The organism is Bartonella sp. AA23NXGY (assembly GCF_042197165.1).
Taxonomy (GTDB): Bacteria; Pseudomonadota; Alphaproteobacteria; order Rhizobiales; family Rhizobiaceae; genus Bartonella.
This window is the reverse complement of the sequence record NZ_JBHIRO010000007.1, coordinates 57,672-115,342: the sequence shown is the minus strand read 5'-3', so window position 1 is coordinate 115,342 and position 57,671 is coordinate 57,672. Positions and strand designations below refer to the sequence as shown.

At 37.7% G+C, this 57,671-nt stretch carries 49 protein-coding genes and 1 other RNA gene (1 of these 50 only partly in view); 32 read left to right on the top strand and 18 right to left on the bottom strand.

Going from position 1 to position 57,671, the window contains the following annotated elements:
* Positions 1-857 precede the first annotated feature (857 nt).
* From ACFINY_RS05445 to gshB, 12 genes are all read right to left on the bottom strand, one after another.
* Positions 858-1,187, bottom strand: coding sequence for a hypothetical protein (locus ACFINY_RS05445; RefSeq protein ID WP_375611785.1), 330 nt, complete (start codon positions 1,185-1,187; stop codon positions 858-860).
* A 1,104-nt stretch (positions 1,188-2,291) separates the two neighbouring features.
* Positions 2,292-2,912 (bottom strand): ribonuclease D, encoded by a 621-nt coding sequence (locus ACFINY_RS05440; RefSeq protein ID WP_375611786.1) that lies wholly within the window; start codon positions 2,910-2,912, stop codon positions 2,292-2,294.
* The gene (locus ACFINY_RS05435) at positions 2,905-4,299 is read right to left on the bottom strand and encodes a M20/M25/M40 family metallo-hydrolase (protein ID WP_375611787.1); all 1,395 of its coding nucleotides are present in this window, start codon (positions 4,297-4,299) and stop codon (positions 2,905-2,907) included. Before ACFINY_RS05435 ends, ACFINY_RS05440 begins: the two co-directional genes overlap by 8 nt.
* Before the next feature lie 84 nt (positions 4,300-4,383).
* Entirely contained in the window at positions 4,384-5,259 is an 876-nt protein-coding gene (gene mutM, locus ACFINY_RS05430; protein ID WP_375613328.1) for a bifunctional DNA-formamidopyrimidine glycosylase/DNA-(apurinic or apyrimidinic site) lyase, read from the bottom strand.
* A 271-nt stretch (positions 5,260-5,530) separates the two neighbouring features.
* Positions 5,531-6,778 (bottom strand): aminopeptidase, encoded by a 1,248-nt coding sequence (locus ACFINY_RS05425; protein ID WP_375650819.1) that lies wholly within the window; start codon positions 6,776-6,778, stop codon positions 5,531-5,533.
* A 177-nt stretch (positions 6,779-6,955) separates the two neighbouring features.
* A complete protein-coding gene (locus tag ACFINY_RS05420) occupies positions 6,956-7,789 on the bottom strand; it encodes a cell wall hydrolase (protein ID WP_375681921.1) in 834 nt (277 codons plus the stop codon).
* 549 nt (positions 7,790-8,338) lie between these two features.
* Positions 8,339-9,061, bottom strand: a complete 723-nt coding sequence (gene phoU, locus ACFINY_RS05415; protein ID WP_375611791.1) for a phosphate signaling complex protein PhoU — start codon at positions 9,059-9,061, stop codon at positions 8,339-8,341.
* Between the two features lie 21 nt (positions 9,062-9,082).
* Entirely contained in the window at positions 9,083-9,841 is a 759-nt protein-coding gene (gene pstB / locus ACFINY_RS05410; RefSeq protein WP_375632304.1) for a phosphate ABC transporter ATP-binding protein PstB, read from the bottom strand.
* Between the two features lie 51 nt (positions 9,842-9,892).
* Complete coding sequence (gene pstA / locus ACFINY_RS05405) at positions 9,893-11,182, bottom strand: phosphate ABC transporter permease PstA (protein ID WP_375611793.1); 1,290 nt, start codon at positions 11,180-11,182, stop codon at positions 9,893-9,895.
* A complete protein-coding gene (gene pstC / locus ACFINY_RS05400) occupies positions 11,179-12,639 on the bottom strand; it encodes a phosphate ABC transporter permease subunit PstC (RefSeq protein WP_375700913.1) in 1,461 nt (486 codons plus the stop codon). The genes pstA and pstC overlap by 4 nt, the downstream gene beginning before the upstream one ends.
* 75 nt (positions 12,640-12,714) lie before the next feature.
* The gene (locus ACFINY_RS05395; protein WP_375613323.1) at positions 12,715-13,761 is read right to left on the bottom strand and encodes a substrate-binding domain-containing protein; all 1,047 of its coding nucleotides are present in this window, start codon (positions 13,759-13,761) and stop codon (positions 12,715-12,717) included.
* Positions 13,762-13,894: 133 nt separating this feature from the next.
* A complete protein-coding gene (gshB, locus tag ACFINY_RS05390; RefSeq protein ID WP_375621206.1) occupies positions 13,895-14,842 on the bottom strand; it encodes a glutathione synthase in 948 nt (315 codons plus the stop codon).
* 87 nt (positions 14,843-14,929) lie between these two features.
* Between gshB and ACFINY_RS05385 the strand changes: the two genes are divergently transcribed.
* Positions 14,930-15,724 carry a molybdopterin-synthase adenylyltransferase MoeB gene (locus ACFINY_RS05385; protein WP_375681919.1) on the top strand — a complete coding sequence of 265 codons (795 nt, stop codon included), beginning with the start codon at positions 14,930-14,932 and terminating at the stop codon, positions 15,722-15,724.
* Between the two features lie 918 nt (positions 15,725-16,642).
* Here the strand turns inward: ACFINY_RS05385 and ACFINY_RS05380 are convergent.
* Positions 16,643-17,206 carry a c-type cytochrome gene (locus ACFINY_RS05380; RefSeq protein WP_375634582.1) on the bottom strand — a complete coding sequence of 188 codons (564 nt, stop codon included), beginning with the start codon at positions 17,204-17,206 and terminating at the stop codon, positions 16,643-16,645.
* 104 nt (positions 17,207-17,310) lie between these two features.
* Here ACFINY_RS05380 and ACFINY_RS05375 point away from each other — a divergent pair, with 104 nt between their 5' ends.
* From ACFINY_RS05375 to truB, 24 genes are all read left to right on the top strand, one after another.
* Positions 17,311-18,042 (top strand): 3-deoxy-manno-octulosonate cytidylyltransferase, encoded by a 732-nt coding sequence (locus ACFINY_RS05375; protein WP_375700912.1) that lies wholly within the window; start codon positions 17,311-17,313, stop codon positions 18,040-18,042.
* Positions 18,039-18,902 (top strand): prephenate dehydratase, encoded by an 864-nt coding sequence (locus tag ACFINY_RS05370; RefSeq protein ID WP_273790573.1) that lies wholly within the window; start codon positions 18,039-18,041, stop codon positions 18,900-18,902. Before ACFINY_RS05375 ends, ACFINY_RS05370 begins: the two co-directional genes overlap by 4 nt.
* Positions 18,903-19,438: 536 nt before the next feature.
* Positions 19,439-19,846 (top strand): hypothetical protein, encoded by a 408-nt coding sequence (locus ACFINY_RS05365; protein WP_375610537.1) that lies wholly within the window; start codon positions 19,439-19,441, stop codon positions 19,844-19,846.
* A 1,579-nt stretch (positions 19,847-21,425) separates the two neighbouring features.
* Positions 21,426-21,523: signal recognition particle sRNA small type (gene ffs, locus ACFINY_RS05360), an RNA gene on the top strand.
* 223 nt (positions 21,524-21,746) lie between these two features.
* Positions 21,747-23,687 carry a DNA polymerase III subunit gamma/tau gene (locus ACFINY_RS05355; protein ID WP_375700911.1) on the top strand — a complete coding sequence of 647 codons (1,941 nt, stop codon included), beginning with the start codon at positions 21,747-21,749 and terminating at the stop codon, positions 23,685-23,687.
* A gap of 14 nt (positions 23,688-23,701) precedes the next feature.
* Complete coding sequence (locus tag ACFINY_RS05350; RefSeq protein WP_375606797.1) at positions 23,702-24,025, top strand: YbaB/EbfC family nucleoid-associated protein; 324 nt, start codon at positions 23,702-23,704, stop codon at positions 24,023-24,025.
* Between the two features lie 30 nt (positions 24,026-24,055).
* Positions 24,056-24,661 (top strand): recombination mediator RecR, encoded by a 606-nt coding sequence (gene recR / locus ACFINY_RS05345; protein ID WP_375650842.1) that lies wholly within the window; start codon positions 24,056-24,058, stop codon positions 24,659-24,661.
* Positions 24,662-24,729: 68 nt separating this feature from the next.
* Positions 24,730-25,758, top strand: a complete 1,029-nt coding sequence (locus ACFINY_RS05340) for a YeiH family protein (RefSeq protein ID WP_375700910.1) — start codon at positions 24,730-24,732, stop codon at positions 25,756-25,758.
* 735 nt (positions 25,759-26,493) lie between these two features.
* Positions 26,494-27,180, top strand: a complete 687-nt coding sequence (tsaB, locus tag ACFINY_RS05335; protein ID WP_375621199.1) for a tRNA (adenosine(37)-N6)-threonylcarbamoyltransferase complex dimerization subunit type 1 TsaB — start codon at positions 26,494-26,496, stop codon at positions 27,178-27,180.
* Positions 27,180-27,671 carry a ribosomal protein S18-alanine N-acetyltransferase gene (gene rimI, locus ACFINY_RS05330; RefSeq protein WP_273790580.1) on the top strand — a complete coding sequence of 164 codons (492 nt, stop codon included), beginning with the start codon at positions 27,180-27,182 and terminating at the stop codon, positions 27,669-27,671. The genes tsaB and rimI overlap by 1 nt, the downstream gene beginning before the upstream one ends.
* Before the next feature lie 31 nt (positions 27,672-27,702).
* Positions 27,703-29,079, top strand: coding sequence for a tRNA (N6-isopentenyl adenosine(37)-C2)-methylthiotransferase MiaB (gene miaB, locus ACFINY_RS05325; protein ID WP_375611806.1), 1,377 nt, complete (start codon positions 27,703-27,705; stop codon positions 29,077-29,079).
* A 159-nt stretch (positions 29,080-29,238) separates the two neighbouring features.
* Positions 29,239-30,339 (top strand): PhoH family protein, encoded by a 1,101-nt coding sequence (locus tag ACFINY_RS05320; RefSeq protein WP_375611869.1) that lies wholly within the window; start codon positions 29,239-29,241, stop codon positions 30,337-30,339.
* 19 nt (positions 30,340-30,358) lie between these two features.
* Positions 30,359-30,826 carry an rRNA maturation RNase YbeY gene (gene ybeY / locus ACFINY_RS05315; RefSeq protein WP_375611807.1) on the top strand — a complete coding sequence of 156 codons (468 nt, stop codon included), beginning with the start codon at positions 30,359-30,361 and terminating at the stop codon, positions 30,824-30,826.
* Between the two features lie 109 nt (positions 30,827-30,935).
* The gene (locus tag ACFINY_RS05310) at positions 30,936-31,961 is read left to right on the top strand and encodes a hemolysin family protein (RefSeq protein ID WP_375611808.1); all 1,026 of its coding nucleotides are present in this window, start codon (positions 30,936-30,938) and stop codon (positions 31,959-31,961) included.
* Positions 31,924-33,558, top strand: a complete 1,635-nt coding sequence (lnt, locus tag ACFINY_RS05305; protein WP_375611809.1) for an apolipoprotein N-acyltransferase — start codon at positions 31,924-31,926, stop codon at positions 33,556-33,558. The genes ACFINY_RS05310 and lnt overlap by 38 nt, the downstream gene beginning before the upstream one ends.
* A 148-nt stretch (positions 33,559-33,706) precedes the next feature.
* Positions 33,707-34,120 (top strand): helix-turn-helix domain-containing protein, encoded by a 414-nt coding sequence (locus tag ACFINY_RS05300; RefSeq protein ID WP_375611810.1) that lies wholly within the window; start codon positions 33,707-33,709, stop codon positions 34,118-34,120.
* A 130-nt stretch (positions 34,121-34,250) separates the two neighbouring features.
* On the top strand, positions 34,251-35,519 hold the full coding sequence (gene metK, locus ACFINY_RS05295) for a methionine adenosyltransferase (RefSeq protein ID WP_375611811.1): 1,269 nt from the start codon (positions 34,251-34,253) through the stop codon (positions 35,517-35,519).
* Positions 35,516-36,217 (top strand): tRNA (guanine(46)-N(7))-methyltransferase TrmB, encoded by a 702-nt coding sequence (locus ACFINY_RS05290; protein ID WP_375611812.1) that lies wholly within the window; start codon positions 35,516-35,518, stop codon positions 36,215-36,217. The genes metK and ACFINY_RS05290 overlap by 4 nt, the downstream gene beginning before the upstream one ends.
* Before the next feature lie 127 nt (positions 36,218-36,344).
* Positions 36,345-36,995 carry a ribosome maturation factor RimP gene (gene rimP, locus ACFINY_RS05285; RefSeq protein ID WP_375611870.1) on the top strand — a complete coding sequence of 217 codons (651 nt, stop codon included), beginning with the start codon at positions 36,345-36,347 and terminating at the stop codon, positions 36,993-36,995.
* 47 nt (positions 36,996-37,042) lie between these two features.
* A complete protein-coding gene (gene nusA, locus ACFINY_RS05280) occupies positions 37,043-38,674 on the top strand; it encodes a transcription termination factor NusA (protein WP_375700909.1) in 1,632 nt (543 codons plus the stop codon).
* Positions 38,675-39,310, top strand: coding sequence for an RNA-binding protein (locus ACFINY_RS05275; RefSeq protein WP_375611814.1), 636 nt, complete (start codon positions 38,675-38,677; stop codon positions 39,308-39,310). It begins immediately after the preceding gene.
* Positions 39,307-41,826 carry a translation initiation factor IF-2 gene (gene infB / locus ACFINY_RS05270; protein WP_375611815.1) on the top strand — a complete coding sequence of 840 codons (2,520 nt, stop codon included), beginning with the start codon at positions 39,307-39,309 and terminating at the stop codon, positions 41,824-41,826. Before ACFINY_RS05275 ends, infB begins: the two co-directional genes overlap by 4 nt.
* Before the next feature lie 121 nt (positions 41,827-41,947).
* The gene (rbfA, locus tag ACFINY_RS05265) at positions 41,948-42,355 is read left to right on the top strand and encodes a 30S ribosome-binding factor RbfA (protein ID WP_375611816.1); all 408 of its coding nucleotides are present in this window, start codon (positions 41,948-41,950) and stop codon (positions 42,353-42,355) included.
* 4 nt (positions 42,356-42,359) lie between these two features.
* The gene (gene truB, locus ACFINY_RS05260) at positions 42,360-43,322 is read left to right on the top strand and encodes a tRNA pseudouridine(55) synthase TruB (RefSeq protein ID WP_375611817.1); all 963 of its coding nucleotides are present in this window, start codon (positions 42,360-42,362) and stop codon (positions 43,320-43,322) included.
* A gap of 460 nt (positions 43,323-43,782) precedes the next feature.
* Here the strand turns inward: truB and ACFINY_RS05255 are convergent, their stop codons facing one another.
* A complete protein-coding gene (locus ACFINY_RS05255) occupies positions 43,783-45,411 on the bottom strand; it encodes an MFS transporter (RefSeq protein WP_375611818.1) in 1,629 nt (542 codons plus the stop codon).
* 314 nt (positions 45,412-45,725) lie between these two features.
* Between ACFINY_RS05255 and rpsO the strand changes: the two genes are divergently transcribed.
* From rpsO to ACFINY_RS05240, 3 genes are all read left to right on the top strand, one after another.
* A complete protein-coding gene (gene rpsO / locus ACFINY_RS05250; protein WP_375611819.1) occupies positions 45,726-45,995 on the top strand; it encodes a 30S ribosomal protein S15 in 270 nt (89 codons plus the stop codon).
* Positions 45,996-46,243: 248 nt separating this feature from the next.
* Complete coding sequence (pnp, locus tag ACFINY_RS05245; RefSeq protein WP_375611820.1) at positions 46,244-48,436, top strand: polyribonucleotide nucleotidyltransferase; 2,193 nt, start codon at positions 46,244-46,246, stop codon at positions 48,434-48,436.
* A 72-nt stretch (positions 48,437-48,508) separates the two neighbouring features.
* Entirely contained in the window at positions 48,509-49,504 is a 996-nt protein-coding gene (locus ACFINY_RS05240) for a class I SAM-dependent methyltransferase (RefSeq protein WP_375650867.1), read from the top strand.
* 19 nt (positions 49,505-49,523) lie between these two features.
* Here ACFINY_RS05240 and hslU read toward each other — a convergent pair whose 3' ends face one another.
* Positions 49,524-50,834 carry an ATP-dependent protease ATPase subunit HslU gene (gene hslU, locus ACFINY_RS05235; protein ID WP_375611822.1) on the bottom strand — a complete coding sequence of 437 codons (1,311 nt, stop codon included), beginning with the start codon at positions 50,832-50,834 and terminating at the stop codon, positions 49,524-49,526.
* Positions 50,835-51,416 carry an ATP-dependent protease subunit HslV gene (hslV, locus tag ACFINY_RS05230; RefSeq protein WP_375611823.1) on the bottom strand — a complete coding sequence of 194 codons (582 nt, stop codon included), beginning with the start codon at positions 51,414-51,416 and terminating at the stop codon, positions 50,835-50,837.
* A 220-nt stretch (positions 51,417-51,636) separates the two neighbouring features.
* Here hslV and ACFINY_RS05225 point away from each other — a divergent pair, with 220 nt between their 5' ends.
* From ACFINY_RS05225 to ACFINY_RS05210, 4 genes are all read left to right on the top strand, one after another.
* Positions 51,637-52,626: an asparaginase gene (locus ACFINY_RS05225; protein WP_375611824.1), complete on the top strand. Its 990-nt coding sequence runs from the start codon at positions 51,637-51,639 to the stop codon at positions 52,624-52,626.
* A gap of 122 nt (positions 52,627-52,748) precedes the next feature.
* Complete coding sequence (gene coaA, locus ACFINY_RS05220) at positions 52,749-53,747, top strand: type I pantothenate kinase (RefSeq protein WP_273790598.1); 999 nt, start codon at positions 52,749-52,751, stop codon at positions 53,745-53,747.
* A 13-nt stretch (positions 53,748-53,760) separates the two neighbouring features.
* Positions 53,761-55,125 carry a M17 family metallopeptidase gene (locus ACFINY_RS05215; RefSeq protein WP_375646318.1) on the top strand — a complete coding sequence of 455 codons (1,365 nt, stop codon included), beginning with the start codon at positions 53,761-53,763 and terminating at the stop codon, positions 55,123-55,125.
* A gap of 164 nt (positions 55,126-55,289) precedes the next feature.
* Positions 55,290-56,177 (top strand): NlpC/P60 family protein, encoded by an 888-nt coding sequence (locus ACFINY_RS05210; protein ID WP_375700908.1) that lies wholly within the window; start codon positions 55,290-55,292, stop codon positions 56,175-56,177.
* Positions 56,178-57,065: 888 nt separating this feature from the next.
* Here the strand turns inward: ACFINY_RS05210 and mutT are convergent.
* Together mutT and argJ are read right to left on the bottom strand one after the other, a co-directional pair.
* Positions 57,066-57,479, bottom strand: a complete 414-nt coding sequence (gene mutT / locus ACFINY_RS05205) for an 8-oxo-dGTP diphosphatase MutT (RefSeq protein ID WP_375611826.1) — start codon at positions 57,477-57,479, stop codon at positions 57,066-57,068.
* A 125-nt stretch (positions 57,480-57,604) separates the two neighbouring features.
* Positions 57,605-57,671, bottom strand: partial view of a bifunctional glutamate N-acetyltransferase/amino-acid acetyltransferase ArgJ gene (gene argJ / locus ACFINY_RS05200; protein WP_375613298.1) — the end only. The gene runs 1,166 nt beyond the window's last position; only the last 67 of its 1,233 coding nucleotides appear in the window; its start codon lies beyond the right edge, outside the window — the gene reads right to left on this strand; the stop codon is at positions 57,605-57,607.

The window sequence follows — 57,671 nt, the reverse complement described above, 5'->3', positions numbered from 1 at the left end:
ATGGTCTCTTTTCCTCACGTTTTCTCTCCTTTATCATTTTGATAAAAAAACTGCGCCACAGTACCCTCCGTGTAAAGCGTGTGCTATTGACATAAAAATATAATATATTGATTTACAATGAAAAAATATCTTTTATATTAATTCGTCTGCAATATTGACGATGCTCTTATCTTAAGCCTTTTTATATTAAAGAAACCAAAACCATCCCTCTGCACCTCACAAACAAGCAAGTGTGTGAATAAATAAAACTATTTAAAAGCTAAAATGCTTCCTATTAATACTCTCAATATTGTAATAGTGAAGACCGTTACAATATTGAGGGCAGCTAAATCTAACTGTTCCATTTAAATTCATACAAACAACGTTTTTAGCTTCATCCTTCGCATAACCAAATGTGAATAGCACTTTGATTATTTTTTCATCATTGTAAAGAACGCTTGTAGCGCACATGAACAAGATCTCCACTACCCTATGGACTGCAACAAGATTACATGCAATTTCATCACGCTTGCTCTTTGTTTTTATTTAGGCATTTATTCCTTTTTGACATATTTACCATTTTTTTCTTCTCTCAACCTTATAGTAAAGTCTTTTTCAGAGATTCAGCCTTATTTGTAGGCTATCATTTCATACTCCTTTACAAGACGAAATTGAAAAAAATACCTAAAGACAGACAACCGGTATGATAAACATTAAAACTTATATAGAAATCTCCTTAAAGCTGAAAAAATGAGAAATCTTTCTGAAAGTTTTCAAACCACCCCTTGCTTTAAAAATCATGAATTTGGCAGAAAAAATATCCCTCTTTTTCAACTTCAAAGCATATATTATACTTCTTGATGTTGTTTTTTCACTTTTTAAAAACTCATTGGACCTCGTGCAAATAGGTTTGGCCGTCCTTTTTTCCCTGGTCTTCTTTTAGGATAATGATCTCTTTTTTTACCAGAATGTAACACAGGTACTAACTTAGCTGCTGTTATGCTTTCGCTGTTATTTGTGCAAGAAAGTTCTATCTGAAAAACTTCAGATAATAACTTGCGAAGCTGTTCACCAGTAAAAAAACCTATTGGAGGAACAGCCGAAGATGCTCTCTGTATAAGGTTTTGAGACGCTAAAAAACTTGCACCTTGAGCCATAGAGATTGAAGCAAAAGTAGCAAAAGCTGTAATAAAATATTTTATGTTCATAAATTTAACCTCATCAAATATTCATAATGGATTTTATCTAGTGCGTTCATTGCAAATTTCCAGAAAAAATAGCATGTTTATAGATAAAAAGTGAGAATCCTTAAAAATAAAGCTTTGGAGCATTTTAATTTTAAAATAAAAGAAAGTTGCCCTGCTCTGCCAACATAGAAATTACTTATTGAGTAATAAATAAAGGCACGAAGTATCGTCTGAAAATAATAAACTATACGAACTTCATATAATATACTGATTTATAATGATAATATAGCGTTATCCATATTGACTGAGAATCCTAAATACCATAAGATTCTCTTATTCCAAATCTTTTTCATGTTGAATCAATCAAAACCATTTGTTTGCACGTTACAAGTTGGAAGAGCTGTGTGGATAAAAACACTAAAAAGACTAAAAATGTCTCTTATGAACCGTCTCAAGTGCTAAGGACTTACACAACATTGGGAATTGGCACAGTTGTGTGGATGGTAGCGGCTTGTTACTCCATAAGCATAAAGATGGTAGTGTTCAATAGATTTTATATTGGTATTGGAAGCTTTATTGTTATATCTTTTATGAGCACCACCGTAAAATGAACTTGGGTGTCGGTTTCTTTACAAAAAGCACATGAATTAGCAACACAAATATATTCCGTTTAGGGAGTTCTGTTTTACACGAAGAACGTAAATCCATTAAAAACATGAGGCAATGCGTAATCTCTATTATTTAACAGACATTGCTTTAAATACTTTTAAAAGTCGTAAAGCAGAATTAAAAATGATGGTAAAGATGAGATTTGGTTTTTACATTTACACATTCATATTCTCCCCCAATTAGGCTGTATACCGGTTTCAGAGATTTAAGTCTTCCAACCTACCGTATGTTTCCAGCCTCTCCTCAAAATTGCTTTGTTTCAAATAAAAGCTGTTACAAAAATAAAAAATATGAATTCGCAAAAGTACCTTTATTGCCTAAACTTCAAATGAAATAGCACTTAAGAATTTATTATAATTCTTATCAGAAAAGATGAGAGGATAAAATGCCCATAATGTACAAGCATTTTGTCCTCTCACATCAATAATTAACTCCATTTAAAAGCCAATTTTAAAGTTAGCTATGCGCAAAAATATCAACTTCCGCCCATCCTAAAAGATCAAGCCTAGCTCTCATAGGCAAAAATTGAAAGCATGCCTTGGCAACATTTTCTCGCTCTTCACGTCTTAAACGTTCTTCAAATATAACCTTTAAACGATGCAAATATAACACATCCGACGCAGCATATTCAATTTGTGCCTGTGATAACGTTTCTGCCGCCCAATCCGAAGATTGTTGCTGTTTAGAAATATTCACATTCAGCAATTCATTACAAATTTCTTTCAAGCCATGACGATCCGTATAAGTGCGCGTGAGTTTCGAAGCAATCTTTGTACAAAAAATAGCCTCTGGCATAACACCAAATGTATGTGCTAAAATAGCAAGATCAAAACGCCCAAAATGGAATATTTTTACGACTGCTTTATCTTCAAGAAGCTTGACCAAATTAGGTGCATTCTTTTGTCCTTTAGCAATCTGTATAATATCGGCAGTACCATCTCCAGAAGAAAGCTGAACAACGCATAAACGATCACGATAGGGTTGTAATCCTAAAGTCTCGGTATCAATCGCAATGGCATCAGTTTTATAATTGTCTAAGTTTGGTAAATCACCTTGATGAACGCGAATCTCAGCCATTTACCCTCCTACTTGCTAAAGCAGCAAGAATACGCGCCCAAGACCGCTGCCCCTTATGAAACGATTTTAAATTATATTTTTCATTAGGAGAATGAATACGGTCATCAGCCAGTCCAAAACCAACCAAAAGAGTTTCCATACCAAGAATTGACCGAAAATCTGCTACAATTGGGATCGAGCCCCCCATGGCTGTCAAAACAGCAGGCACTTCCCACTCTTGTGATAAAGCATCCTTCGCCTCCTTGATAAAAGATGAATCATCAGAAATCTGAAGTGCCGGAGAAGAACCGTGATTCTTAAATTCAACCTTACAATCAGCAGGAATTGAGCTACGTACATAATCACGCAACGCTTGGCGTATTTTCTCTGGATCTTGCTTATGCACCAAACGACACGATACTTTTGCACTCGCTTGAGAAGCAATAACCGTTTTCATCCCTTCCCCTTCATAGCCGCCACTAATACCATTAATTTCCATGGTAGGACGTGCCCATACAAGCTCTAAAATGCTCCGCCCTTTTTCACCAGCTGGAACGGAAAGTCCTATAGGACCAAGAAAATTTTCAGCAGTACAATTAAGTGCATTCCATGATTGTAAAATTTGTGGAGGTGTTTCTTCTACGCCATCATAAAAACCAGGAAGTGTTGCCCTATTATTTTCATCGTGAAGTCCTGCTAAGATTTTCGTTAAAATACGAATGGGGTTAGCTGCTACTCCTCCAAAATAACCAGAATGTAAATCACGATTCGCTGCTGTGATAATAATCTCTTCTGCCATAATTCCCCGAAGAGAAAGAGCAATAGATGGTGTATCCGCATCCCACATTGACGTGTCACAAACCAATGCATAATCTGCCTTAAGTTCATCTGTATTTGCTTTTAAAAAAGGAATAAGGGAAGGAGAAGCACATTCTTCTTCTCCCTCAAATAAAACAGTAACTTTAATAGGAAGCTGCCCTGTTTCTTTCTTAAATGCACGACATGCTTCAATAAAAGTCATCAACTGACCTTTGTCATCTGAAGCTCCACGAGCACAAATAACTTTCTCTCCATCTCTCTCTTTTAAAGAAGGTGTAAATGGATCATCCTCCCATAAACTCAATGGATCAACAGGTTGAACATCATAATGTCCGTAAAACAGCACATGCAAACAATCATCTGAAGGTCCAGGATGATGCCCAACAACCATTGGATGCCCCGGCGTATCACGGCGTGAAGCCTCAAAACCGATGCTTTTTAAATCCTCCACTAACCAATCAGCTGCTTTACGACATGCATCCTTGTAAGCCGAGTCTGTAGAAATCGATTGAAAACGTAAAAGAGAAAAAAGGCGTTCAAGGCTCTTCTCTATATTTCCATCAAGATGTGTTAGTACTTTATTCAGCATAAAAAAAACCTTTCAAGCCTTGTGTAATTATATTATAGATGCGATGACTTTAAGCCTCTTGTAAGATTTTGCAAGACACCTTATTCATTTTTGACATTGTGAGCAGTAAAAACTTGAACGTCCAGCCTGTAAAATGCGCATAATAGGCGCTCCACATTCCAAACATTGCTTGCCTTCTCGTCCATAAACTGAAAAAGCATGCTGAAAATAACCAAGCGAACCATCTATATGCATATAATCACGTAAAGAAGAGCCACCAGACAAAATGGCTTCAGAAATCACATTGCGTATATTTTGTGCTAAAGAATCTGCAAATTCACGTGCACGTGCCGTTTTTGATGCTAATGTAAATGCACCACGTTGTGGAGACAAACGACTCCGCCAAAGTGCTTCACAAACATAAATATTCCCAAGACCTGCAACAATAGACTGATCAAGTAAAACACCCTTGAGAGACATTTTTTTATTAACAAAAGCCTTTTGTAAATAACGACCAGAAAACGAATTACTTATAGGTTCAAGACCTAGCTTATTTAAAAGTGGATGTTCATAAAGCTTATCCGTATCGACTAAAAGCATAAACCCAAAGCGACGCACATCATTATAAATAAGACGATAAACGTCACCATTCTTTGTCTGAATATCCATGACAAAATGATCATGTTTAACTAATTTACTTGACGCTGAACAAGCTTTTCTTAAAAAATCATTCTCTATACGCCATGAACCAGACATTCCTAAATGGCTTAAAATCGTTTCATCCTGAGAAAGATGAAATAATAAATATTTCGCACGCCGACCAAGTTCTATAATTGTTCTGCCAATAAGGCGCTCAGAAAAAGCCTCAGGAAAAGGAAAGCGCAAATCTCTACGATTAAGTTTGACAGATACTATCTTTGCATCAGTTACAACGGACTCAAGTCCACGACGAACTGTCTCTACTTCAGGAAGCTCAGGCATTACTCTTCTTTAATAATTATACACTTTCCAATCGTATCACTGATAAATTGACTTCTTCCCCCCTCAAAAAACGAAGACTTCCTCTACATCTACTAAACAAATTCTTGATGAGTCGATTTTACTTGGATTCCTACTCATGTGAATCATTTAACTAAAGGCTTTATGGACAAACCCTGCCTTGAATATATACCACACACTCTAAAATACTTAACGTATCAATAAAGCTTACATCCCACCCTACCTCAAATGACCGCGTTTTATGGTAACAAAATTAAGCCCATTCACCCTTACGAAATACAGGAACTCTTACACCATCTTGGGTAATGCCATCTATGTCAATTTCACCAGAACCAATCATCCAGTCAATATGAATGACACTTTTATTCCCACCACGTGCTGCAATCTCTTCTGACGTCAATGATGCCCCATCTAAAAAGCATTTGGAATAACACTGCCCTAAAGCAATATGACATGCAGCATTTTCATCAAATAAGGTATTATAAAAAAGGAGGCCACTCTTAGAAATTGGTGAAGAATGGGGCACAAGGGCAACTTCGCCCAACCGGCTTGCACCCTCATCACTTTGCAAAACCTGCTGTAAAACTTCTTGGCCTGTTGATGCACGAGCCTCAACAATACGCCCGGCTTCAAAACGTACTTCAATATTATCAATCAGAGTTCCTTGATAGGAAAGGGGCTTTGTTGAGCGAACGAAACCTTCAACCTTATGAGCATGAGGAGTCGTGAAAACTTCTTCTGTCGGAATATTCGGATTGCAAATAACATCATTTTGAGCAACGGATGCACCACCATGCCATTCATGATCATCTGCCAAACCAACAGTTAAATCAGTCCCTGGCCCTGTAAAGTGTAAGGCAGAAAAACGCTGCTCATTAAGCCAAGATGACCGTTTCTTCAAATGTGCATTATGAACAGTCCACGCCTGCACCGGATCTTCTCCTGTAACACGTGAAGCAGAAAAAATTGCATCGGCTAATTTTTTAATCGCCTCATTAAGTGGTAAAGAAGGAAACATTGCCTCAGCCCATCCTGCTGTTGGATAAGCAACAATCGACCAATTCATAGCAAAATTTGATATTTGCTTGAGTGCCGGCTGGTAAGCTATTGAAGTGGCTTTATTTAAACGTGAAACCTTATCAAAATCCTGATTGGAAAGGAGCAAAGGATTATCACCAACAATCGCTAAACGCGCTGCCCCATTTTCAAAAGCCTTTGCCATTCCCTCATAAAGCCAAGAAGGAGCACAATCAAAACTAGCTGTATGGGCATTTTCAAACCGTGTAAGCGATAACATATCATCACTAAAAATTGGTGTAATGACACCAGCACCAACCTTATAAGCATGATATGCAATACGCCGAACAAAAGGTAACGCTGAAACTGGAGCAGTTAAAACAAGATCCTGCCCCTCTTGTAAATTCAACCCCACTTTCACTGTAATTTCTGCAAGACGATTAAGCATTTCAGGCAAAATTGTCTCATGAATATCAAAGTACATTACCAATACCCTTCTTTAAATAGAATGCGTTCTTTATGTCGTCATATTATAAATTGTTTTTCAGATCCTTTGAGTTCGCTTTCTCTACGTATATTTATGCGTATCATTATCGCTAAAATTCACTTAATTCATAAACCGCAATGGGTATATCATCCTTCTTTGGTCATGAAAAACTTACTAGTTCCTGTGTCGTTTTTCTAACATTGCAACAATTGCATTTAACTGATCAGATGAAGGTAAAACCATAATCGTTTTATTTTCCTCTTTCCTAGCTAGATGTTGAGGTGCATAGGCAGGGATAGGAACTTTATCAAGCTGTACCATAGCAAAAGGCGCAGGATGTGCCATCTTGGACTGTGCTACTTCTGTCGAAGGAGATGTACTTTTCTCTGCCTTTACGCCCCTACTCTCTAAGCCTTCATCTATAAAGCTTGGCGCATGACCAGAACGTTCTTGAGCAAAAGCATAAGCAACATCATAAGGGCGATTATTTGTAGGAACTTGAAGCTCTCCATCACGTGATCGTTTTTCATAAAAAGCATTTCCCCCTGCAACCTGAACATAATGCATGTTTTTATACGGAAAAGACAAACCAGCGGTATGAAAAAACTTAGCGTGTTTAACTTTCTTATCTCGTTCACCCCGTAAAACGGCATCAGCCGCCTCTCTTACACGAGCAACAGATGCTTTCTCCGTCATAGGACGCGTTAAAACACCAGGAGCAAATTGCCTATATTGACCAACAACACCACAAATCGTCTTAGGATAGGCGGTTGAATTAACACGATTCATAACAACCGTCCCAACGGCAATCATTCCTTCACGGCTTGTGCGATTTGATTCAAAATACATCGCTCGCATAAGACATTGACGCTCTGTCAATGGATACGTAACCGTTTTTGTCTTATTATTATTTATTTTTCCAGTATCTAAATGATTTGAAGCACACCCCACAACAACTAACGGCGCTACACAACAGGTAACAAATACATTCCAACGATTTTTTTTCATCTTATGCAACACATTCCTATAATCTCTGAGCTATTCAAGTCTTGAAATGAGCTTTAAATGTATCTCTCAATAAAGTACATAGCTAATTGTTACCACTCAGTAAAATTTTAATACAAGAGGTAATCAAAAAGTATCTATGCAAAATAAAAAATAAAAAACTCTTAATTTACAGATCGATATTGTTATTCTTCATGGTTCAATATAGGCTATAATAACCCACACGTTTCAATTACAATAAAGTAACACTATCCACTTCTTCTACATACGAAAAAATAATACAGATATCCCCTTTAATATAAAATTTTAACAAAATGATCTGAAAGGAAATTCCCCTAGAAAACTCCCCTCCTGCCACAATACGAGTGATGATATCATCCAATATACAAATATGTCAAACCAAGAGTTAACAATCTGCCATGCTTCTCTGAAAAAACTCTTTGTTGCTTCTTTGTGCTTTGCCATAAAATGGTTATCTTATTCTTCTTATAGCTGCACTGTAAGAAAATACTCATATATCTACAAACTTATTTTATACATATAAGAAAAATTTTAATCTATTTTCTTCTCACCTACCCCAACTTTATAAGTAAGGTCATCACGAGGACGATCAGAGGACATATGGTAACCCGTTATGATATAATGCAGCATTTCAGCAATATTAGTAACATGATCACCAATTCGTTCAATATTCTTTAAACAAAACAGTAAGTGCGTACAAACCGTAATATTGCGCATATCTTCCATCATATACGTCAAAAGTTCACGAAAAAGAGAAGTATACAAAGCATCAATCTTCTCATCACGCTCACGCACCGCGTCAACACGCTCTAATAGGCGACTCGTATAAGCATTTAAGACTTCTTTTAATTGATTGAGTGCTAAAGCTGTAATTGTTTCAAGCCCATGATAAACAGAAGCAGATTGACGTATTTCTGAAAGTGCAACAGTCCTTTTAGCAATGTTTTTTGCCATATCCCCAATCCGTTCAAGATCAGAAGAAATACGAATGGCTCCAATAATTTCACGCAAATCGACAGCCATCGGTTGGCGTTTGCAAATAATAGCAACCGCTTTTTCATCAATGTCACGTTCTGCTTCATCTAAAAACACATCATCGGCAATCACTGTCGTTGCAAGTTGAAGATCACTACTCACAACCGATGCGACAGAACGTTCAATCATCCTTTCTGCATGGCTTCCCATTTCTGTAATCCTTACTCTTAAATATTTTAGTTCTGCATCATAAGAACGGACAGTATGTTTCATAGACATATCTTATACTCCTCAATTCACCTATCCAAAACGCCCCGTAATATAATCTTGCGTCCGTTGCTCTTTTGGTGAGGTAAAGATCATTTCAGTCGCACCAACTTCTACCAAATGCCCTAAATGAAACATAGCCGTATGTTGAGAAACACGCGCGGCCTGTTGCATGGAATGCGTTACGATAACAATTGTATAATTTTGCCGTAACGCATCGATAAGCTCTTCAATCCGTGCTGTCGCAATAGGATCAAGAGCTGAACATGGCTCATCCATCAAAATAACTTCAGGACTAACCGCAATAGCACGTGCAATACACAAACGCTGTTGTTGTCCCCCTGATAAACTTGTTCCAAGATCATGAAGGCGGTCTTTTACTTCTTCAAACAAACCTGCCTGCCTCAAACTCTTTTCAACTACATCATGCAATTCAGAGCGTGTTTTAACTAAACCATGAATGCGTGGACCATACGCAACATTCTCAAATATAGATTTTGGAAAAGGGCTGGGCTTTTGAAAAACCATTCCAACACGAGCGCGCAATTCTACAACATCAATCCGTGTGTCATAAATATTCTCCCCATCTAAGGTAATAAGACCAGTTGTTTTAGCGCCTTCAATCGTATCATTCATACGGTTAAAACAACGCAAAAAAGTTGACTTTCCGCATCCTGATGGACCAATCAAAGCAGTTACTTGATGTTCAGGAATATCAAGTGTAATACCGTGGAGTGCTTCTTTATCTCCGTAAGAAACCTTCACATCCTGACCGCGCATTTTAATCTTCATTACAAAAATTCACCTTACAAAAATCTTATCAAAGCTGTTGTTTTATTAAAATTACTGGCGGCGTTCAAATCGTCGACGTAAAAAAACCGCAGAAATATTCATGATCGCAAGAAAAATCATCAATACAATAATAGCACCTGATGTCTTTTCAACAAAAGCACGCTCTGCTTCACCCGCCCACATAAAAATTTGAACAGGCAAAGCCGTTGCTGGATCCATGGGGGTCGTAGGAATATTAACAACAAAAGCAACCATTCCAATCAAAAGCAAAGGAGCTGTTTCACCCAAAGCCTGAGCGACTCCAATAATTGTGCCTGTCAAAATGCCAGGCGCAGCTAAAGGAACAACATGATGAAAAATCATTTGTGTTTTTGATGCTCCCAACCCCAAAGCTGCAGAACGAATAGAGAGAGGAACAGCACGCAGAGCAGAACGTGTTGCAATAATGATCGTGGGAAGAGTCATGAGCGCTAAAACAAGACCACCAACAAAAGAGGCTGAACGTGGTAATCCTAAAAAATTAACAAAAAAAGAGAGTCCTAAAAGACCAAACACAATTGAAGGAACAGCTGCAAGATTATTGATATTAACCTCTATAAAATCTGTAAATTTATTTTTGCGTGCGTATTCTTCTAAATAAAGAGCCGTTGCTATGCCTATCGGAAGGGAAACTAATAAAACGATGCCTATCATATAAAGAGAACCAATGATCGCAACACCTAATCCCGCAGTCTCAGGACGACTTGAAGCGCCAAATGTAAAAAAACCAATATTAAATGTTTTATAAAGCGTACCATCATGCGCTAAACGCTTTATCCATTCTATTTGTCGATTAGAAACTTTACGGTTTTTTTCTGCTACACGCAGATCAATCTGTCCCTTATAAGCAGAATCAATATCCGCAGATGCCAAAACTTTAACTTTTTGCATTGTGCCAATCAGTTTTGGATTCTTTGTCACCATTTCACGCAGTTGAACACGGACACCATTTGAAAACATCCGGTTAACGTCCAAAAGAGAGGCTCGATCATTTTGATTGATATTAAGTTTCTTCGCTAAAGCATTGCGTACAAGAAGTGGATAATTCGCCGTCATGAGCACTTGTGGTTTTGTTTTACGTTGACCACTTGGATCAATGATCTTTTCATCCAAATAAATTGATAATGTCATTTCACTTTGAAAAAAAGCTGTATAACCCTGACTAATGATAGACCATAAAAGCGTAAATAAAAAAAATAAACCAATAAAAATGGCAATCAAACCATAGGCACGAAAACGACGTTCAGCCCAATACCGACGCTTGAGACTAATATTGCGACGAGGAAAAAAATCTTCATTCATTCATATTGTTCCCGATATTTACGCACAATATAAAGAGCCAGAATATTCATCAAAAGTGTCATAACAAAGAGCGTCATCCCTAAGGCAAAAGCCACCAGAGTTTGTGGAGAATTAAACTCAAAATCACCGGTCAATTGATTAACAATCTTAACAGTCATCGTAGTCATTGCTTCGAAAGGATTGAGTGTTAAGTTTGCTGCAACACCTGCCGCCAAAACCACAATCATTGTTTCTCCAATTGCACGCGATGCCGTCAACAAAATGGCCCCCATAATCCCTGGAAGCGCTGCTGGTATAACAACTTTTTTAATTGTTTCAGATTGCGTTGCGCCTAAACCATAAGAACCTTCACGTAAAATGCGTGGAACAGCCGTAATAACATCATCCGATAAAGAGGAAACAAAAGGTATCAACATAATTCCCATCACAACTCCAGCAGTCAAAACACTTTGTGCCATAATAAAACTAACCCCGTCTGAGAGAGAAGCAGAGAGATCTCGTAAAAATGGTCCCACAACCTTCAAAGCAAAAAAGCCATAAACAATCGTTGGAATGCCAGCAAGAACTTCTAACAATGGCTTCACAATTGCTCGCAATCGCGCAGAAGCATACTCCGCCATATAAAGAGCTGAAAATAGTCCTATAGGTACAGCAAAAAGCATGGCAACAAATGCAATATAAAGCGTACCAGCAAGAAGCGGTATTAAACCAAATTGTCCTACTTCATCGCTGGAACCGCTCGCGGAAAAACGCGGATCCCAAACTGTTCCTAAAAAGAAATTTGAAAAGGATACAGACTGAAAAAAGCTTACTGTCTGAAAAAGCATAGAAAGCGCAATGGCTATTGTTGTCAAGACTGCAACAATAGATGCACAAATCAATCCAATAATAATAAAAGATTCAACCTTATTACGGGCACGTTGATGAGGCGCAATTTGCATCATTCCACAGATAAAACCAAAGGACGCAATAGCAAAAAGAAAAACATAACCTATAAACTTAAGCTTTTCAGAAGAGAATACCCACGACTGTGCTATTTTGAACACATCATCCGATGCTTCATCGGATAAAATCAATCCCTTCGCGAGTAATTGTGCCTGCACTTCCTTATAGGAAGCGCTAGAAAGATTCCCCTCAAAGCGATGAATCTTTTTGATGAGACTTCGAAGTGTCTCCCAAAGTAGATCGTGATTTACAGGCTCTGTTACATGCGCACTATACGCCTCAAGCTCTCGAGAGGCATTATATTCTAAATAAATTGTACTCCCAGCATCCCAAACAATTAAAAAAATAAAAGCTGGAATAACAGTAATCAAAAATGTCCACCAGCCATAATAATACGCACGAGAATGCATTTTATGTTGTCTGTATTCAAGAATGCGTGCTCGCATATAAGAAATACAAAAACCACAAAATCCAAAAGTCAATAATAACAAAATAATAAAGGAAATGCGCATTTTATCTTTCAGTTTTTATAAAAAAATAGCATCCAAATTCCCTATCCCAGAAATCCAACAAATTTTCCCTGCAAATTATTTCAATGTCATTACTCGACCAGCAGAAAAATCAGAACGCTGTGCTTGACGCTCCTTTTCAGGAGAAACAATCAAACCATATTCAGCCAAAGGACCCTCTGGACCAATCATTTGATCAGAAAGAAAAAAGTCAACATACTCTCGCAAACCTGAAATAATACCTAAATGTGCTTTCTTAATATAGAAAAAAAGCGGACGAGAAACCGGATATTGTCCACTAGAAATCGTCTCAACTGTTGGCGCAAAACCGTTAATATCGGCAACCTTTAGTTTATCAGCATTATTTTGATAAAAAGACAAACCAAAAATACCAACCCCTGTTTTATTAGAAGTTAGACGCGCAAATGTTTCAGAATAATCACCATCAATATCAACCGCTTTTCCATCCTTACGTACCGCAATACAAGCAGTGTGTATCTCCTTATCATCCATTCCTAAAGACTTCATCACCTCAACTGCCCCACTCTCTTTACACCCCTTAGTAAGTAATTTTTCCTCAAAAACTTCACGTGTCCCATGCTTCTCCCCAGGAATATACGCTGCTATCGTCCAATCAGGAAGAGCACTATTAACTGCACTCCATTTCAAAACATTATTCGGTTGCAACTTTCCGTCTATAATAATTCGAGCAGCAAGGGCTTTATAAACATCTACTGGCTGTAATTTCCAATCAGGTCCCTTAATATCAGTTGCAAAAACAATGCCATCATACCCAATACGTATTTCCTCAACATCTTTTACACCAGCATCAAAACAAGACTGTAATTCACTCGGTTTCATTGCTCGCGAAGCATTAACAATATCAACAGTGTTCTCCCCAATACCACGGCAGAATTCCTTAATACCAGCTCCTGTTCCTCCCGATTCGATAACAGGAACCTTAAAATGGGGATAAATTTCTCCAAATGTTTCAGCAACAATCTTTTGATAAGGTAAAACTGTAGATGAACCAGTAATCTGTATTTGATCGCGCGCATTGCCTCCATTTGCTGACAGCAGTAGCGCAAAAATCAATCCCACTCCAATTGATAATACTTTGTTCATCTATAAACTCCCTAAAAATTGAAAACAAAGCCTCTTAATTTATATTATACGGTCATTCTAGTTCACATTTGCAACATAACAAATATAAAAAACAACATGGATCATTTTTTTAAAACCATGTTTTTGTCCTCTGTCAAATAAATTCATTTGAACGCTTGAACTCAATAACATCCCAAAACAAATGAGCAACATCCGTACCGCAGAAGCGTTTAATTTCACGAATTCCCGTAGGAGACGTCACATTAATTTCTGTTATATAATCTCCAATCACATCAATCCCCACAAAAAGAAGACCGCGTTCCTTTAAGGCTGGACCAATGCGTTCACAAATTTCATAATCACGTTTTGTTAACTCCACATTTTCCGCGCGACCTCCAACATGCATATTAGAGCGCACATCTGTTTCTGTCGGAATTCGATTAATAGCTCCAACAGGTGTACCATCAAGCAAAATAATCCTTTTATCTCCTTTTCGTACTGCCTCTAAATAGCGCTGAACAATAAAAGGTTCGTGATAAATTTCTGCAAACATTTCTAACAATGATGCTAAATTGCGATCATCTTGTTTTAAATAAAAAATACCAGCACCCCCATTTCCATAAAGTGGTTTAACAATAATATCGCCAAATGTCTCTCTAAAAGCTGTTATTTCTTCAATATCTTTGGTAATTAATGTTTCTGGCATCAGATCAGAAAATTCAGTAACAAAAATTTTTTCTGGACTGTTGCGTACCCATGCCGGATCATTCACAACGAGTGTTTTAGGATGAATACGCTCTAACAAATGAGTTGTTGTGATATAATTGAGATTAAAAGGTGGATCTTGGCGTAAAAGAACCACATCCATATCTGTTAATTCCGTACGAGCAGGCTTTTCTAATCGATAGTGGCTTCCCTCTTTATCATGTACAATCAATGGCTCTAGTCGTGCAATCACACAACCATCGTATAGAGATAAACGATCTGGTGTATAATGGAAGAGAGAATGTCCACGTTCTTGTGCTGCTAAAGCGAGTGCAAATGTCGTATCTCCTTGAATCCGAACTGTTGAAATATGATCCATCTGAATGGCAATTTTCATAAATAAATCCTCTCTATCCTAAAAGCAGACTGGTCTATGCATCATAAACTTAGTAAACAATAAAAGAACTATGACAAGAGAAAATTTATGACACAAGAAACAGATATAGAATTAAACAACAAAGAAATCGAACGCTATGCACGCCACATCATTTTGCCTGAAATTGGTGGTACAGGGCAACAAAAGCTAAAAAAAGCACGCGTTCTTGTTGTAGGCGCTGGTGGTCTTGGTGCTCCTGTCTTAACCTATTTGGCTGCCGCAGGTGTTGGAACTCTTGGAATTGTCGATAACGACATCGTTTCACTTTCCAATTTACAACGCCAAGTTATTCATAAAACAAATGCAATCAACAAAAGCAAAACAGACAGTGCTGAAACTACTATAAAAGCAATAAATCCCCATGTTGTAGTTGAAAAACACACCCTACGCTTAGATAACAGTAATGTGGATAAACTGCTCAATGCTTACCACATCATTGTTGATGGAAGTGATAATTTTACGACACGCTATCTTCTTGCTGATCACGCTGCCCAATGTAAAAAACCTTTAATAAGTGGTGCTGTAGAACGTTTTAATGGCTCATTAACCGTCCTTATGCCATATAAAGACAATAATCCTCACTATCGCGATTTATTTCCCACGCCTCCTGCTCCCGATACTATTCCAACATGCGCTGAAGCTGGAATTATCGGTGTTTTACCCGGTGTTATTGGGACCCTACAAGCAATGGAAGTTATTAAAATGATCACAAACATCGGAGAGCCATTAGTAGGAAAGATTCTTCTCTATAATGGATTATTAGCACAATTTAATATTATTACTTATAAACGCTCAAATTATAAAGAAAATGCCATAGTTATTAAGAAGCTTGGAGAATCTTGATGATGTTCTCTCTTCCACTAACTTTTAGCACTCTCGCAATATGTATTGAAATACTAATATTTTATCGTAAGTCATCGAAACATTGTAACCAATGAAACCTATTAAATTTATCACAAATATGGAAAACCTTTTGTGAAAAAATAATTCTCTATAATGGATTATCATCATAATTTCATGTCATCGTCTATAAATAGACAGAGACTCGTGCAAACTTAGCTCCCATCAGTATTCTTGTGTAAAAAATTTTCAACGTAGATAAAAATACAATCAACGGAACTCTATTCAACTATTTTACTAGTCACACATAAAAATTGTTTCACATGAAAGTGCTCACTTCAAACCATAACCTATAAATAATCTAAGTCATATTTTAGTGATCGGTACTATAAAAGGTCAATGATCTGTCCACACACTTCTAACCTTAAGAGAAAACGTCTATTCATCAAGCATCATAAAATGCAGCTTAGGATTATTGCACGTATAAGAACAATCAATTGTCTCAGTTCATAAGAAAAATACATGGGAATTGATGTAAAAGTACATGGGGATTTGTATATAGAAGGATTGAGATAAACCTCATGGAGAGCTTTAATTACATAATTATTGCATTCAGAAGCAGAAAGCTGCGGCTCATAAATTGATAATCCTTCAGCAATAATTTCACAGACAAGTATATGTAGAAAAAGTGAAGCACACAAATCTTGAAAACCAATCCACAGACGACAGCGTAAAGAGTGCATTTTTATAAAAGATCTCTTTAAAATAAGCGAGTAAATATGCAATGTTAAATATGTTCTGTTTTGCGTGAGGGGCGTTCCCCCCTAACAAAACATCAATAAGAGCTCTTTTTATAAAACTGTGAAACTAAAATTACAAAAAAATCAGACTTCTTTCTAAAATTAACATCTATGGTATAAGTTAATTTGGCTCGTTCGCTTTATTATTATCCATTGGTAAAGGAACAGGATGATCGGATAAACTGCGTAAATAAAGCAAGAGATCGGCACGATCTTGGTCATTTTTAATTCCACGAAAAGACATAATGGTCCCAGGAAAAGCTTCACGTGGAGAATGTAAATAACGATCTAACGTTACAAAATCCCATTTTTGATCAGAATGAGCACGTAATGCCCGTGAATAAGCAAAACCTGCTGCTGATGCCAAAGGGCGGTTAACAATCTCCCAGAGAACTGGACCAACACGCCCTGCTTCATTGCGTCCAGATGTGTGGCATATGGCACATTGGCGAAAAACTTTACGGCCATTTTCAAAATTGCCTTGTTGAAGGCGGCTATTTAGTGATAGGGAAACATCAGGTGCTTTTTGTTTTTCTTGAAATATATCATTCTTGGCAACTGTATGATGATATTGGACTGATGTAGGATGATCATAAACTATATTGCTGAGTGTGGAAATCCCCACAATAGCGACCAGCACACATAAACAAGCACAAATAAAATAAATAAATCTCGAGCGATTCATAAAAACTCAAATGTTCACGGTTTTATTACCATTTTTAGTTTAAGCTTTTTCTTTATAACACACAATATCATAAATGCATCACAGATGACATTGGGAATCTTACAATGGCTCTTGAACCAATTATTCTTATTCCTGCCCGTATGGGCTCAACCCGTCTTCCTCAAAAAGCTCTCGCTGAAATTGGCGGAAAACCGATGATTGTTCATGTCGTAGAACAAGCCAAAAAAGCTGGAATAGGACGTACAATCGTTGCAACAGATCATAATGATATCGCTAAAGCTGTTGCAGATTATGGGCATGAATATATCATAACACGAGGTGATCATAAGTCTGGATCTGATCGTATTTATGAAGCTTTAGTGCATATTGATCCTGAACAACGCTACAACGCCATTTTAAATATACAAGGTGACTTACCAACAATCATGCCTCGTGAAATCATTCGTGCGCTACGCCCTCTAGAAAATAGCTTTACTGATATTGCAACCTTGGGTGCCAAAATCATTGAAGAAAATGAAACAAGAGATCCCAATGTTGTCAAAATCATTGGTACACCGCTTTCTCAAAATCGCCTTCGTGCTCTTTATTTTACGCGCGCCAAAGCACCTTATGGAGAGGGTCCTCTTTATCACCATATTGGAATATACGCCTATAGGCGCGAAGCACTTGAGAAATTTGTATCATTCAAACCCTCACCACTTGAGAAACGTGAAAAACTTGAACAATTACGTGCATTAGAAAACAATATGCGTATCGATGTGGAAATAGTCGATACAATTCCCTTAGGTGTAGACACACAACATGATCTCGATAGAGTTTGTGAGATTTTAGCATGAAAATACTTAAAAAAACCAATAAAATTTCTTTCCAAGGAGAATACGGCGCTAATTCCCATATTGCTTGCTCCAATATGTTCCCCAATATGGATGCTGTTCCCTCTGCTACTTTCGAAGACGCCCTTAATTTAGTGGAAAGCGGGAAAGCTGATCTTGCTATGATCCCTATTGAAAATACCCTTGCGGGACGCGTTGCAGACATTCATCATCTTTTACCACAGTCATCTCTTTATATTATTGATGAATATTTTTTACCTATCCATTTTCAACTCATGGTTTTGCCCGGCGTTACACATGACGAAATTAAAACCGTCCACAGCCATACGCATGCCCTTGCACAATGCCGAAAAATCATACGAAACAACGGTTGGAAACCTGTTGTTTCTGCTGACACCGCTGGAGCTGCAAAATTTATTAAAAAAAATGCTAAACGTTCACAGGCTGCCTTAGCACCTTTAATTGCAGCAGAACTCTATGGACTTGATATTCTTGAAAGAGATGTTGAAGATAACCCTCATAATATTACCCGTTTTGTCATCCTTTCACGCTCCAAACGGCATGTCCCCAAACCTCAAAATGGCGAAAAAATCATCACCAGTCTTCTTTTTCGAGTGCGCAATGTCCCCGCAGCTCTCTATAAAGCTATGGGAGGATTTGCAACGAATGGTATCAATATGACAAAATTAGAAAGCTATCAAATTGGTGGAAATTTCAATGCAACACAATTCTTTGTTGATATTGAAGGACATCCTGAAGACCCGATGATGAAACTTGCCTTAGAAGAATTATCTTTCTTTTCTGCAGAACTGCGTATTATCGGTACTTATCCAGCACAAAACGATCGAACATCGTATATATAAAAGCAATTAAGCTGCTATCATTTTTTGTTGATATCAAAAAGCATCGTAAAAATTTCATAATGCAACGCATTTTGAAAGGGCTGTTTTTTCTACTCAACACCCTTCATAAACACTGAAGAAGAAAAAACAGCTCGTAATAGAATATATAAATTATTTTCATAATATTTTCTCACAAATTATATCATGATAAACCGCAATTCAACTCGTATAAAAACCAGTGTAAAAAAACACAGTAACCAAAAATAAAAACGCTTGTACCATCTATTTCCCTTTATATATTTAAAGAGAGCCTCTTGAGAAAAGTCATTTCCTCTGACAATATTCCAATAAAGATAACGAACTTCTAAATTAGCTCTCAAAACAATTCAAATTATTATACATAATAGAGTATTCGAATCTTTTAGATTAATATCATTCTAAACATGGTTTAAAACTAGAAAATGCAACTTAGCCCTGATTTTAGCGTTAAGTTTGAACTTGTATCTTTATAAAAACTGATTTATGATTCACCTCACTTTAGAAAAAAGGAGAGGATAATGAAAAAAATCTTCACGCGAGGATTATTAGCCGCAAATATTCTCGCCTACTCTAGTGTTGCATTTGCTGGCTTTGGTGAAAAAAAATGGAATTTTGCGCGGGATGAAAGTGTTGTGATCACACCATCCTATACATTCCAGCAAGGAGTTGAATACTCTTGTAATACCTTTAAACCGAAGAAAGTATCCTTTACTTTATCATACTCTGCCCCTTCTGATTTAAACAAATTGAGAATTTTTGTTGATGATGAAAAGAAAATAACCCATGATAAAGAAAAGAAAATCTTTACCCTAAAAAATATAAAATCTCTTCATATAAGTTTTCCTTGGTCAGGACATTATATTTTTAAAAATATTACGAACAAAAAAGTTGTTGGAACAGATTGTGACACAGGAGGTTATGATTAACAATATTTCTATAACATCTAAATTTGAGTAGAGTTATTCTTTTTTCAGGTATTTTTTTCAAAATAGGGCATAATGAGCCATTAAAACTAATCGCTGAAAAGGTTATTTTTATCCTAATATGGCAACCCTTAAGCTGCTTATAAGGTTAGATATTAAAGAACTTTTGCGAAAACTAAATGACTAAAATTAAATTGTTCTGTATTTTCTACTATCAGAGCTATTTTTTTAATAAGAATATAACTTCTATCTTTGCAACTGCTTTATTTTAAGTACTATAAAGCACATCGTACCCAAATCACTTAGATAAACAGAAAAGTAAAATTTGCTCTACAGATGCATTCCTCGCTGCATTTTAAATCATACTCATTCAGCTTTTGTAAAAAATCATCTCGCTTTTCCCTCCTTATTAAAGGATATAATTATTTGAAACTATAAAATATCGCTTATATCGAATAAGAACCATTTTTATGCTTATAAAATCAGTACCCCCTTATTTCTATAGCGTTTAATGTTGCATCTTCTCTTGCATGAGTACAGTCCCTTAAAAATATATGAAACCTTTTCTCAAATAATGAAAATTCACATATTGATCCATCTTGTGATAAACATCAATGTTTTTTAATTAAAAGAACAAGCACGCAAAAAAGAGCGATAACATCTACTCAGTATTTATATACGTTAAAAGAAAAAATATTACATATTTGATATTCTCATTCACTATAGAAATGAGGTGGTTCTCTTATAAGATATTTAATATATTGACTTATCATTATAAGAGTTCGATTTTTTATACTGAATTACAACCACAAATAAAGTAAGATCCTCCCATCTTAAATCTCATATTGAATCAATTAAAATCGTTTCCTTGAAAGTTACAAATGGGAGTGATGTGTGAGTAAAAACGATTAAAAAAGGAATAAAAATGCTTCTTATAAAGCCTCTCAAGTGCAAGGGATCGCAACATTGGGAGTTGTTAAGTAGTATGAGGGCTAAAATTTATACTTTTATTAAGCATAAAAAAGATAGTGCACAATGGACTTATATCTCAAGGAGAGTATGTATACTATTTACGAGTAGAGTTTGAAATATAGTTAAGAGTATTGAGCAATCGCTCTTTAAAAAGCCTGTGAATGTACAACATTAAATGTATTCTGTTTGGGATTTTTTGTATAGAGGAGCAACACCATTAAAGCAATATTTTATAATTATTTAAATAGCACTCTTCCCCCTAACTTTCGCATGTTAGCCAATTACATGATCTATATACTTTATTTGCTTCTTTAACTGTTGTAAATTTTTAATGATCCAATTTCGTAGTTTTAGAACAGACGGAGCTATCCTAAAACTCTTACATGTTTCAGCAAATGAGAATAATTATATATTCAGACTATCTTAAGCGAAAAGATATTTTCATACCAAATAAATATGCAGAGCTACTGCTATAAAAACTAATAAATCCACAATCTCTTTGTTGTTTATATATCAATAAATTAAATGCAAAGGAAAATTCTTCGTCGTTCTTAGGATATTTTTCGTTTCTGATCTTGATTTTTCATTCCAAATCGACAATATGAGCTTGGGAGGTTGGTGGTGGACGAACTACTCGCCAACTGGGTCAGGTCTGGAAAGAAGCAGCCCCAACGAGTTCTGGTACGGGTCATCGTTCCAACCTCCTATTTTGCTGAAAAAACTATTTTTTATGCTGTCTTTTAGCGAGGTATTTTTAATCTTCAGAGCAGCATTTGTATGCAGTAAATAAAGGGGTTTTGTTATTTTTAAACAAATTGTCCCATAAATAATTTGATTAAGAAAAAATCCTTTTATATGAGACTACAGTATTGATCTATGCTTTTGTATTATCAAAATGTACGCATAAAGAACTTCGAAGTTGGAAATACTCATGGAAAATTTACCGGTAGAAACAGCCTATCGTGTTCTTGCTCGTAAATATCGACCCCAAAACTTCTCTGACCTCATTGGTCAGGAAGCTATGGTGCGTACTCTCACCAACGCCTTTGAAAAAGGTCGTATTGCACAAGCGTGGATGTTAACAGGGATTCGTGGCGTAGGTAAAACCACAACAGCACGTATTTTGGCACGTGCGCTTAATTATAAAACAAAAGATATTGACCAACCAACAACTGTATTGGACTCTCTTGGTGAACATTGCACACAAATTATCGAAGGACGCCATATTGATGTTATAGAAATGGATGCCGCTTCTCATACGGGCATTGATGATATTCGTGAAATTATTGAACAAATACGCTATCGTCCTGTTTCTGCACGCTATAAGGTTTATATTATAGATGAAGTCCATATGCTCTCAACACAAGCCTTTAATGGTTTATTGAAAACTCTTGAAGAACCACCGTCGCATGTAAAATTTATTTTTGCCACAACAGAAATTCGCAAAGTTCCTATTACAATTCTTTCGCGTTGCCAACGTTTTGATTTGCGACGTATTGAATCAAAAGCTTTGAGTGCACATTTGCGTCAAATTGCGAAATCTGAAAAGGTAGAAGTAGAAGATCAAGCACTCTCTATGATTGCCCGTGCTGCAGAAGGATCTGCACGTGATGCATTATCCATTTTTGATCAAGCAATCGCCCATAGCAATGGCAATGTTAATGCTATTGCGGTGCGTACAATGTTAGGATTAGCGGATCAAGCACGTATTATTGATCTTTTTGAATTTATCATGAAGGGCGATGTTGTCAATGCGTTACATGAATTACGCAGTCAATATGAAGCAGGTGCTGATCCTCTTACTATATTGACAGAACTAGCCGATTTTAATCATCTGGTCACACGTTTACGTTTTACACCAGAAATAGTGGAAGATTTCTCACTAACTGAAGAACAACGTTTAAAAAGTTTAGACTTTTCAAAAAAACTTTCCGTTCCTGTTTTATCCCGAAACTGGCAAATGTTACTCAAAGGTTTACAGGAAGTTAATCAAACTGCACGTCCACTTCAAGCCGCTGAAATGCTTTTAATTCGTCTTGCTCACACAGCTGACCTACCAACTCTTGATGAAGCTTTAAAAAAGCTTACGCAAGAAAAAACGCCTCTCACACTCGTTACAAATTCTTCTCATCAAGAATCTACGAATGCAAATAATATAGCAAAAGAAACAATGGTCGGAGCCCATGCTTCCTCGAGCGTTTCAAATACATTAGCCGATCAATCAGATTTAAAAACATCTTTGAAAAACCAATTAGATTATTCCTTACAACCAGAAAATTTAGTTGAAAATCAAAACCATGACAAAATCAACGCCCAAGAAGTAACAGAAATTCCAGAAACTTCTCAATCTACTGATCTTTCTGAAAAGATTGCAAATTTATCGCATTCTGTCACGCAAACAACAGAAAAGATTACTGAACCTAAAACTCTCGTGATTAATTCTTTGCACGATATTGTTCAATTAGCCGAACAGCATAATGACGTTCCTTTCAAACTCCTTGTTAAAGAATTTGTTCATCCTGTTTCTTTTGAAGCTGGGCATATTACCTTGAGACTTTCTGAAAATACCCCACAATTTCTTGCTCATGATATAGAAAAAAAGATATCTCAATGGACAGAAAAACGCTGGACAATAACTTTTGTTAATGAAGGAGGTGGCCCAACCTTACAGGAGGAAAGTATAGCGATTCAAAAGACTCTTTTTTCTAATGCAGAAACAGATCCTGATATCGCGAAAATCCTCAATCATTTCCCAGAAGCAAAAATTGTCGATATTCGACTCAATAAAGAAGAAAATGATCTTGATTTACTCTCCAATACCTTTAAAAATGCTGATATTTTTAAAAATAAAAATGATATCAATGATGAATAAGGATACCTATTCCTATGCGTGAAATGATGAGCATGATGAAAAAAGCCAAAGAAATGCAAGAAAAAATGCAGAAGATTCAGGAGGAAATAGCTAATCTGCAAGCTGTGGGCACCGCAGGGGGTGGTCTCGTCAATATCACTTTAAATGGCAAAAATATTATAACAGCAATTCAAATTGATCCTTCATTACTCAAACCTGAGGAAGCTGAAATTCTTGAAGATCTCATTATGGCAGCTTATAATGAAGCAAGAACAAAAATCGAAGTCGCAATAGAAGAAAAAACCAAAAGTATGACGGCAGGGCTACCACTCCCATCAGGTTTCAAGCTTCCATTTTAATGAAACGGATTTTTTCCGTGGGACAAAAATATGCCTAAATACATTGCAGGACCTGAGATTGAACGTCTCATTCAGATTTTATCACGGTTACCAGGTCTTGGTCCACGTTCAGCACGTCGTGCTGCGCTTCATCTTATCAAAAAAAAAGAGACATTGCTGGAGCCTTTGGGAGCGGCTATACAAGCAGCTATAGAAAAAGTTGGCATTTGTTCTGTTTGTGGAAATGTCGATACCATTGATCCTTGTTCAATTTGTACAGATTTGCGCCGCGATGATACAACAATCATCGTTGTTGAGGATATTGCTGATCTGTGGGCTCTTGAACGCGCAAAAACTTTAGCCGCACGTTACCATGTGTTGGGTGGACGACTCTCCCCCTTAGATGGAATAGGTCCTGACGAACTCAACATTGCCACCTTAATACAGCGTGTTGTACAAAACCCTATTACGGAAATTATTCTTGCTGTCAATGCGACTGTCGAAGGTCAAACAACTGCTCACTATATCACCGATCAGCTTTCTAATTTTCCAGTTAAAATTACGCGACTTGCTCATGGTGTTCCTGTAGGAGGCGAGCTTGATTATCTTGATGATGGAACTTTAGCAGCAGCTGTACAAGCAAGAACAAATCTTTAAAAATTTCTTTCTCTTACCTGTTATCTCGCTTTATTTACTATCATTTCTTTTTATGGGGAAATATTAAAATGATCAAAAAACATCTCTCACTTTTAAACGACTTTGGTCCTGGTATTCTAACATGTTTACTCATATCAGCCTTAGCTTATGGCTTAGAAGTTGTAGAAAAACAGCTTTTTGGACAAGCATGGCTTGAAAGCCTTGTTTTGGCAATTCTTTTAGGATCGATTATCCGTAGTTGTTTTCCTTTGCCAACATATTTTCAAAAAGGTATCACCTTTTCTGCAAAAACACTTCTCGAAATTGCTATCGTTCTTCTAGGAGCAAGCATTAGCATTAACGCAGTCCTTTCAGCTGGTTGGAATTTGCTTGCTAGTATCATATTCGTGATATTCGTAACGATTATCCTGAGCTTTGCCATCGGCCGACTTTTCGGGCTTTCTACACATTTAGCAATGCTGGTCGCTTGTGGGAATGCTATTTGTGGCAATTCAGCTATTGTTGCCGTTGCACCTGTCATAAAAGCAAAACATGACGATGTAGCCGCGTCAATTGCCTTCACTGCTCTTTTAGGAATTCTTATTATTTTATTTTTACCCTTTTTACATCCATCTCTGAATTTGTCATTTAGCCAATATGGTGTGCTTGCTGGCATGGTTGTGTATGCTGTACCACAGGTTTTAGCAGCAACAGCACCTGTCTCTTTTCTGAGTGTTCAAATTGCAACAATTGTCAAATTAGTACGGGTTCTCATGTTAGGCCCTGTTATTTTTACTCTATCAATCATTTATCGCCGATCAGCACAAACACGCTTGCGTTTACATACCCTCGTCCCATGGTTTATCATTGGCTTTATTATCATGATGCTTGTTCGCTCAAGTGGTCTTATCCCTGAAAAGGCTATCAATCCCATCAAATTTATTGCCCAGTTGTTTACTGTTATCTCAATGGCTGCACTAGGATTAGGTGTTGATATCCGATCACTAAAAAAAGCAGGATGGCGCGTCATTTTGGCTTCAACCTGCTCCATAATTATTCTCGGTATTTGTAGCCTTATCATGATACAATTGAATGATTTAAATCATATAACATTTTAAATGTGCATTGATTATTATTTTTTCAACGTAGTATACAATCAACCCAAAGTCCTCATTATTATTAAAATCAGTTCTTTCATAAACTAGAAAAAGTTCTAAAATACTGCTCATTATTCTATACAAAAAAATTGAAAGAGCTGATATTTAAGTGAAAACTGTCAAATGTGCTTTTCAGTCCATAATGATTTGCAACAGGGTAGTATCAAAATACGTAACTCATGCAAAACAATGCCATTTCTTTCATCTGCTCTCATTACGCTGAGTTTTTTATATAAAGACGGATAGAATATGTTCTTATTTGGAAAAAATGTGGGGTCATAACTTTTCCTCTTTTAAATTACTTTTACTTACTATGTAATACAAGTGGCATCAAAGTACTATTTGATAGCTTACAAGTTGTGACAACCCTTCCATTTAAACGATTCGTGAAGGAGTTTTTATTCTTTTCTTTAACAGTTTTGATTCATACGCTAACTCCGCTTGTAATATACAAGCTAATAACTTTAATTGTTTCACCATAAGTAGATTTAAAATAAGAGAGTCTTACAATACTCAAGATACTCATTCAAAAAGTGATAAAAATAAGGATTAAATCAACATCTCGTTCTATCCCATAAAAAGATATTGTTGCTTATTGGCACTAGTAACTTTCTTACAAATGAAATATACGATAATGAAAAGATTAAAAATACAGCAGGACTTTTATTTATCGTTTTATTCAACTAAAATATTTTTATGCTTATCCTTGCTATAGATACTGCTTCAATTTATTGTGCTGTTGCGCTTATTCGTCATAAATCTGTTATTGCGCGTATCAATGAGCGCATGAACAAAGGACATGCTGAAAAACTTATTGGGCAGATTACACAAATAATGAAACAAGCCAATATGACGCTTGATCAAGTTGAGCGTATTGCTGTCAATATTGGACCTGGATCATTTACTGGTGTACGTGTCGGTGTTGCAACAGCGCGCGCTTTGGCATTAGCACTTGAAATACCTGCTGTTGGAGTGAGTGCTCTTGAAGCGTTAGCAGCACAAGTCATAAACAATAAAAGTACAGCATCGGCAATTACTGTTGTCATTGAAGCAGGGAGAGGGATGTTCTACCATCAAAATTTTCATAATGATCTCACACCTTTGGGAGAGCCGGGATTAAAAACAATTGAAAATATCCTCGAAGATTTGCCCAAAAAAACCCGACTGACTGGCCCAGCTGCTGATGTCGTTGTGGAGCATATTAAAAACCATAAAATATACGAAAAAATTGTCCTAGAAAAAATCCCCTGCGAAGCGGCCGATATTGTAAACTATGCTTATCTTGCTGCAAACAAACAATCAAAAAATTCGCCTCGCCCACTCTATCTACGCAGCGCTGATGCAAAACAACAAACCAATTTTGCTTTGCCACAAAAAAAATAATGCCCAAATTTTCATTGACAAAAAAGATTTTTGGAATTGCTCCGCTACAAGTTAATGATAGTGCTTCTCTTCATCAAATTCATCAACATTGTTTTACCCCTTCTTGGGAAAAACAAGCTTTTGATAATTTCTTAACAGATCACTCTATCTTCGGATACAAAGTTTTTCTCATTGATCGCTCTGATCAAATTTTAGGCTTTTGCCTATGCCGTCTCATCCTTGATGAAGCAGAAATCATCACAATTGCTGTTCATCCTCATTATCGTCAACAAGGAATTGGTACCTTTCTTATCGATCGTACAGTTCACCATCTTCACGACAAGGGCGCTATAAAATTATTCTTGGAAGTAGAAGCCACAAATCTTTCTGCTTTGAACCTTTATCAACGCTTTGAATTTCAAAAAATTTCTGAACGTCTTGCCTACTACGCGTCAAAAAATGGTCGTGGTGATGCAATTATCATGCAAAAAACTTTTAAGCAAATAGATTGAGATTTGTGTAAAAAACATTTACACATGCGCTATGAATAAAGTAAATCCTAAAAATACGCCTCCTGTTGCTCCTAAAAAGGTTTTTATCAAAACCTATGGATGTCAAATGAATGTTTATGATAGCCAACGGATGACTGATAGCCTCAGTTCGCAAGGCTATGTGACAACACAAATTCCCAATGATGCCGATCTTATTCTTGTTAATACCTGTCATATTCGTGAAAAAGCAGCAGAAAAACTTTATTCTGATCTTGGTCGTTTGCGCGTTATGCGTCAAGAGCGCACACCTGATAAACCCCTGATGGTTGGTGTAACAGGTTGTGTTGCACAAGCTGAGGGAAGTGAAATCTTGCGCCGTGCTCCAACAGTGGATCTTGTTATTGGTCCGCAAATGTATCATCGCTTGCCAGAATTGTTAGAAAAAGCCAAACAAGGGAAAAAAATTATCGAAACAGACTATGCTGTTGAAGATAAATTTGCTCATTTGCCGCCCCATAATAAACATGCAGTAAGAAAACGAGGTGTTAGCGCATTTTTAACAGTACAGGAAGGTTGCGATAAATTTTGCACTTTTTGTGTTGTTCCTTACACACGCGGTGCTGAAATATCACGATCCGTTGAGCAAATTACCGAGGAAGCCCTTCAACTCATCGAAGCGGGTGTCAAAGAAATTACGCTGCTTGGACAAAATGTCAATGGTTGGCATGGACAAAGTGCTGATGGCAAAACTTGGCGTCTTGGCGATCTTCTTTATCATCTCGCAAAACTCGATGGTTTAAAGCGTTTGCGTTACACAACCAGCCACCCACGTGATATGGATGATAGCCTTATTGCCGCGCATCGAGATCTTGATATGTTAATGCCTTACCTCCATCTTCCTGTTCAATCAGGTTCAGATCGCATCTTAAAAGCCATGAACCGACAACACAAAAGCTCTCATTATCTTCATCTTATCGAAAAAATTCGGACGGCACGACCCGATATTGCCTTTTCAGGTGATTTTATTGTAGGGTTTCCAGGAGAAACAGATGAAGACTTTGAAGAAACCATTAAACTTATTCAACAAGTACAGTACAGTTCAGCTTATTCTTTTAAATATTCCCCCCGTCCTGGAACAGTGGGAGCCACAATGAAAAATCATGTTGATGAATCTGTAAAAGATGCCCGACTTCAACATTTACAAGCCCTTCTCCTTGAGCAACAAAATGCGTTTTTGCGTTCTAAAATTGATCAAAAAACGAACGTTCTCATCGAAAAACCTGGACGTCACTCAGGGCAAATGGTAGGGCGTTCCCCTTGGCTTTTACCTGTTGTTGTCGATACAGAAGCCTCTACAGGTAGCGTGATAGAAATTCATATTAAAAATGCAAGCTCAAACAGTTTTGTTGGTGAAGTGACAAATAGATAAACATGCCTCTAATACCTTGTTCAAAAATAAATATTTTGGAAAACTCTTTTATTTTAAAAGCAAATGATTACATCTAAAGCGTGCACTTTTTGTAAAAATTGTCTTTTATAAAATTTACTTAACAAAATGTGCAACATTTATGTAGATATGGAGAATAGGCTGAAAGCTTCAACCGAAAAAATAAAGCGTATTAAAGAAAAAGTAAATATGTCCCTTGAAAAGGCTGATACCTTGAAACAAACAAGCGCTTCAGATGTGAGCCAAGTTGTTTTGATTTTCGAAAATAATAAATATGCAAAAGCAGTTTTTGGTAAATTTGACGAAAATCTCGCTTATATCGAAAAAAAACTCGAACTTAGTATTCATCCGCGTGGTAATGAAGTCTTAATCCGTGGAAATATTTCTGTTATAAAACATGCGCAATATGTATTGCAGCAGCTTTATGAACGTGCCAAAACACATCAAGAGCTCACTTTATCAGATATAAAAGGAGCGATTGCTATGGCAAATATACCAAAGAAGCAGAAAGAAGACACAATAACACACAAATCTGCAACGAAACGTATACCAGCTCGGTTGAGTACCCATAAAAAAATAATTCATGCAAGAACTCCAACACAAGACGCTTACATAAGTGCTATGGAGCATACTGAACTTGTGTTTGGTGTAGGACCAGCAGGAACAGGAAAAACGTATCTTGCTGTTGCTCATGCTGCAATGCTTCTAGAACGTGGTATCATTGAGCGAATTATTCTCTCACGTCCGGCTGTTGAAGCTGGAGAACATCTTGGTTTTCTTCCCGGTGATCTCAAAGAAAAAGTCGACCCATATTTACGACCACTTTATGATGCTCTTTATGATATGATGCCCGCTGAAAAAATAGAACGCATTTTAGCCTCTGGTGTCATAGAAATTGCTCCTCTCGCCTTTATGCGCGGACGAACACTTGCCCATGCTGCTGTTATTCTTGATGAGGCACAAAATACTACCCCCATGCAAATGAAGATGTTCCTCACACGTCTTGGAGAAGGAACGCGTATGATTGTTACCGGTGACGTAAGCCAAATTGATTTGCCTACAGGGCAAAAATCAGGTCTCATTGAAGCAATTCGCATTCTTTCAAATGTAGAAAATATTGCAATTGTGCATTTTGATGAAAAAGATGTTGTACGCCACCCACTTGTTGCTGCTATCGTTCGTGCTTATGATCGTGATTCCGAAATACAAAATAAAAAAAATCATTCGCATGCGATGCATTAAAAAATGAATTTGATTCATCATGATTATTATTGATATAATGATTAAAAGCGCAGGGTGGAATGATGAGAAAATGCTTTATAATATCACTGAAAAAGCATTAATGGCAACTATGCATCATGTTTCATTGGCAAATGTTGTAAGCGAGATTAGCCTGCTTTTTACGGATGATGAACATATGGCACAAATCAATGCACAATGGCGCAACAAAAACAAATCTACTAATGTATTATCCTTTCCTGCTTTTCCACTTAAAGCTGGAAATCGACCTGGTCCCATACTCGGTGATATTATTATTGCCCGAGAAACTGTTGTTTTCGAAGCAGAGAAAGAAGGAAAAACATTTCAAGACCATTTAACACATATGATTGTTCATGGTATCTTGCATCTGCTTGGTTATGACCATGAAACTGATGATGAAGCATATAAAATGGAAAAGCTCGAAAGAGAAATTCTTCAAAAGCTTTCCATAAAAGATCCTTACGCATAATTGTCTATCAATGATAAAATTTAACTTTTAAAATCAATATTACCAGCATACCATTTAAAGCCTCTTATTTATCTATTATAAAAAAGAAAGTCTAGAAGATTTCAAAACCATGGCAAACAAAATAAATGCACAAAATAATAATCAAGCATCTTCTAATAATGAAAAAGACCCCTCTCAGCAGACGAATCATACAGAAAAATATTCCCTGATGAATCATTTGTTTTCATTCTTACGGGGTCGAAATTGTGCATCTACGTCACTGCGCGATGATCTTACCGTTGCACTCACGACTAACAATGAAAAAGATGCCGCCCTCTTCTCACCTGAAGAACGTACTATGCTGCATAACATTTTACGCTTACGTGAAGCACGCGTGGATGATGTTATGATACCTCGTTCTGAAATCGAAGCATTAGAAATAAACACCTCTCTTGGAGAAACCCTTAAATGTTTTGCAAAAATTGGTCATTCTCGTATCCCCGTTTATGCTGAAACTTTAGATGATCCGCGCGGCATGATCCATATCCGCGATATTCTTAACTACATCACTCGCTTTATTATCAACCCAACAAAAACCGAACAAAAATCCGATTTGCTTCAATTAAACCATACAGACTTGCATACTCCAATCGGTGAATTGGATTTGATCCGAACAGTTCTCTTTGTTCCCAGTTCTATGCTTGCAAGCAAATTATTAACACGGATGCAAACTACACGAACTCAAATGGCTTTAGTTATTGATGAACATGGAGGAACAGATGGTCTCGTTTCAATGGAAGATATTGTTGAGTTAGTCGTTGGGGATATCGAAGATGAACATGATAATGTCGACAATGCTATCGTACGTGAACCAAATAATAAATGGCTCGTTGATGCAAGAACTGAACTAGAAGATGTGGAGAAAGCTCTTGGTCCTGATTTTATCGTAGGGGAATATGGTGATGAAGTTGATACTATTGGTGGTTTGATCGTCTCAATTCTTGATCGCATTCCTGCTAAAGGTGAAATTGTCGAAGCTGTACCTGGTTATAGATTTCGTATTTTAGAAGCTGATAAACGCCGGATTAAACGATTGCGCATTTTTCGCATTCCCAAAAATGAGAATCTTGAGAACAATGCCATCCCTAAAGAATAGTCCAGCATTTTTAAGCAATTTCATCGTTTTTTTGTTCTCTGTTACAGGCTGGAAGCGCCAAGCATGGATATTTCTGTGTGGTGCTCTTACTTCTTTTGCACTTCCACCCTTTTATTTAACGCCTCTTTGCTTTTTAACTTTCCCTCTCTTTATTGTTTTACTTGACTCAATACGGGCCACCAAAAACAATAAAAAACATTTTTTTACTTACGCTTTAAGCTGTGGAACCTTTGGTTTTAGTTATTTTATTTGCGGCCTTTGGTGGCTATGCAATGCTTTGTTAACAGATCCAGATTCTTTTGGTTGGGCAGTCCCATTAGCCATTTTATTCCCTCCACTCTACCTTTCTCTTTATTGGTTTTTTTCTGGTTTCATTGTCGGTTTATTATGGACAAAAGGAATAGCACGCTTTTTTGTTTTAGCCTTTGCATTAGGATTATCCGAGTGGTTGCGTGCGTTTTTATTCACAGGATTTCCATGGAATTCTCTTGGCTATACAGCCATGCCAACCCCAATGTTCATGCAATCTGATGCAATCGTAGGACTTTACGGAATGAATATTCTTGCTGTCTTAGCCTACAGTTTGCCAACTGTTTTATTAACGGATGAAAAAAAGAAAGTAGCACTTTCTCTTTGCTTATCACTTATATTCATTCACTGTGGTTTTGGGTTTTATCGTCTTCATACTATAGAAAACACAACTGAAGATCAAAAAAGTGCTTATTGGGTGCGCATTGTTCAACCGTCCATCCAACAAAATATAAAATTGCGTGATAATACACGAGAATCTATGTTGGAAGCGCATATGAAGCTAAGTGCAACGCCAACAACCGATCAAAATTCAGAACCCGATTTTATCGTATGGCCTGAAGCTTCCGTTCCTTACCTTCTCTATGATAATTCATCTATCACAATGCGCATTGCCTCTCTTTTAAAACCTAAACAATGGGCTATTGTTGGAGCAATACGCGCCAGCAATGATCTACCTCATTCCCAAACACAATATTTTAATACAATTGCAGTCATTAATGCTCAAGGTAATATTTTAAATACTTCCGATAAACTTCATTTGGTTCCTTTTGGTGAGTATCTTCCTTATCAGCATTTATTGAAAAAAATTGGATTGCGTACCCTTGCTGATAATATTGGTGGATATAGTGCTGCAAGTGTGCGCAAAATTGTTACAATGCCAAACGGATTTTCTTATCTACCCTTGATTTGTTATGAAGCAATATTTCCCCATGAAATGACTTTCAAAGGCTCCCCGCCTCAAGCAATTATTAATATTACAAATGATGCATGGTTTGGTGTAACACCTGGACCCTATCAACATCTTCAACAAGCACAGCTTCGTGCCGTTGAACTGGGAATCCCCCTCATACGGGCCGCCAATAATGGCATATCAGCTGTTATTGATTCTTATGGACGAATCGTTGTAGCTCTTCGACAAAATGCTGTGGGCATTATTGATTCACAAGTTCCATCATCCATTACCCCTATAGGAAGCAATGAATACAGAACTTTCTCTACTTTTATCTTATTCATCCTTATGCTATTGTGTCGTATTGGTTTTGGTTTTACAAAACAGCTTAAATGATTCAAGTGCCCTTTGTACGGTATTGTGTTGCGTGTACCAGTGATATTGGGAAAAAATATTACATATTGTTTTAATTATATGATAAATCAACTGCGCATAAATATGATGTTGGTTTAGAAGAAAAATGCTGGAAATAAAGAGTTGCATTATGACCGAAACTAGAAAAAAACCTGACCCTATAGATATCTATGTTGGAACTCGTATCCGTTTACGTCGTAATATTTTAGGACTCACTCAAGAGAAACTAGGTGAAAAATTAGGAATTACTTTTCAGCAAATCCAAAAATATGAAAAAGGAACAAACCGTATTGGTGCCAGCCGTCTTCAAGCGATAGCGGAAATTATGGATGTTCCTGTTTCTTACTTTTTTGATAAAGGTATTACCTCCCAACAAGTAGAGGGTTTTGCTGAAAGTGAACACAATTTTATAGACTTTTGTTCTAGCAGCGAAGGGATTCAGCTCATGCGCGCTTTTACAAATATATCTGATGCTAAAGTGCGTCGAAAAATTATTGACTTGGCAAAAGCACTTTCTGAGGAAGATTTGACAAATAAGTTATAAATTAAAATTATATCTTTTCTCTTTTATTCATATACATTTGCATTGACTATTTGCTGTAGAATTAGCAAATGGTGACGACTTTAGTAAGCTATTGATTAAATCGTTGGTTTTCTTTTTTGAAGGAGTTCCTATGCCGCATCAAGATTATCTTTTTACGAGCGAATCGGTATCGGAAGGACATCCTGATAAAATTTGTGATCGTATTTCCGATGAAATTGTTGATATGATCTATAAAGAAGCTGAAAAGACTGGTACTGATCCATGGTTAGTACGCGTTGCCTGTGAAACTCTCGTCAGTGTCAACCGTGTTGTTATCGCTGGAGAAGTACGTGTTCCCGATACGCTATTAAAAAAAGATAAAAATAAAGAATTCATCTATGATGAAACTAGCTTTCCACTCATTAATCCTACACGTTTTCGTACAGCAGCGCGCCGTGCTATTCGTACCATTGGCTATGAACAAGCAGGCTTCCATTGGAAAACTGTTAAAATTGATGTTCTTTTGCGCCCACAATCAGCTGATATAGCAAGAGGGGTTGATAATGCTACGGATCGGCATGGTGAAGAAGGAGCGGGTGATCAAGGTATCATGTTTGGATATGCTTGCCGTGAAACACCTGATCTCATGCCTGCGCCAATTTATTATGCGCATAAAATTCTCAAACTTCTTGCCGCAGCTCGTCATAAAGGAGAGGGAGAAACTGGAAAATTAGGACCAGATGCTAAAAGCCAAATAACCATACGTTATAAAAATGGAAAACCGATAGAGGTCACATCCATTGTTCTTTCAACGCAGCACCTTGATGAAAGCTGGGATTCCAATAAAGTACGTACAGTGGTTGAACCTTACATTCGCCAAGCTTTACATGACATTCCCATTGCAGCTCAATGCAGTTGGTATATTAACCCAACAGGAAAATTTGTCATTGGAGGCCCTCAAAGCGATGCCGGATTAACGGGACGCAAAATTATTGTGGATACTTACGGAGGTGCAGCACCCCATGGAGGCGGTGCTTTTTCAGGAAAAGATACAACAAAAGTTGATCGTTCTGCTGCCTATGCGGCACGCTATCTGGCTAAGAATATTGTTGCTGCTCATTTAGCAGAGAGATGCACCATTCAACTCTCCTATGCAATTGGTATTGCACAACCTTTATCTATTTATCTTAATCTTCATGGAACAGGAAAAGTCGATGAAAAGGTTATTGAAGAAGCCATCCGCAAAATAATGGACCTTTCACCTACCGGCATTCGAAAACATCTTGCCCTCAATAAACCTATTTATGCGAAAACAGCTGCCTATGGTCACTTTGGTCGTAAACCAAAACACGATGGTTCGTTTTCATGGGAAAAAACTGATCTCGTGAAAACGCTTCAAACAATGATCCAAATCCCATGATTAAACATAATATACGTAAGAGTGAAGCATTTTTTGGACGCCGACAAGGAAAACAACTTCGAGACAGTCAGCTTACACGTATACAAATGCTTCTCCCCAGTTTGAATATTGATTTAAATGTCCCTCCTCCCTTAAACCTTACATCCTTATTTTCAAGCAAAGTAAGAGAAATTCGACTTGAAATCGGTTTTGGTGGAGGTGAACATTTACTTCATGAAATGGAATATTTTCCAAAAACCGGTTTTATCGGCGTCGAGCCCTTTATCAATGGCATGGCAAAAATATTATCGTCTCTTGAACAGCATCAAAACCATCAAAATCGTCTTCGCCTCTATAATGATGATGCTACACGCCTTCTTGATTGGCTCCCTGATAACTCGCTTGATGGAATAGACCTCTTCTATCCTGATCCTTGGCCGAAAAAGAAACACTGGAAACGACGCTTCATCAACATAAAAAATCTTAACCGTTTTGCTCGTGTTCTTAAAATAGGGAAATTTTTGCGCTTTGCTAGCGATATAGACAGTTATGTAAACTGGACTTTGTACCATTGTGCACAACATGATCACTTTGAATGGAAAGCAGAAAGCCCTCAAGACTGGAAACTCCCTTATCCACTATGGAGCGGAACCCGCTATGAAGCAAAAGCTTTACGCGAAGGACGAACGCCTGCCTATCTTACCTTTATCAAGAAATAAATGATCAAGCGCTTTTCTCATAAACAACTTGAAAAATTTTGAATTTAAGAGTATCAATAGTTAAATTCTTGGTCTTATGATGAAGAGTGGGCCGTTGGACCCGCTCTTTTTTAATATCATAAAACTGATGAAACCAACTTGGATAAAATGTATGAACGAAGCTGAAAAAATAAGCAATCTTGACGAACCGCGCCTGTTTGAAGAAGATGGTATCGAAGCACAGGTTGCTGCTCTTGTCATACCACTACTTAAACCTTTAGGTTTTCGTTTGGTTCGTGTGAAACTTCTTGGTCAAAATGGTTTAACACTTCAAATTATGGTTGAACGTGCCGATGGTTCTATGACCATAGAAGATTGTGAAACTGTTAGTCGAACAGTTTCTCCCCTCCTTGATGTACAAAATGTTATTGAACGCAAATATCATTTAGAAATCTCATCACCTGGAATTGATCGTCCATTGGTAAGAAAATCTGATTTTTTTCATTGGCAAGGGCATCTTGCAAAAATTGAAACCAAAATAACAATTGATGGGCGCCGAAAATTTCGTGGGACACTTACAAATATCACGCAAGATGGATTTATTTTAAACACTGATAAAGCTGCTTATGGAGAAGCCATGTATACCCCTATTTCCTTTTGTGATATCATAAATGCGCATTTAGTGCTTACCGATGAGCTTATTCGCGATGCATTGAAACAAAATAAAGATTTAAGTCAACAATTCATTGCCGAAGAGAACGCTAACGACTCTATACAGACGCTCAATTTCAAAAAATAATATCACTGGGAAATACCCATCGTGTGGCACAAAGAAGGAGAAAATTGATGGCTACAAGCGCTAACAGGCTTGAGATTCTGCAAATTGCAGATGCTGTTGCACGTGAAAAGTCAATCGACCGTGAAATTGTCATTTCTGCGATGGCTGATGCTATTCAAAAAGCAGCACGTTCTCGTTATGGTCAAGAAACCAATATTCGTGCTGAAATCAATTCTAAAACAGGTGAAATTAAATTACAGCGCCTGCTTAAAATCGTTGATGTCGTTGAAGACTATACAACGGAAATTACTTTGTCTGATGCTCTCAAACGTCAAGCAGAAGCAAAAATTGGTGATTTTTTTGCTGATCTTTTACCTCCTATGGATTTTGGACGTATCGCAGCACAATCTGCTAAACAGGTTATTGTACAAAAAGTACGCGATGCAGAGCGCGATCAGCAATATGAAGAATTCAAAAATAAAGTTGGTGAAATTATTTCTGGTACAGTTAAGCGTGTGGAATATGGTAACGTCATCGTTGATCTAGGGCGCGGTGAAGCTATTGTTCGCCGTGATGAATTAATTCCTCGTGAATCATTCCGCTATGGAGATCGCATTCGTGCTTTTGTCAATGATGTACACCGTGAAACGCGTGGTCCGCAAATTTTCCTTTCACGCACACATCCCCAATTTATGGTAAAACTTTTCACTATGGAAGTACCAGAAATTTATGATGGTATTATAGAAATCAAATCTGTTGCTCGTGATCCAGGTTCACGGGCTAAAATCGCCGTTGTTTCACGTGATGGTTCCATTGATCCTGTTGGAGCATGCGTTGGAATGCGAGGAAGTCGTGTACAAGCTGTTGTTGCTGAATTACAAGGCGAAAAAATTGATATTATTCCTTGGTCACCTGATGCGGCAACATTTGTCGTTAATGCACTGCAACCTGCTGAAGTTTCTAAAATCATCCTTGATGAAGATGCTGAACGGATTGAAGTTATTGTGCCAGATGATCAACTTAGCCTTGCTATTGGACGACGTGGGCAAAATGTTCGCTTGGCTTCGCAACTAACAGGATGGAACATTGATATTTTAACGGAAAAGGAAGAATCTGAAAATCGTCAAAAAGAATTTACTGAACGAAGTAAATTGTTTATGGAAGCCTTAGAGGTTGACGAAATGATCGGACAGGTTATGGCATCAGAGGGTTTTTCTTCTATTGAAGAAATCGCCTATATTGATCTTGAAGAAATCGCTTCTATTGATGGTTTTGACCATGATACCGCCGCTGAAATCCAAAGTCGTGCCCGCGAATATCTTGATCATCAAGAAAAAGAACTTGATGAAAAACGCAAAAAGCTTGGAGTTTCTGACGAATTGCGAACACTTCCTGGAATGACAAGTGCTATGTTGGTTGCTGTAGGTGAAGATGGTGTAAAAACAATAGAAGACTTTGCTGGCTATGCCGTTGATGATTTAGCTGGTTGGAGAGAACGCAAAGAAGGTCAAACACAGAATTTTTCTGGTATTTTAACCCCTTTTGACATTACACGCGCAGATGCAGAAGCTATGGTTTTAGCCGCACGTGTACAAGCAGGCTGGATAGACCAAGCTGATCTTGTTACAGAAAGTCCTGTAGAAGATGAAAATTCTACAGAAAATGAAAAAACAGATGATTTGGATGTGGATACACTTTAAATGAACGAACGGACTTGCATTGTGACCCGAAAAAATGCTTCAGCACAAACGCTGATCCGTTTTGTTATTGGTCCCAATAACCAAATTGTTCCTGATCTTAAAGCGAATTTACCAGGGCGTGGCGTTTGGATTTCTGCCCATCACGCTGTTATTGAGAAAGCAATCAAACAGAAAGCTTTTCATAGAAATTTTAAAACAGATGTTGAGGTTGCACCAAATCTTGTGCATGTTGTTGATACGCTTTTACTAAAAGCCGCTCTTTCAAGCCTTTCCATGGCACGAAAAGCGGGAGCAATTGTTATGGGAGCAACAAAGGTTGACGCTGCTATCCGCTCTGGTAAAGTTATTCTTGTACTTCATGCTAAAGAAACAACAGAAGATGGGAAACGAAAAATTGCACAGGCCATCCATTCAATACAACAACAAACAAATCGGACTATAAAAACCATATCTTTATTTACAAGTGATGAAATGCGAGTGGCTTTTGGCTCTAATCCTGTAATGCACGCGGCCTTACTGGACACAAAAGCTGCTGAAGGATTTCTCAAAACAACATGTAAATTGATCAGCTATCGTGACGACAAGCATAGTAAGTCTAGTGAGATGACGGCCCAAGCCGTGAAGGAAGTACAATGAGTGAAAATAACAACGACAAAACAACCGTCAAGAAGACACTAACTCTCAAGAGGTCTGTCTTGGAAACGAGTACGGTTAAACAAAATTTTAGTCATGGCCGTACGAAGGCTGTCGTTGTCGAAACCAAACGGCGTAAAATTACGCGACCTGATGAAAAAGCTGAAACCCTACAGCCCATTACAAAGCCGCATGTGGCCCCCCAGCGTTCTAAACCGCGTTTTGAGGGAAAAAAGCCTCAAGAATCTGTGACCAAAAGCAATCTTTCATCAACTGAAATGGAAGCGAGACTTCGCGCGTTAGAAGAAGCACATATCCAAGAAAAAATAACGCGAGAACAAGCCGAAGAAGAAGCAAGACGCGCTAAAGAGCGTGAAGAAATTTTACAGCAAGAAATTAAAGAAAAAGAAATACATCTCCAACAAGAAGAAGAAATATCGCCAGTACAGACTCCACCTGTTCCCCCTCTCATTGAACAGACAGATATTCCTATTGCCCCTAAACAGACAACCGTGGTTGAAAAACGCAAAATAGATGACAATAAAGAGGAAGAACGGCATAGTCGACGTGCTAATCCTGCTAAATCAGAAATACGTGTACCCAAAGTTGTCAAAGGAGCTGATGAGCGGAGACGCGGAAAGTTAACTCTGAATAGTGCACTGGATGAAGAAGGAAGCGCACGTGGGCGCTCAATGGCTGCAATGCGGCGTAGACAGGAAAAGTTTAAGCGTGCACAAAATCAAGAACCAAGAGAAAAAATTTCTCGCGAAGTTGTTCTTCCTGAAACGATTACTATTCAAGAGCTCGCACAACGTATGACTGAGCGTTCTGTTGATGTGATTAAATTCTTGATGAAACAAGGACAAATGATGAAACCTGGCGATGTTATTGATGCAGATGTTGCCGAACTCATCGCTGTTGAATTTGGCCATACTGTTAAACGTGTTTTAGAATCTGACGTAGAAGAAGGTATCTTTAATATAACAGATAATCCTCAAAACATGCAGCAGCGCGCCCCTGTTGTAACCATTATGGGCCATGTTGACCACGGAAAAACTTCGCTTTTGGATGCTATTCGTAAAGCAAATGTTGTTTCTGGCGAAGCAGGAGGTATTACGCAGCATATTGGTGCCTATCAAGTAGAACAAAATGGTCAAAAAATTACCTTTATTGATACACCAGGTCATGCTGCATTTACCGCTATGCGTGCACGCGGAGCTCGTGTTACTGATATTGCTGTTCTCGTTGTAGCCGCTGATGATAGTGTTATGCCTCAAACGATTGAATCAATCAATCATGCGAAAGCTGCTGGTGTACCTATCATTGTTGCTATCAACAAAATTGATAAACCAGCTGCGAATGCACAAAAAGTGCGTACAGAACTTCTACAACATGAAGTGTTTGTTGAAACTATGGGTGGAGAAACTTTGGACGTTGAAGTTTCTGCTAAAACTGGTCAAAATCTTGATAAACTTCTCGAAGCTATCCTTCTTCAAGCTGAAATGCTTGATCTGAAAGCAGATCCTCAACGAACTGCAGAGGGCGTTATCATTGAAGCCAAATTGGATCGCGGACGTGGGTCTGTTGCAACAGTTCTTGTTCAAAAAGGTACATTACACCCTTCTGATATTATCGTTGCTGGAAATGAATGGGGTCGTGTACGTGCTTTGATTGACGACCATGGCCGCCATGTCAAAGAGGCCGTTCCCTCTACACCAATTGAAATTTTAGGCATGCAAGGAACACCACAAGCCGGAGACCGTTTTGCTGTTGTCACACATGAAGCAAAAGCACGTGAAATTTCTGAATATCGGCAACGATTAGCACGTGATAAAGCTGTTGCGCGGCAAACTGGTTCGCGTGGTTCTCTTGAACAGATGATGACAAAATTGCAAACGACTGGTGTTAAGGAATTTTCTCTTATTATAAAAGGAGATGTGCAAGGATCAATTGAAGCAATCGCTTCAGCATTGGAAAAACTCGGAAATGACGAGGTTCGTGCGCGTATTGTACATTCTGGTGCTGGAGGAATTACCGAAAGTGATATTTCTCTTGCAGAAGCTTCTAACTCTGCTGTAATTGGCTTTAATGTTCGAGCCAATAAGCAGGCACGTGATTTTGCTAAAACACAAGGAATTGAAATTCGTTATTACAACATCATTTATGATCTTGTTGACGATATCAAGGCTGCTATGTCTGGATTACTCTCACCAGAACAGCGTGAAACTTTCCTTGGTAATGCTGAAATTCTAGAAGTCTTTAACATTACAAAAATTGGAAAAGTTGCAGGATGTCGTGTTACAGAAGGTAAAATAGAACGAGGAGCCGGTGTTCGCCTTATCCGCGATAATATCGTTATTCACGAAGGAAAGCTGAAAACACTCAAACGCTTTAAGGATGAAGTCAATGAAGTGCAAAGTGGTCAAGAATGTGGAATAGCCTTTGAAAATTATGAAGACATGCGCGCAGGAGACATCATTGAGACCTTCCGTATCGAACATATTAACCGCACATTATAAAATAATCCAATAACTTTACTCTGTTGTGAAATGAGAAAAGTTATTAGGTTTTATACACAATATCTCTTTTTCCTTATCTAAATGGTCAAAAAAGAGATCTTGTAGCAGGGATAAAACTTTGATGAAAAATGCAGGGCCATCACAACGGCAACTTAGAGTAGCAGAGCAAGTACGTCATGCAATAGCGCATATATTACAGCGTGATATTTTGCTTGATGATGTCTTGAAAGATATTGTTATTTCTGTCTCTGAAGTACGCATGTCACCAGATTTAAAAATTGCTACTTGCTTTGTATCACCTCTCAGTACTCTTAAAAATGCTTCTCATACCGATGTTGTTGATACCCTCAATAAACATAGTCGTTTTCTCCGTGGAGAAATCAGTCATGCGTTGCGACAAATGAAATATATGCCAGAACTGCGTTTCCGACTTGATAATAGCTTTGATAATTTTTCAAAAATTGATGCCCTCCTTCGCTCGCCTGAGGTTGCACGCGATCTTCACCATAGTGATACAGATGAGGATTAAAGATATGGCGCGGCAACACAAGAAAAAAGGGCGTCCTGTTTCTGGCTGGGTCATATTTGATAAACCAAAAGGAATGAAATCAACAGAAGCTGTCTCACAAATCAAATGGCTCTTCCATGCTCAAAAGGCAGGACATGCGGGTACACTTGATCCTCTTGCTTCTGGTCTCCTTCCCATTGCATTGGGCGAAGCAACCAAAACCGTCCCTTACGTGATGCAAGGCAAAAAAACTTACCGTTTTCATATTGCTTGGGGGCAAGAGCGCTCAACAGATGATTTAGAAGGAGAAATAACGAAAACTTCTCTCATACGTCCAACACAAGAAGAAATACTTGCTCTTCTTCCTCAATATACAGGTGTTATTTTGCAAACACCTCCACAATTTTCAGCAATCAAAATTGCTGGAAATCGTGCCTATGATTTAGCGCGTGAAGGGGAAGTTGTTGACATTCCGCCCCGTGAAGTGGAAATAGAAACTTTCAAGTTATTAGAAATGCCTACCAAAGAGCATTCTATCTTTGAAATAACCTGCGGAAAAGGAACTTATGTGCGCTCTTTAGCACGCGATATGGGACGTGATCTCGGTTGCTATGGGCATATTGCTGATTTAAGACGTATTGCCGTCGCACCTTTTGATGAAGAAGATCTCATTACATGGGAGGAACTAAAAGCGGCCATTCCGCCAAATAAAAACACTACAGATGAGAATAATCGTTCTTTTGAAAAAAACTTCTCAACACTCGATGGGCTCTTAATTGACACAAGCGCCGCATTGGATTGCCTCCCTCACTATATCCTTAATGAAACTCAAGCACAGAGAATTATAAGAGGCCATTCTATCCTCTTGAATCATCACAAAGCACCTCTTGATGAAGAGGAAATTTGTGTCCTCTATAAGGAACAACTTCTTGCTATAGGCACTCTCGACAAAGGTCTATTTAAACCAAAGCGGATTTTCACAATTTAATCGATTCTTTTCCCAACCACCTTTTGCGGAAAGATATTTTTCTCTATCAATTAAGAAAAATATGGTGCTTTTCATTGTCTATATTTACCGTATTCATATCAAAATTTAAGTCAGTGCTATAAGCTAACACCACCACACACTTTTTCCTCTTAATGTCGCAATAATCCTTGCATTTAAAGGATTCATAAAAGGCTTTTTATTTCTTTTTCAATCGTTTTTTACTCATACTTTAGTCCTCGTTTATAATGTACAAGCAAAGATATGGACTGATTTACTCTAAATAGATTTGAAACGAGAAAAGCTTAAGATTTTCAGAATCTATCACTCAACATGAAAAATGAAAAATAACCATTATAAATCAATTCATTAAATATTGAAACAGCAATTTTTTTATGATTACGCTAACAAATTGATCGAAATAATATTAATATATGTAATATTTACAAAAACTGTTTTAACCCTAAGGGAGATGATCAGAGGAAACTTTTAAAAGCATCTCATTGGCTTGGGGTATTGTTTGGCGTTCAATCATACGGTGCACTCTTATACCGTTAGGAGCACAATTTAAATGACGCAGACGCTTATTGACTTCTGCATCCGCTTTTGTGCGACGATGATTATGGCGTAAATAATCTACCCATGTTGGCATATGATAAGCCTCTGTCCAATATTCAGGTCTTTCAAGATCTCGTAAAAGAACCCACTGACGCGCACCATCACGTAATCGAATATGGCGTCGACGCGTCATCACTTTGAGAAACTCTTCAAGATCATTTTCATGAATTTTATAATCGATCATTATCATAATCGGGCCACTTCTTGCTTTGAGGTCGAGTAATAATTCCGGCTCTCTAAAATGATCAAGAGGATTTAAATCTATCTGAGGAATTTCTTGAATTCTAAATTTTACCCCTGCAAGAGCACCAAAAATCAAGAATAAAGAACAAACGCTCAAAGCAATTGTTGGAGAATAACCATCAGCTAAACCTCCCCAGATTGCACTTCCAATAGCCATCCCCCCGGCAGATGCCGTTTGATAAAGAGCTAAAGAACGTGCAACAACCCAGCGTGGTGTAGAGAGTTGTACAGATGTATTAAACAACGATAAGGCCAAAACCCAACATAACCCTGCAGGAAATAAAGCAATATGGCTTATAATCAGTGAACGACTGATTCCCAATAAAAAGCAAGAAAAGGCGAAACCAATAAATGCACTTGCAATAATTGTTTCTGAACGAAAATGATGCCGTACAACTGCATTAATAATACCTGCTGTCATGGCTCCTAACCCAAAACAACCGAGCAATGTACCATAAAGAAGGGCACTTCCTCCAAGAACTTTATGCGCAACAATTGGCAAAAGTGCTAAAATAGAAGTTGCTCCTATACCAAAAAGGAACGCTCGAACCATAATACTTAAGAGATTAGGTGACATCGCAACATAACGCAAACCATCTGAGACAGCTCCTAACAGCCTTTCTCGTGGCAATGAGTTGTTTTCATAATTCGACTTCCAGAAAAACAACGCACCAATAAGAGGAATATAGCTTATAGCATTAAACAAAAAAGCAGCCGATGCCCCTAAAGTTGCAATGATGGCACCACCAATCGCAGGACCAACACTCCGCATCAAATTAAAGCCGACACTATTCAAACTAACAGCAGCAGGAATATTTTCCCTGCTCACAATATCTCCTATCGTTGCTTGCCAAGAAGGATTATAAAAAGCTGTGCCACATCCAATCAAAAACGTAAAACATAACAAAAGCCAAGGTGTTAGAAATCCCATATAGGCTAAAACAGATAAACTCATCGATATGACCATCATCATAATCTGTACACACAACATAATTTGACGCCGATTAAAATTATCAGCTAATGCCCCTGCCATCAAAGAAAACATAACAAGTGGTAATGTTGTGGCACTTTGAACTAGCCCAACCATGGAATGCGAAGAACTAATCAACGCCATTAACCACCCTGCTCCAACAGCTTGTATCAGCCCCCCTAAATTAGAAATAAGAGTAGATGACCATAAATTTCGAAATACCGAATTACGAAAAAGTTTTAATGTTGAAATGCTCTGCATCTTTTCCCTCCAACGCTATTTATCACTTTTGTTACCACTCACACACACTCATAATCTTTGTATCAAAAGGATGCATAATTGTTTAAAACACTTCTCATAAAACTCTATTTAAATCAATATTTCAAAACAAAAGCTTTTATTTAAAGAAAGACTTCAAAATGCTGTCAAGGACTAGTATTTTAACCTTCTTTCCTATATAAGAACGAAAATAGGTAAGAGTCTTCGACTTTTCCTGTTTTCTCACAGACCCTTGCTGAACGACATCTCGGCTATGGGTGGCTTTATGTTTCTTCGTTTTTGGAAAGGATAATACGATGTCGATTACAGCTGAACGTAAAAAAGCTCTTGTCGCAGAATACGCAAACAAAGTTGGTGATACAGGATCACCAGAAGTGCAAATTGCTGTACTTTCTGAACGTATTTCTAATTTAACAAACCACTTTAAATCTCACAAAAAAGATAATCATTCTCGTCGTGGTCTTTTGAAGATGGTGTCTCAACGTCGGCGTCTTCTTGATTATCTTAAAGGAGTTGACCAAAATCGTTATCAGACACTTATAAAGAAGTTAGGTTTGCGTCGCTAAAAGAAAAATGGAAGTGATATTTAAAAAACACCCATTTTTTCAACGTGTTGCTTTTAATTAAAAATTTTAAAAACTGATAAGTTATTATGGGATAGAACTGCTCATCGTTTCGCATTTAAGCAGTTTACTTCTCTTTTCTTGCAACAAAGATAAAAAGTATGTTGTCCACCCCAGATCTTGGAAGTATGCTACGCAAAACCAGAATGTGAGCAATCAAAGATTTAAACACTGGTCATTAAGGATAAAAAATGTTCAAAACGCACAAGATAGAAATTGAATGGGCCGGGCGTCCGCTCACCCTTGAAACAGGGAAAATAGCGCGTCAAGCTGATGGTGCAGTGATTGCTACCTATGGAGAAACGATTGTCTTAGCTACCGTTGTATCGGCCAAAATCCCAAAACCAGACCAGGACTTTTTTCCACTCACCGTTAATTATCAAGAAAAATCCTATGCTGTTGGTCGAATACCTGGGGGCTATTTAAAACGTGAAAGTCGACCAAGTGAAAATGAAACTTTGGTTTCACGTTTGATTGATCGCCCAATTCGTCCCCTTTTCGTTGAGGGATATAAAAATGATACACAAGTTATTGTTTCCGTTATACAGCATGATCTCGAAAACAATCCCGATATCCTTGCGATGATTGCATCTTCTGCGGCATTGACCCTGTCAGGTGTTCCTTTCATGGGGCCTATAGCCGGTGCCCGCGTTGGCTATTGTAATGGACAATATATTCTTAATCCTCATATCGATGAAATGCCTGAATCAAAACTTGATCTTGTTGTTGCTGGAACAGAAAGTGCTGTTTTGATGGTTGAATCAGAAGCACAAGAATTACCGGAAGATATCATGTTGGGGGCCGTAATGTTTGGTCACAAAGGCCTTCAACCTGTCCTTGATGCCATTATAAAGCTTGCTGAAGTTGCTGCAAAAGATCCTCGTGATTTTGTTCCTGAAGATCTTTCTGAGCTTGAAAAAGCGATGCAGAAAATGGCAGAACAGGATATACGAAAGGCTTACACAATTACTGATAAGCAAGAACGTTATGCTGCAATTGATGCACTAAAGACAGAAATCCTCAATAAATTTATGCCAGAACCAGAAAAAGACTGTCAATTTAGTGCAGATCAAATTGCAACCGTATTTAAACAGTTGCAAGCAAAAATTGTTCGCGGAAACATTCTTGATACCCAAAAGCGGATTGATGGACGCAATCTTTCTACCGTACGCCCTATCCAATCAGAAGTAAGTATTTTACCCCGCACACATGGATCAGCACTCTTTACCCGCGGAGAAACACAAGCGATTGTCGTTGCAACATTGGGAACTGGTGAAGATGAACAATATGTTGATTCTTTGACAGGAATGTATAAGGAAACATTCCTTCTCCATTACAATTTTCCACCATTTTCAGTGGGTGAAACGGGACGCCTTGGTTCTCCAGGTCGTCGTGAAATTGGACATGGCAAATTGGCATGGCGGGCAATTCACCCCATGTTACCAACGAAAGAATCTTTTCCTTATACCATTCGTGCTGTCTCAGAAATCACTGAATCCAATGGCTCTTCTTCTATGGCAACGGTTTGTGGAACCTCACTTGCTCTTATGGATGCTGGTGTTCCTCTAGCACGCCCTGTTGCTGGTATTGCTATGGGCTTGATTAAAGAAGGAGAACGCTTTGCTGTTCTTTCTGATATTTTAGGGGATGAAGATCATCTTGGAGATATGGATTTTAAAGTCGCAGGAACAGAAAATGGTATTACTGCCTTGCAAATGGATATCAAAATTGATGGTATTACCGAAGAGATTATGAAAATCGCGCTTGAACAAGCCAAAGGTGGACGAATCCATATCCTTAATGAGATGGGGAAAGCTTTAACCAGTGCACGTGCTGAGCTGAGTGAATTTTCTCCACGAATCGAAGTTATGAATATTTCTGTCGATAAAATCCGTGATGTTATCGGCTCTGGTGGTAAAGTTATTCGGGAAATCGTGGAACAAACTGGAGCAAAAATTAATATTGAAGATGATGGTACCATTAAAATTGCTTCTGCTGATGCTAAAACCATTGAAGCAGCAAAACGTTGGATCCATTCTATTGTCGATGAGCCTGAAGTTGGTGCTATCTACCAAGGAACAGTTGTAAAAACTGCAGAATTTGGTGCATTTATAAACTTCTTTGGTTCTCGTGATGGACTCGTTCATATCTCTCAGCTTGCATCAGAACGCGTCACCAAAACAACAGATATTGTAAAAGAAGGTGACAAAGTTTGGGTTAAATTAATGGGCTTTGATGAGCGTGGAAAAGTTCGGTTATCAATGAAGGTCGTTGATCAAACAACCGGAAAGGAAATCACCGGTGATAAAGCGATGAATGAAGAAAAGTGCGTGGATGAAAAAAAACAACCTGAAAATAAGCGCCGCCGTAAGAAAGAAGAGTAAGTTTTTCCTCTTATCGTATCATGAAATGCCATCCCAACATTGGAGTGGCATTTTTCTTTGAAAGAGTCATATGTGTTATTATTTTTGCCTTTTGAAAATCATGAACTCCCGTATCCTGATCCAAACCAGTGTTGGCTAAGTTTTGGTTTAACAGAAATCCCAGCTCCAGAATGGGCACAAAATTTAAAAGTTATTACGCCTTGGCGACCAGATTTTTTAAAATTTGTCGATACTCAATTTCACTGCTCTCCTCAAATAGATAAAACTTTCAGCTATGATGGTGCATTTTTACATTTGAGCAAATATCGTGGTTTGAACCAAAATTGTTTTCTTGATTTATTAGAATGCGTTAAACCCAATAGATGGATTGTAATTAGTGGGGATAAAACTGCTGGTGCTGCTTCAATGATGAAATGGGTCAAAACAATTGTTCCCATCACCAATAAATTGTCTAAAAATCATGGTCTTGTATTTTGGTTGCAAGTTCCTCAACAAATTGAGAGACATAACATTGCGCAATTGCGCTCACCACCGCTCACTTTTGGTAAATTTCAAACCACTTCTGGTATGTTCTCACACGGTCGTATTGATCCAGGATCTGCTGCGCTTGCTTCTTATATGCTCAAAGTTATTTCTGGAAAAACAGCTGATTTTGGTGCTGGATGGGGTTATCTTTCTCACGTTGCGCTTGAAAGAAGTGAAAAACTCACTGCTCTCGACCTTTATGAAGCAGACTACAATGCTTTGAGAGCAGCAAAACAGCACCTTAAATCCATAACAACTCCTTTTCCAATTCATTTTTATTGGCATGACCTTGTACATGAACCTGTCACAAATCTATATGACACAATCATTTCAAATCCACCGTTTCACACACAACAAACAACAGATGTTTCATTAGGAAAAAATTTTATTATAAATGCTGCAAAGTGCTTAAAGCCAAGCGGCAGTCTGCTTTTTGTTGCAAACCGCCACCTGCCTTATGAAACATTATTAAAAAATATTTTCCGCACAGTGTTGATACATGAACAAGCCCATGGTTTCAAAATTATCGAAGCACGCAGATAAACAGAACAAGCAATAACTTTCAAAGAATAAAACGTGAAAGATCGATATCAGCAGCAAGCTCGCCAATCGATTTTCTCACATAAGCAGCATCAATTTTAAACGATGTTCCAGCTTTATCAGGTGCAGTGAAAGAAATCTCATCCAAAACGCGCTCCATCACTGTTTGCAAACGACGTGCCCCTATATTTTCAATCCTTGCATTTAAATCTACAGCAATATCTGCTAAAGCATCAATTGCATCATCGGTAATTTCCAAATGAACCTCTTCTGTTGCCATAAGAGCAATATATTGTTTAATCAAACTAGCTTCTGGTTCCGTTAGAATGCGCCGTAAATCTTCCCTTGTTAAAGGGTTCAGCTCCACACGGATGGGCAAACGTCCTTGAAGTTCCGGTAATAAATCAGATGGCTTGGAAACATGAAATGCACCTGAGGCAATAAAAAGAATATGATCTGTTTTGATTTGCCCATATTTTGTAGCAATTGTTGTTCCTTCAACCAAAGGCAAAAGATCCCGTTGAACGCCCTCACGCGAAACCGCAACACTTGCTCCACCATCCCTGGTTGCAATTTTATCAATCTCGTCGATAAAAACAATACCGTCATTTTCAGCAACACGAAGCGCCTCTTGAATAATTTGCTCCTGATCAAGGAGTTTTTCAGATTCATCATCAATGAGCGGTTTAAAAGAATCCTTTACTGTCGTCTTACGGACTTTTGTACGACTGCCCATTTTTCCCAAAATATCTGATAAATTCATAATACCCATTTGTGCCCCAGGCATACCAGGAATATCAAAGGTTGAAGCACTATTGCTATTATTATCGGCGACTTCAATTTCAATCTCTTTCTCATCCAATTCACCTTCACGCAATTTTTTACGAAAACTATCACGGGTAGCAGGACTTGCTGTTTTACCAACAAGGGCGTCTAAAACCCGCTCTTCAGCATTCACGTGAGCCTTTTCTTTTATTTCATCCCGTTTCTTTTCACGCACAAGAGAAATGGCAATTTCAACAAGATCTCGAATAATTTGCTCAACATCACGTCCCACATAACCAACTTCAGTAAATTTCGTCGCTTCTACTTTCACAAAAGGTGCTCCAGAAAGTTTTGCTAATCGACGTGCGATTCCTGTTTTACCAACACCTGTTGGCCCTATCATTAAAATATTTTTTGGCATAACTTCTTCACGCATCGGCTCATCAAGCTGTTGCCTACGCCACCGATTGCGCAATGCAATAGCTACAGAGCGTTTGGCATCATTTTGGCCAATAATAAAACGATCAAGTTCAGAAACAGTCTCACGAGGGGAAAATACAACACACATTTAAATAGCTTTCTCTAAAGAAGATAATTCTGCATCCAATGTTTCAATCGTAAAATGATCATTGGTGTAAACACAAATTTTAGCGGCAATAGCCATAGCTTTACGAGCAATAGTTTCTGCATCTAAATCCAAATCCATGAGTGCACGCGCTGCTGAAAGAGCAAAATTTCCTCCAGAGCCAATTGCCATAACCCCATCTTCTGGTTCTAAGACATCACCAAGCCCTGTTAGAGCCAAAGTTACTTTCTTATCAGCCACGAGCATCATTGCTTCGAGACGACGCAAATAGCGATCTGTTCTCCAATCTTTTGCAAGTTCCACACAAGCACGCATAAGCTGATCAGGATATTGTTCAAGCTTTGTTTCCAATCTCTCCAGTAATGTAAAAGCATCTGCCGTAGCACCAGCAAAACCAGCAATAACCACTCCGTTCTTTCCAAGACGACGCACTTTACGTGCATTGCCTTTCATAATTGTCTGTCCAAGAGAGACCTGACCATCCCCAGCCATCACGACTTGTCCACCTTTTCGTACCGTAATAATTGTTGTACCATACATTATGTCTGGCTTATGTTCTGTCATAAGGAAACTCCTTAATATTAACTTTACTTTTTAATATTGATTTCTTTTCATACAATGTAAAACTCAATTACTATTGTCCTATTTAAGAACATATACAGCAAAACACAATGATTCAGCATAACTCAATTTGTTGAAAATGGAAAAATGATATCATTGTTGTCAATGTAAATTACTGCTAAATAGCTTTATATAAACAGTTTGTGCTTTTTAGAGGAAAATTATGAAAAAAATAGCCATAGGGACCTTAGGTGGAACAATTGCAATGACTGCTGATAGTTTTGGTCACATGCAACCGACTTTAACTTCAGATAACCTCATAAAAAGTGTTCCTGATTTAAATAACGTTGCTGATATTCATGCACAAACATTAATGCAAATACCAAGTGGATCTTTATCGTTTCAAATGCTTTTTGAAATAATTAAGTGGGCAAAACAACAAATAAACGCTGGTGCAGAAGGTATTGTTTTAACACAAGGGACTGATACTCTGGAAGAAACAGCTTTTTTTCTTTCTCTTTATTGGAAAGAAGCCGAACCACTCATCATAACCGGCGCTATGCGCATGCCTCATGAAGCAGGCGCCGATGGCCCCGCAAACATTTTAGCAGCCACTCGTGTCGCAGCAGCCACACAAAGTCGTAACAGGGGCGTTCTCGTTGTCATAAATGATGCAATTCATTCACCTTATTGGCTCTATAAAAGCCATACCGTCAAAGTCGAAACATTTCAATCAGGTCTTGCAGGTGTTTTAGGAACTATTTTAGAGGGAAAACTTATTTATTTCAATGATCGAAAATTTTTCCCAAAAACGTTTGATCTTCCCCAAAACCATGATCATCAAATTGCACTCCTCTATTCCTCTTTATCATCTGGTGCACAATTAATGAAACTATGCCTTGAAAGTGGGTATTATGCTGGAGTTGTTATTGCTGGTTTTGGTGCGGGGCACTGTAGTTTTCAAGAAGCAGACCTTGTACAACAATATGCACAAAAAATACCAATCATTATTGCTAGTCGTTGTTGTAATGGCTCAACAACTCGTATAACTTATGGCTATAAAGGCTCCGAAATCGATATGATTGCTTCTGGTGCTCTCATGTCTGGTTATTTATCAGCCGTAAAAGCGCGTCTACTTTTATGGACTTTTTTGGCGCAAGGGCACTCATTAGCACAAATCCGTGCAAACTGGAATGACTGGACTATAAGTTAATGAAAAATGATCCATTATCTTAAAAGAAGAGAGCATGCAAAACAAAATTTATTTGAAAATAAAGCCGCTCATCTGTCTACTCTTAATCAATTGCTGCTGCAAGAAAATCTCGACAAATACAAATGATTGATACGACTATACAAAAAATTAATCAGAAAGATAATCTGGTCAAATCCGTTTCTGACCGATATTCACCCTATCGTGTTTTTACTGCACAAGAATGGTCAGAGTTTCGTGAAGACACACCTCTTACTTTGACTTTTGATGAAATTAAGCGTTTACGCTCTATTGATGATCCTATCGATCTTAAAGAAGTCCAACGCATTTATCTTTCTTTATCGCGTCTGTTATCATGCCATGTTGAAGCAGTACAGGAACTTTTTCACAAACGTCAGCAGTTTCTCCATCAAGAAGAGAGTAGAAAAACGCCCTTTATTATTGGAATTGCTGGTTCTGTAGCTGTAGGAAAATCAACCACGGCTCGCATTCTTCAAGAACTGTTGAAAAGATGGACATCTAGCCTTAAAGTTGATCTAATCACAACGGATGGTTTTCTCTATCCTAACGCAATCTTACAGCAAAAAAATCGTATGAATCGTAAAGGATTTCCTGATTCCTATGACATTAAAAAACTGCTGTGCTTTCTTTCGGCTATAAAAGCAGGTATCGGAAATGTTCGTGCCCCACTTTACTCACATATGACCTATGATGTTCTAGAAAATCAGACAATTACCATTGATCGTCCTGATATTTTAATTGTTGAAGGTATTAATGTATTACAAGTCAGTGATCTTCCTAAAGATGGAAAAGCTATTCCTTTCGTATCAGATTTTTTTGATTTTTCAATCTATGTCGATGCCGAAACAGAAGTCATTCGTCACTGGTATTTGGAGCGCTTTAAACGTTTGCGTAAAACAACTTTTCAAAATCCTGAATCCTATTTTCATCGTTATGCCCACCTCAATGAAAAAGAAGCCTCAAAAATCGCTGAGGATCTTTGGCAAACGATTAATTTAAAAAATTTACAGGAAAATATATTGCCAACACGACCACGGTCCAATCTCATTCTACGAAAGGGAAAAAATCATTTGGTCGAATATGTCGCACTTAGACGGCTATAAGGATCTCATAACTATGCACCACCACATTCATTTTACCTCAACGCGTATCGATAACAGTTGCCCTATCATATTGGTAAACCAAAGAACTCTTGCCAACTTATCACTTGATGCGTCAACAACAGCATGGATAAAAGTTAATGACTTTACTGGTAAAGCAGGACAAATACTCTTTATTCCTCACGAAACGGGGCATTTAAAAAAAGTTTTATTTGGAATTGGCAATGGTAACGATCCTTTTATCACAGGACTGCTTGCTCAAAAGCTTCCTGCTGGTCAATGGCATTTAGAAGGTACAACCTCTGATGAAATAAATACCTATCTTGGATTGGCATTTGGTAGCTATCAATTTAATCGCTATCGTCAAAATTCTTCTTTCAAATCATTATCTATCCATGTCAATGAGGCGATTGATCTCAATGAGCTCCAACGAATTTATGAAGCTGTCTTTTTCGTCCGTGATCTCATTAATATTCCAGCCAATGATATGAACCCTGATACTCTCGAAAAAGAAGCTCGAAAACTAGGAAAAACCTACGGTGCTCATATCAAAAGTATTTGTGGAGACGATCTCTTAATCCATAACTTTCCGATGATTCATGCTGTAGGACGAGCAGGCAGCACTGCACCACGACTGATTGAGTTACTCTGGGGGCAAGAACATCATCCTAAAATAACGTTGGTGGGCAAAGGCGTAACTTTTGATACTGGAGGTCTCGATATTAAATCAGCCAATAACATGTTGCTTATGAAAAAAGATATGGGGGGTGGAGCAAACGTTTTGGGATTGGCTAAACTTATCATGGATGCAAAATTGCCTTTCCGTTTACGCGTTTTGATTCCAGCTGTAGAAAATGCAATTTCTGGGAATGCTTACCGACCAAGTGATATTCTCAAAAGTCGTAAAGGTTTAAGTGTTGAAGTAGGTAATACAGATGCTGAAGGGCGCCTTGTCCTTGCCGATGCACTCGCCTATGGTGATGAAGAAAGTCCACAATTCATGCTTTGTATGGCTACTTTAACAGGGGCAGCGCGTATAGCATTAGGACCAGATCTTCCCGCATTTTATTGTAATGATTCAATATGGGCACAACAAATTTCTGAATCTGCTCACGCTGTCTTTGATCCTCTTTGGCAAATGCCCCTTTGGAAACCTTACCAAGAGATGTTATCATCACCAATTGCTGATCTTAACAATGTAACTGGAAACAGCTTTGCTGGTTCTATAACAGCTGCTTTATTTCTTAATTCTTTTGTTGAAAAAGCTGAACATTTTGCGCACTTTGACCTTTATGGATGGATTCCAAAAGAAAAACCAGGATACCCTGTTGGTGGATCAGCACAAACTATTCGTGCCCTTTATAATATTTTTAAAAAATGAATTTTGACACAAATATCCACAAAAATGGACAATTTTGCAATTTCAAGAACAGTTGCTATCGTTTTAAATTGTGTTCTTAGTTTTGTTTGAGGATAAAAATCTTACCAATACAGCTTTCATGAGTTTGTTTAAAAGTAAGAAATAACAAAATGGAAAGCAAAAAGATGATCTCTAAAGACCCAAGACTTCATGCATTCAGAGATGATCTAGCAGATCAACGTCTTGAAACAGAAATTACAGCTCAGCGCTTTGTTCAAGGTGAAAAAAGACGTGTTAATACAGTGGTCGCTGGACTTTTTAAAGAAAATAGTAAAAAAAGTGAAAGACAAACAGAATGCTTATTCGGAGAAGAACTTCTCATTTTTGAACAAGGGGAAACAATGTCGTGGGGACAATCACTCAAAGATGGTTATGTTGGTTATATTGATACAAAAGTTCTTTGTACATCAACCATAAAACAAACGCATGTGGTTTCAGTACCACGTACATTTAAATATTTACACGCTGACTTACGTGGACCAATAGTATCCCCTTTATCTATGGGAAGCAAAGTTAGTGTTGTTGATGAAATTGAAGTCCGTGACACAATGTATTCTATTCTTGAAAATGGAACAGCAATCATTACGAGTCATCTCAGCCCCATTGGACGCGTATATGAAGATTATGTCACAGTTGCAGAAACCTTTATCCGTACACCTTATCTTTGGGGTGGTGTCAGCGGTTTTGGAATTGATTGTTCGGGACTCATTCAGCTCTCTATGATGATGACCGATCAAATAGTTTTACGTGACACCAATATGCAGCAAGAAACTATAGGCAGTCCTCTTACAGATACTGATAAACTTCAACGAGGCGATTTAATTTTTTGGAAAGATCATGTTGCTATTATGGTTGATCACGCAAATATTATTCACGCAAATGGTTTTTCTATGGACGTTATGATTGAGCCCTTGGAAAAAGCAATTACGCGTATCGCTAAAAAAAATCAATATCCCATCGCAAAACGCCGTCCAATTCAAGAAACTTCATACATGCCTCCTATAAAAAATTAATTGAATGTTTTATTATTACAATATATTGATTTATAAGGATAATTATCCATCATTCACTCTGCGTCAAGCATTCTAAATATCGTAAGATTTTTTATTTCAAATCTGTTTTTATATTGGATCAATCAAAGCCGCTTGTCTGTTCATCACAAGCGGAATTGATGTATAAGTAAAAATGATTACGAAAAGAAAAATATCCCTTCTGAATGCCCTCAAATACCAAGAGCTATCGTAACTAACATTGGAACCAGCTTACTCCTTCATAAGCGTAAAGATAGTGGCGCTCAATAGATTTTATCCTATAAAGCTTTACCATTATACCATTCACGAGTGCCGGCACGAAATGGGCTTTGGAATATTGCGAGATGCCTCTTTTAAACAACCCCGCAAATATGCAACACAATGGCGTTCTATATTACGTAAGGGATATGCCCCTCTTAATCAAAAGCAACATTTTTTGAAATTTTTCCTATTATCGATATCTTATGAAATAAATACTCCTAATATCTCTCGGTGCCTCCAAGACAATCTCTCAATAATAATCGCGAAAAGTATAAATCCATTATCTACCACCATTTTTATGCTTATGAAGCGTGCAAAGGCATCATTATACACTTTGCCAATTCTCAATGTTGCGATAACCCTTGGCTATTGGAGAGTGTTCTTTCAGCACGTATTTTATTTCTTTCTTAAATAATTTTATCCACATGAATCTCCCCGCTTGGAACGTGCAAAAGAATGGTTTTGATTAATTTAACATAAAACAGATTTGAAATGAGAAAAATTTTTACGACTCTGGACTTCCCCATGCAACATAAAAAAATTATAAATTATCATTATAACTCAATATATTGATTTATAATTTAAGCAATATTTCCTCCTTATAACACATTAAAGAAGGTGATTTTTCAATACCTGAACCAATGGTTTATCAGCATCAGGCATAGGGTATTTATCAAGATCATTAATAAAAACCCATTCTAAATTTTGCCCTTCTCGTCCTTGCGCAACGCCCTCATAATGGTCACAAAGATACAATGGCATTAAGAGATGAAATGTTTTATAGCTATGGCTCGCAAACGTTAAAGGGTGTAAATTATTTGGTTGAACATAAATACCAAGCTCTTCCTCTAGTTCACGAATTAATGATGCTTCCGGAGTTTCACCTTGCTCAACCTTGCCACCAGGGAACTCCCATAAACCAGCCAGTGATTTTCCTTCAGGACGCTGTGTAAGCAAAACACGATTATTCTGATCGAACAGTGCACATGCAACAACAAGAAGAATGGAACTTTTCATACACATATCACTCCCCAATAGGGAACATAAAGATAACTGACTTTTCTATCATATCCCCTCTGCTCCTAAAAGAGCTCACATACCCCATTTGCTCTGAAAAATAATAAACTGTTAAATATAAAGTGCATCCATTAACTTCTGTAATCGCTATTGATCATAACGTACTCTTTTGTTAAATCGCAAGACCAAACCGTCGCC

Bases quoted from the DNA above. Each gene is read 5' to 3' on its own strand.
- tsaB (WP_375621199.1), top strand. From the start codon at position 26,494: ATGCTTATCCTTGCTATAGATACTGCTTCAATTTATTGTGCTGTTGCG.
- rimI (WP_273790580.1), top strand. From the start codon at position 27,180: ATGCCCAAATTTTCATTGACAAAAAAGATTTTTGGAATTGCTCCGCTA.
- ACFINY_RS05215 (WP_375646318.1), top strand. From the start codon at position 53,761: ATGCACCACCACATTCATTTTACCTCAACGCGTATCGATAACAGTTGC.
- rpsO (WP_375611819.1), top strand. From the start codon at position 45,726: ATGTCGATTACAGCTGAACGTAAAAAAGCTCTTGTCGCAGAATACGCA.
- hslU (WP_375611822.1), bottom strand. From the start codon at position 50,834: ATGTGTGTTGTATTTTCCCCTCGTGAGACTGTTTCTGAACTTGATCGT.
- truB (WP_375611817.1), top strand. From the start codon at position 42,360: ATGGCGCGGCAACACAAGAAAAAAGGGCGTCCTGTTTCTGGCTGGGTC.
- ACFINY_RS05440 (WP_375611786.1), bottom strand. From the start codon at position 2,912: ATGGCTGAGATTCGCGTTCATCAAGGTGATTTACCAAACTTAGACAAT.
- recR (WP_375650842.1), top strand. From the start codon at position 24,056: ATGCCTAAATACATTGCAGGACCTGAGATTGAACGTCTCATTCAGATT.
- ybeY (WP_375611807.1), top strand. From the start codon at position 30,359: ATGATTATTATTGATATAATGATTAAAAGCGCAGGGTGGAATGATGAG.
- ACFINY_RS05350 (WP_375606797.1), top strand. From the start codon at position 23,702: ATGCGTGAAATGATGAGCATGATGAAAAAAGCCAAAGAAATGCAAGAA.
- ACFINY_RS05385 (WP_375681919.1), top strand. From the start codon at position 14,930: ATGACACAAGAAACAGATATAGAATTAAACAACAAAGAAATCGAACGC.
- ACFINY_RS05355 (WP_375700911.1), top strand. From the start codon at position 21,747: ATGGAAAATTTACCGGTAGAAACAGCCTATCGTGTTCTTGCTCGTAAA.
- ACFINY_RS05380 (WP_375634582.1), bottom strand. From the start codon at position 17,206: ATGAATCGCTCGAGATTTATTTATTTTATTTGTGCTTGTTTATGTGTG.
- ACFINY_RS05310 (WP_375611808.1), top strand. From the start codon at position 30,936: ATGGCAAACAAAATAAATGCACAAAATAATAATCAAGCATCTTCTAAT.
- pstA (WP_375611793.1), bottom strand. From the start codon at position 11,182: ATGAATGAAGATTTTTTTCCTCGTCGCAATATTAGTCTCAAGCGTCGG.
- nusA (WP_375700909.1), top strand. From the start codon at position 37,043: ATGGCTACAAGCGCTAACAGGCTTGAGATTCTGCAAATTGCAGATGCT.
- ACFINY_RS05300 (WP_375611810.1), top strand. From the start codon at position 33,707: ATGACCGAAACTAGAAAAAAACCTGACCCTATAGATATCTATGTTGGA.
- pstB (WP_375632304.1), bottom strand. From the start codon at position 9,841: ATGAAGATTAAAATGCGCGGTCAGGATGTGAAGGTTTCTTACGGAGAT.
- ACFINY_RS05420 (WP_375681921.1), bottom strand. From the start codon at position 7,789: ATGAAAAAAAATCGTTGGAATGTATTTGTTACCTGTTGTGTAGCGCCG.
- mutT (WP_375611826.1), bottom strand. From the start codon at position 57,479: ATGTGTATGAAAAGTTCCATTCTTCTTGTTGTTGCATGTGCACTGTTC.
- ACFINY_RS05340 (WP_375700910.1), top strand. From the start codon at position 24,730: ATGATCAAAAAACATCTCTCACTTTTAAACGACTTTGGTCCTGGTATT.
- infB (WP_375611815.1), top strand. From the start codon at position 39,307: ATGAGTGAAAATAACAACGACAAAACAACCGTCAAGAAGACACTAACT.
- hslV (WP_375611823.1), bottom strand. From the start codon at position 51,416: ATGACAGAACATAAGCCAGACATAATGTATGGTACAACAATTATTACG.
- ACFINY_RS05435 (WP_375611787.1), bottom strand. From the start codon at position 4,299: ATGCTGAATAAAGTACTAACACATCTTGATGGAAATATAGAGAAGAGC.
- rimP (WP_375611870.1), top strand. From the start codon at position 36,345: ATGAAACCAACTTGGATAAAATGTATGAACGAAGCTGAAAAAATAAGC.
- gshB (WP_375621206.1), bottom strand. From the start codon at position 14,842: ATGAAAATTGCCATTCAGATGGATCATATTTCAACAGTTCGGATTCAA.
- ACFINY_RS05255 (WP_375611818.1), bottom strand. From the start codon at position 45,411: ATGCAGAGCATTTCAACATTAAAACTTTTTCGTAATTCGGTATTTCGA.
- miaB (WP_375611806.1), top strand. From the start codon at position 27,703: ATGAATAAAGTAAATCCTAAAAATACGCCTCCTGTTGCTCCTAAAAAG.
- ACFINY_RS05370 (WP_273790573.1), top strand. From the start codon at position 18,039: ATGAAAATACTTAAAAAAACCAATAAAATTTCTTTCCAAGGAGAATAC.
- ACFINY_RS05275 (WP_375611814.1), top strand. From the start codon at position 38,675: ATGAACGAACGGACTTGCATTGTGACCCGAAAAAATGCTTCAGCACAA.
- mutM (WP_375613328.1), bottom strand. From the start codon at position 5,259: ATGCCTGAGCTTCCTGAAGTAGAGACAGTTCGTCGTGGACTTGAGTCC.
- ACFINY_RS05210 (WP_375700908.1), top strand. From the start codon at position 55,290: ATGATCTCTAAAGACCCAAGACTTCATGCATTCAGAGATGATCTAGCA.
- ACFINY_RS05445 (WP_375611785.1), bottom strand. From the start codon at position 1,187: ATGAACATAAAATATTTTATTACAGCTTTTGCTACTTTTGCTTCAATC.
- ACFINY_RS05425 (WP_375650819.1), bottom strand. From the start codon at position 6,778: ATGTACTTTGATATTCATGAGACAATTTTGCCTGAAATGCTTAATCGT.
- rbfA (WP_375611816.1), top strand. From the start codon at position 41,948: ATGAAAAATGCAGGGCCATCACAACGGCAACTTAGAGTAGCAGAGCAA.
- pnp (WP_375611820.1), top strand. From the start codon at position 46,244: ATGTTCAAAACGCACAAGATAGAAATTGAATGGGCCGGGCGTCCGCTC.
- metK (WP_375611811.1), top strand. From the start codon at position 34,251: ATGCCGCATCAAGATTATCTTTTTACGAGCGAATCGGTATCGGAAGGA.
- ACFINY_RS05290 (WP_375611812.1), top strand. From the start codon at position 35,516: ATGATTAAACATAATATACGTAAGAGTGAAGCATTTTTTGGACGCCGA.
- coaA (WP_273790598.1), top strand. From the start codon at position 52,749: ATGATTGATACGACTATACAAAAAATTAATCAGAAAGATAATCTGGTC.
- phoU (WP_375611791.1), bottom strand. From the start codon at position 9,061: ATGTCTATGAAACATACTGTCCGTTCTTATGATGCAGAACTAAAATAT.
- ACFINY_RS05225 (WP_375611824.1), top strand. From the start codon at position 51,637: ATGAAAAAAATAGCCATAGGGACCTTAGGTGGAACAATTGCAATGACT.
- ACFINY_RS05395 (WP_375613323.1), bottom strand. From the start codon at position 13,761: ATGAACAAAGTATTATCAATTGGAGTGGGATTGATTTTTGCGCTACTG.
- pstC (WP_375700913.1), bottom strand. From the start codon at position 12,639: ATGCGCATTTCCTTTATTATTTTGTTATTATTGACTTTTGGATTTTGT.
- ACFINY_RS05365 (WP_375610537.1), top strand. From the start codon at position 19,439: ATGAAAAAAATCTTCACGCGAGGATTATTAGCCGCAAATATTCTCGCC.
- ACFINY_RS05375 (WP_375700912.1), top strand. From the start codon at position 17,311: ATGGCTCTTGAACCAATTATTCTTATTCCTGCCCGTATGGGCTCAACC.
- lnt (WP_375611809.1), top strand. From the start codon at position 31,924: ATGAGAATCTTGAGAACAATGCCATCCCTAAAGAATAGTCCAGCATTT.